This window comes from Mesorhizobium sp. BR1-1-13 (assembly GCF_020165515.1).
Classification (GTDB): Bacteria; Pseudomonadota; Alphaproteobacteria; order Rhizobiales; family Rhizobiaceae; genus Mesorhizobium.
This window is the reverse complement of the sequence record NZ_JAIUIH010000009.1, coordinates 1-53741: the sequence shown is the minus strand read 5'-3', so window position 1 is coordinate 53741 and position 53741 is coordinate 1. Positions and strand designations below refer to the sequence as shown.

Here is a 53741-nt window from a genome sequence, read left to right as displayed (position 1 = left end):
TGGTGCGCTTGTCCTCGAACTCGATCCGCATGCACATTGCTATGACGGGGACAACTACGATGACGAAGCTATCTTCCGGCGTATCCTCGAACACCTCGGACACACAGTCGCTTTTGTGGGGGCAGCATAACTTTGCCCGCCATCCCCACAGAAACGCCAGGCGAGACGCCCACGGTTGCGGCAATCTATGCCGCCTATGAGGCAGAGCACGAACACTATGACAGTCTAGGCATTTCGGTAGGCGAGGCGGCCACGGAATGCGATCGCGCTCTCTGGTACACCTTCAGGTGGTCCTCAGAACCCGAAACGTTTGGCGGCCGACAGTTGCGGCTGTTCGAAACAGGAAATCTTGAAGAGGACCGGCTTGTCGCTGATCTCGTAAAGATCGGCGTCGAAGTCTACGGACAGCAAGACCGCATACGCTTGGTCGGCTCGCACGTCCGCGGTAAGTGCGACGGCAAGGGCATGGGCATACCTGAGGCACCGCAAACCGAGCACCTGCTAGAGTTCAAGTCGTCCAATGAAAAAGGAATGAAGGAACTTCACAAGCACGACCCGCGCCATGGTGGCAAAGGGATTCGCATTAGCAAACCCTTGCACTTCGGCCAGTGCCAACTTGGAATGCATCAATTCGGCTTGTCGCGCGCGCTGTACTTGGCGGCGTGCAAGAACACAGACACGTTGTATTCGGAGCGCGTTGAGTACGATGTCGAATGGACGTTGCGCCTATTGGCGCGCGCCGAGCGCATCATAAACGCAGCGGATCCGCCTAGTCGCATAAGCGACAAGCCTGACTCGTGGCTGTGCCGTTTCTGCAAGCACCATGACGTTTGCCACAGCGCCAAACTGCCGCGCGTTACGTGCCGCTCCTGCCTGCACGCAACGCCAGAAATGGGCGGCGATGCAGCCTGGTCGTGCGCGCGGTGGAGCAAACCGCTTTCGGTGCAAGAGCAAAAGGATTCGTGCCCAGCCCATCTGTTCGTGCCGGCGCTAGTACCGGGTGAATTGCTGGAGGTGGATGAGGCCGCTGAGACAATTGCTTACAGAATGGCGGACGGCACGATTTGGACAGATGGCGTCAACGATGCACGACAGTAATAGTAATTGGTCGCACCTTCCAACAACAAGAAAAGATGCGATATCTATAGGATCCAAACATTACTTTACCGGCAAGCCGTGTAAGCGAGGTCATGTGGACCGCAGACTGACTAGCGATCGCAGTTGCATGGAATGCAATCGCAACACGGCCAAAGAGAGCTATTATGAAGACATCGAGTTGTCCCGTGAAAAGAACCGCGAAAACCAGCGGATTATTCGGAAGAAAGACCCGGACGCATACAGAAAAATGCGCCGCGATAATTACGCGAAGAACGCCGAGAAAGTACTAGAGCGAGAGCGCAAACGCAGGATAGGAAATCTTGCGGCGATAAACACAGATCGCCGGGAGAAGAGAGCGACCAATCGCGACTCCATAAACGCAGCGATGCGCAAGAGATATGCAGATAATATAGACATAGAGCGAAATCGCTCCCGCGCGCGTCGAACTGACAAGTCAGATGAAGTGAAACAATATTATAGAGATCGATACGCAGAAAACCCCGCATTAAGACTACATGCAGCTATATCGACAGGAATCCGAAGTGGTCTAAAGAAGGGTCAGAAGGCTGGGCGCAAGACTTTTGATTTATTGGGGTACAGTGTTGAAGATCTAAAACGTCATCTAGAGGAGAGATTTCTCCCAGGCATGAGTTGGGACAATTACGGGAAAGGCGACTGTACTTGGGAAATAGACCACATCATTCCTCAATCTGCGTTCCACTTCAAGACGCCGGAAGACATTGATTTTAGGAAATGTTGGGCGCTGGCTAATCTAACGCCACTTTGGGGTGTCGATAATCGCAGCAAGAGCGACAAGTTAACAAAGCCGTTCCAGCCATCATTGGCGATCGCCCTACCCGATAACGACAACCGTATAAAGCAGGATATCGCCGCATGACCGAAGTTCGTCCCAAGGCATTTGACACAAAAGTCCTAAATTATCTGCCCGTCCTCAAAAAACTAGCGCGCAAGCTTACCAGCACTGCCGACGAGCGAGAGGAGTTGGTGCAGGACACGCTTGCTTACATCTTCGGCCACTGGACCAACTTTCGTCCTGACGGCGGCATGTACAATTGGCTAACGCTAAACATGCGCTCTATCGCGCAGGGCAAGCGCCAGGTTGCGGCCAACAAGCACAAGAACATGCCTCGCGCTGGCGAGTCCGCCTTGGCCACCATGGGTACACAGCCGCGCCAGGAGGATATTGTGTACGCCAACCAGATCGTACGGCGCCTGTCGCGCAGCCGTGACGGCCGCATGCTTGTGCGTCTTGGTGGTGGCGAGATGCTTAAGGATATTGGCAAGCGGCGAGGCATCGGCGCTGAGCGCGTGCGGCAGCTTACGGATAGGGCACGTGAGCGGTTGGCGAAGGTGGCTGCTTGAAAGTGATGTGCCCGATATGCCGCCAACCGGCAGAGCGCACCGAAACCCGGTATGGCCCACGTAACGATTGCTGCGGACTGTGGTCGTGGGGCGACAAGCAACTTGTCGATGCCGAAACGCATGCCGCTCGCAAGGCTGCGCACGATGCATTTGACCCATTGTGGAAGACCGGCACGATGACGCGAACCCGTGCGTATCGGGAGTTAAGGCGGGCATTGGGCATTAGCGAGAGGAGTTGTCACATGGCTAAGATGTCGAAGGAGATGGCTCTCAAAGTACCTGCGGCTGTTGGCAAGATGGTAGCCTCATTGAAGGTGGCTGCGTAATGGCGCTCCGCTATTATCAAAGGGAGGCGATCGACGCCATTTTCGAGTACTGGCGCGAAGAAGCCGGCCACCCACTTGTCGACATGGCCACCGGCACCGGGAAGTCCATAACCATGGCGACCCTAACCAAGGAACTTGTCGAGGGCTGGCCGGAACTGCGTGTGCTAAACGTTGCCCATAGGGAAGAGCTGGTGGAGGGCAATTTCGGCGAACTGGTGGGCGTCTATCCGTTTGCACCTGTCGGCATATATGCCGCAGCATTGGGGCGCCGCGATAGCCACTCGCAAATCATCTTCGGCCAGATCCAAACCATCTATAACAAGGCTGCGGAAATCGGCCATATCGACGTGCTCGAGATTGACGAGGTGCATCTTGTGCCGCGCGATGCCGAGACGATGTACGGGCAGTTCATCGCTGCATTGCTCGCCATCAATCCAGACATGAAAATCGTCGGCTTTACCGCCACGATTTACCGTCTGGATAGCGGGCGCCTGGACGAAGGCGAAGGCTGCATGTTCGATAAGGTGGTCTATACCTATTCGATATCGCAGGGCATTGATGACGGATTCCTGTCGCCGCTCTCGTCCAAGGGCATGGCGACAGGCTTTGACCTGACCGGAGTCGGCACGCTTGGTGGCGATTACAAGAAAGGTGCGCTGGCCGCCGCGGTCGACAAAGAGGAGATTACCCGGCAAGCCGTAGCCGAGGCGGTTGCATATGGCGCCAACCGGCGCACGGCTTTGTTCTTCTGCTCCGGCGTAGAGCACGCCGAGCATGTTCGCGACGAAGTGCGCCGGCATGGCAAGACGTGCGAAATCATTACCGGCAACACGCCCAAGGGCGAGCGTCGACGGATCCTGACTGAATACAAGGCTGGCCGCATTTGGGGTGTCAGCAACGACGCGGTTTTGACGGTTGGCACCAACGTGCCGGGCATCGACCTGATTGCAGATTTGGCTCCAACCAAGTCAACGAGCAGGTATGTCCAAAAAGCTGGCCGCGGCACTCGTCCGGTGTATCCTGCCGGCTTCAATCCCGACACGGCCCCAGCCGAGGAGCGGCGTGCCGCTATTGCCAATGGGCCAAAGCCTAACTGCCTCTATCTCGACTACGCCAAGAACGTTTCGTACCACGGCCCGGTCGACATGGTGCAGCCAAAGACGCCTGGCAAGGGGGATGGCAGTCCGCCAATCAAGCAGTGTCCGCAAGAGGAAGGTGGCTGCGGCGAGTTAGTGCATATCTCAGTCATGACGTGCCCATGCTGCGGCAGGGACTTCCCGCCATCCGAGAATGTGAAAATCACGGCTAAGGCCGACGATGTTCCGATCTTGTCGAAGGCTGAAGCAACTTGGCGGCCGGTGACTGACAGGCGCTTTGACTTCCACGAAGGCAAGGGCGACAAGCCGCCATCTGTTAAGGTTTCGTACACATGCGGAATGACGTCGATACGCGAATGGCTTTGTCCGCAGCATACCGGGTTTGCAAAGAGCAAGGCTAGTCGCTGGTGGGCGCAACATGGCGGTGGCCGTCCGTTTCCAGATACGGTTATGGCCTGGCTCGAGCGGCAGCGGGAATTGCTTGTGACGGCCGAGATCGCTGTGGCGCCAGACGGGAAGTACTGGACGGTTAAGGATGTGCGGCCCGGCACCGAGCGGGCGCACGCTAATGACAACGAGCATCAAGCAGCGAATGATAACGTAAGCCGCATAAGCGATGCTGATTGGCGCGATATGCAGGAGGTACCGTTTTGAGCAGTTCACACATCATAATCGTGGCGCGCAGCACCGAGACTGGAGAGGTGCGCCTGCCGCTTGAAGACTTGACGCTTTACGGGTGCGGCGGCGAGGAGGACGTCCTACAGACGTGCCGCATGTCTTATAGCGAAGAATGGGCGCTGACGCTCTATCGCCCTTACGGCGACACCTACTGTGGGGGCAAGAAATGAAAACACCAACCGAAGTGCTTACTGCCGAACTACGCGGCTGCTGCAACGGCTATATAGGCGCGCCGGCTCTAGCGGTGCAGTGCGTTGCTGCGCTTAGGGCGGCTGGCTGGATCATCGTTCGCGAAGGGGCCTTGGGCGCTGCGCAGCGGGAGGCTGTGGCGGCGTACCGTGAGGATAATGATAACATGAGGAGAGTGGCATGACAACCGATATCGACGCACGCACAGGTCGTCCTGTTGGCGACCATGGAACATGTTTGCAGGCTATAAACTATGCGCTTGATCATGAAAGAGACGACCAGATTGCGTTCCTTCGTTGCTGGCGCGAAGGCGACTTGAACGAATGGCCGGAATTCTATGTCTGGCTTAATTCCAAAGATGCGAGGAGCGCAGCATGACCCTCCTAAACCCAGCCGCCGTTATCGGCCACAACCACCCCGTCGACCCTATCGACTCCGCCTTGAGCCATATCCAAGACCTGTACGACGAAGCTCTAAACTTCGCGGACGGTGAGCCTATCGCAGATGAAGCAATGCACGACACCGTAACGGCGCTTCGCGATGCTATCCACGAGGCGGGCAAGGCAGCGGACGCATTGCGCGTCGAAGCCAAGAAGCCGCTGGACGAGCAGATTGCAGCCATTCAAGACAGGTTCAATCCGTTCATCCAACCCAAGAAAGGCAAGGTCGACCAGGCCAAGGCATCCTTGGGCGAACTGCTTGCCGCATGGCGTAAAGCGGAGGCGGACAAGAAAGCAGCCATTGCGGCCGCCGCGCGTGAGGAGGCAGAGCGTGCGGCTAAGGCAGCGCAGGACGCCATGCGCGCCAGTGCTGGCAACCTTGCGGCGCGCGAGGAAGCGGAGGCGCTGCTGACCGAGGCTAAGCAGGCAGAAAAGCAGGCTAAACGCGACGACAAAGCGGCTACCGTGGGATTAGGCCTGCGTACCGTATGGCGGTGCACGATGGTGGACGAAGCGGCCAGCCTGGATTGGGCGTACGGGCGCGCACCGGAGCAATTCAAGGCGATGGTGCAAGGCATGGCCGAAGGCGTTGTGCGGGCCGGTATGCGGTCGGTGCCGGGGTTTAAGGTTTGGGAAGAAAAAGTCGTATGAACGCCGCTGGTTGGATTTTCATCGGCTGGATTGCTTTCACCGTCTGGCTCTATTGGAGCGATCTTGGCGAGCCAAGGCCGTTCACACCGAAGTGGTTTCGCTCATGACTCACTCCATAGCATGGCTAATGGCGCCGCACGAATACGAGCCGGACTGGTCGTTATATTGGGCCGATTTAGAATCTCTTGAAGAAAGCATGTTCGACGTCGCGTCGTATGACGACTACTTTGTGGAGGAAGCATGATTGATCGTGAGTGCCCCGTATGTGGCACAACGTTCAAGGTCGAGCCGTCACGCCTTGCGCATGGTCGCGGAGTTCATTGTTCTAAAGAGTGCCAATATGCAGCCAGAAGGGCAGCACCAAAGAAGCCAAAGGTTGCTCTTATATGCATTGGATGCGGCACTGAATTCGAGCGCTTGCAAAGCGAACTGGACGGCCACGTTGGCGGCGGTAAGTATTGCACGCGAGCATGTCGGGACATCCATTGGAAGGGCGACTTAAACCCGAACTGGCAAGACGGTAGTAAGGTCTACAAGCGCGGCCCACATTGGCAGTCGATTAAGCGAGCCATTCTGAAGCGCGATAATTACGAGTGCCAGGAGTGTGGCGCAAGCGGCGGGTTGCACGTCCACCACAAGATACCATTTCGAATGTTCGATGACGCAGATGAGGCTAACCACGATGATAACCTCATTTCACTTTGCCCGCCTTGCCATCGCAAAGAGGACGCCAAGACGAAATGGGTGAAGACGGGTGATGTCATCATCAGAATGGAAGCCGGAAGCTATGCGTGGGAACTCGCACGCAAGATGATGGCAAACGATAACGCAGAACGAAAGGCAGCCGCATGACCGACCAAGTTTTTCTAGATGGAAGAATAACACTGAAGGGCGGTGACTGCCTTGAGGTACTTAAGACGCTGCCTGACTGCTCCATAGAGTCATGCGTCACGGATCCTCCGTACCATCTGACAAGCATCGTTAAGCGTTTTGGCGGACCAAATGCTGCCCCGGCAAAACATGGAACAGATGGCGCGTTTGCTCGAGCAAGCAAGGGATTCATGAATCGCGTTTGGGATGGTGGCGACATCGCTTTTCGAGTCGAGTTGTGGGCTGAAGTCTGGCGCGTACTCAAACCTGGCGGCTACGTGGCTGCGTTCTCTGCGACACGCACTTACCACCGGATGGCATGCGCCATCGAAGATGCCGGCTTCGATATCCGCGACGACATCTTAAATATGCTGGCTACCGATGCTGTGGTCGGCAATTTCATCGACAGTCTAAACGAGGCGCAGGCAGAAGCGTTCTTCAAGTTGATGGAAGAGTCGCAGTTTGGCGGCATGGCGGCGTGGGGGTACGGAAGTGGTTTTCCGAAAAGTCACAACGTCGGGAAGGCAATAGACCGTGAATTGGGCGCGAAGCGAGAGACGGTGCGCGTTACAAACGTGCGCAACCCGAAAGCGACAGGCGGCGGAAAGGATGGTGCGGAGGGCGCTACTCGACCATGGATCGAGGCGGCACTAGAGCGTGGCTACCACGAGAAGGCCGGCGACGATCCAGCCACGCCGCAGGCTGCGGCGTGGAACTCGTGGGGAACCGCGCTCAAGCCAGCGTGGGAACCTATCTGCCTCGCGCGCAAGCCTTTGGTGGGAACTGTGGCCGCCAATGTGCTGGAGCATGGGACGGGGGCGCTGAATATCGACGCCACGAGAGTCGGAACAGAAGGCGGAACGGCCTTTGGCCGTTCCGCTGACAAATCAACTACGGACAGCGTTGGCGGCTATCTGAATGCTAAAGCAGGCGCACCTATCGACGCCGGCCGCTGGCCAGCCAACATCGTGCACGACGGCAGCGACGAGGTTGTGGCGTGTTTTCCGGATACAGCCAGCGGTGGAGCGCCCACGGCTGGTAATCGTAATGGCCTGACGCATGGCGAATTTGCTGGCCGTTCTCTTACCAATCACGGCGCAAATTCCGGCTCAGCCGCCCGCTTCTTCTACACGGCAAAGGCAGACAAACTCGACCGCATCGGCAGCAAGCACCCAACGGTAAAGCCAGTCGACCTAATGCAATGGTTGGTGCGGCTCGTCACGCCCAAGGGCGGCCTTGTGCTGGATCCGTTCGCTGGCTCCGGTAGCACAGGCGAAGCGGCATGGCGCGAAGGCATGCGCTGCATCCTGATTGAGCGCGAGGAAGAATACCAGGCCGATATTGCGGAGCGCCTGCGGCTTGCTGACAAGGGGCCGGCTACCCGTAAGGCACGGGCGATCAAGCAGGTAGCGAATGACAATCTGCCGCTGTTCACCACCCCTGCGCAAGCAGGTGCCGTATGAGCGAACACGACCCCACCGCCTGCCACGTATGCCACCGCCACGCGATCGGCGTTGGCATCGGCTTCACGCACAGCCGCGATACCAATCCCAAGTGGATATGCCACGAGTGCGCACTAATCATTGAGGATGTCCGCCGCGTGAGAAATTTCGACGCCTATGAGATCAAAACGCTGGACCACGTAGACGAAAAGGCCGGCGAGTATGTTGGCGAGTTAGGCAAGACGGACATGGCATCCATGTCGGAGTTGGAGCGCCGCATGCTCTGGAAGACCGTCGTGCAAGAGTTCGGCAATGGGCTGCGTTCGTTGATAAGGGAAGGGGCGCCTTTCTAAAAATAATGAAAAATCCTTAAGTATCGCTTCGACCGCGAACACAAGGACATGTGGGCTAAGGGCTACATTTATCAGCACGGCGAATTGAACCGCCTGTTCCTCGCCTATCGCCGCGGCTTCGCATTCGGCAAGGCCGCATGACCGCCACCGAATTCCGCCAGATACGGCTCCGCTTGGGATTAACTCAGGCGGAGCTTGCAGCCGTTCTGGGCTACCCGATAGCCATGCAGGTTTCAGAACTAGAGCGCACCACAAACCCTAAGCCCGTACCGCGACACGTCGCAATGCTTATGAAAGCCTTTGATGCAGGATACAGAACTGATGAGTGGCCACGTTAAGACGTGCACCAAATGTGGCGAGACGAAGCCATTAAGCGAGTTCTACACGGCCAAACAGAAAAGCGGAACTCTGAAGCACGTCGCAAGGTGCAAAGAATGCACCAAGGCTGCGAATAGAGAGAACGCGCAAAAGAACGTAGCCGCCGCGGTTGAGCGCGTTCGCCAGTGGCGCCTTCTGCCTGGAAATATGGAGCGCAAGAACAAGGGCGAGCGGGAGCGACGCAAGAAGCCGGAGACAGCAATTAAAATTTCTACGTCCAACAAAGAATACAGATCTAGACCTGACGTGAAAGCCGCCAAGAATGCCAAGAGGAAAATTAAGCGACATACCGATGCTGAATTCAGAATGACCGAGAAGCAGGCGCAGCGAGAGTATTATAATCGTCCCGAAATAGTGGAACGTGAACGCATCAAAAGAAAGAAGCGGCACGGAAGTAAGGTATGGCGAGACAAGTTCAACGCAAGACGCAGGGAAAGGTATGCGGAAGATCCTGACTATCTATGCTCAATAAAATGCCGCGCCATGGTTGTGCGAGTTGCAAAGAAAGCATCAACCAAAAAAGATGGCAACACTCATGACATACTTAGTTATTCCGCTCACGATCTAAGGCTTAGGATGGAGTGCCAGTTTCAGCCGGGCATGTCGTGGACCAATTATGGAGAGTGGCACATAGATCATAAGAAACCGATTGCCGCATTCATTGCGCAAGGCATCAAAGACCCCCGCATCATCAATATGCTCTCCAATTTGCAGCCGATGTGGGGAGAGGAAAACCAAAAGAAGAGTTCGGCATGGCCAATAGCCGCGAACGACAATAAGCGCGAATTCGAGAGGGCGGCATAAGATGAACACGAAAGAACTTAGCGCCCTCGACGTGGCAAAATGGTACACCAGCCAAGGCGTTGGAGTATTCCCATGTCACGAGGCTGAAGCCGAGGAAATGGATCCGTCTACTGGCGAATTCATCGTGCGGCCAGAAAAATCTCCGAGAAATTCGAACGGGCTAAAGGGCGCAACCCGCTCCAGTCGCATTGTGGATATTTTCTTTGGCGACAAGTTCCCTTCGGCTGCCGTTGGCGTTCCTACTGGAGAGCCTTTAAATGCATGGGTCTTGGACCTCGATCGCCATGGCGATCGTGACGGCCATGCGTGGCTGGATGAGATGACTGCTATTCACGGGCCGCTGCCACCGACTGCGCGAGCCAGGACGGCTAACAACGGAACGCACATCTTCTTCAAAAATATACCCGGCTTGGGTAATCGCGCCGCAATTGCGCCGGGAGCCGATACGCGATCGACTGGCGGCTATATCGTGGCGCCAGGCTCGCGCATGACGGACGGCCGTGATTATGTTTGGCTGGACAGTGACGGCAACCCGTACTGGCCTGACAAGATTCCTGAGATTGCGGAAACGCCGCAGTGGCTGGTCGACTTGCTCAGCCCAAGGGTCGAACTATCTGAGCCACGCACCGAGTACGTATATCGGCCAAGCTATGGCGGATACGATGACAAACCTTCCCACGCAGAGATAGCGGAACTGCTCACATTCATTAGCCCCGACTGTGGATATCAGGATTGGGTTAGCGTGCTTATGGCGATTCACTCAGCGCTAGGTGCGGATGGGCTGCCGCTTGCCGATGAATGGAGCTCAAATGGCAAAGGATATCGCCGCGGAGAGGTGGCGAGAAAATGGAAGGGCTTCAAATCTGGCGGCATAAATCTTGGTTCGCTTTGCGAACTTGCCAGGCAAGGCGGCGCGGACTTGGCTGCTATATCTAGGCACCACAAGCAGAGTTATGAAAACACTCCGTCAATCGACCCGACAGGCATAGTGGCCAATTACGATGCCAAGAAGGCGGCGCCTAAGCAGTCCGAAAAAACTATACAAACTTCGGGCACTGCACAGCCCACACAACCCAAACCGCGCAGTAAAGAGCGCTTCGAAAAGACATGGTTCGATGAAATCGAGGAAGGCGCACCGAAGGAAACACTGATCAAGGGGTTGCTCGGCGTTGGCGAATACACTACAATTAGCGGTCTGCCAGGCACAGGCAAGTCGGTGATTGTCACCGACATCGCGTGCCACGTAGCGGCCAAAATGGATTGGCATGGTCGCAAGCTCAAAAAGCATGGCTTGGTGGTATATGTCGCAGCCGAGCGCAAGAAGCTAACTGAGCGGCGCATGATGGCCTTCCGCAAGCATCACGGCGTCAAAGACGTGCCGCTGTTGGTGGTTGGTGGCCGGCTGGACTTCACACGCAACCTCGATGATGCAAGGGCGCTCATAGCCCTGATCAAGGAGGCGGAGACCGAAACAGACCTGCCGTGCGTATGGGTGATCATCGACACGCTAACCCGCGTGTTTGGTGCCGGCGACCAGAACGCATCGAAGGACATGACCAAATTTGTGCAGTCCTGTGACGAGATCCTGCTAGCCACACAGGCGCACGTCACGGCCATCCACCACAGTTCATGGTCCGGTGAGCGCGGTAAGGGCGCAATCGATTTGGATGGCGCCGTGGACGCCAGCTACATGGTGAAGAAAGAGCACGGCAAGTACCGGCTGGTGTGCGACGGCACCAATGACGGCGACGAGGGCGATATCCTGGCGTTCAAGATGGAGTCTATCGAGCTAAGTCAGGACGAAGACGGCGAGCCAACGACGGCGCCTGTGGTGGTTAAGTTGGAGCCGGACACCGTGCCCACCAGCGGCACGCTTAAGGGCTATAAAGGCGAGGTGCTGGCGGCATTGCGTACCGCTATTGAAGCGGACGGCATAGAGCCAGAAGGCGAGGCGTTTCCGGAAGACATCAATGTGGTGGATCTCGAGACGTGGAAGCGGCACTTCTACGCCTCCCGCGACATGGCGTCGGTGTCAGTTGCGGCGACCACCAAGAAGCAGTTCCAACGCGCGCCGGAAGACCTGGTGAAAGCAGGGCACGCCAACCAGATCGGGCTTTGGTATTGGGCTGCTTGAGCTATGCGTCTTGTGCATAGCTCGTGTTAGGCAAAAACGCCGCCTTTTGCCCTTGTCCCGGTTTGTCCCGATTTTGTCCCCAAATAAAATCAATAACTTAAGTGCCGAAAAAGACAAGCCGGGACAAAATCGGGACAAAATCAAGCTATGCGCTACACGCAGGGACAAACGGGACAACGGAAAATGGCTTTGTCCCGGCTTTTGTCCCGTTTGTATACAAACGATTTGGGACAAAGCGGGACAAAATCGGGACAGAAAAAGACAATAGTTTTCAATAACTTAACCTAGTCTTGTCCCGCTTGTCCCGATTTTGTCCCGATTATTTATACACCGAACACCACTAGGGACAAAAACCCCCCTTTCTTTAGAAAGGGGTTTTGTCCCGATAGTTTGTCCCTGAAGAAAAGAATAGAAAATGTCCCGCTCCGAAACCACCCGCCAAATCGTCATCGACACCGAAACCACAGGCGTTGATATCCGCATGGACCGGGTTGCCGAGATTGGCGCGGTTGAGCTTATCGACCTTCGCCCTACCGGCCGGACGTTCCATGCCTACATCAATCCCGGTGTGCCGATGCCAGCCGACGCGACTGCGGTTCATGGGCCGACCGATGCCATGTTGGCGGGTTGCTCCTCTTTTAGTGAGGTAGCGGCCAGCCTTGTGGACTTCCTAAAGGATAGCCCGCTGGTAGCGCACAACGCCAGCTTTGACGTTGGCATGCTCAACGCCGAGCTTCAGCGCTGCGGTATGCCAGCCTTGGCAGCCACAGTGGTCGACACGCTGGCCCTTGCTCGCACCAAGTATCCTGGCGCACCGTGTTCGCTAGATAGCCTCTGCCGGCGCTACGGCATATCCACGGCGGTCCGCACAAAGCACGGCGCATTGGTCGACGCGCAATTGCTGGCCGAGGTGTACGTCGAAATTATCGGGCGGCAGTCGGCGTTGGAATTGGTGGCTGTGGAGCGAACAGGCACGGACATAGTCCTGCCAACCCGCCAGCCACTACCCGCCAGGCTAACCGCCGCCGAACTAGCGGCGCACGCCGCAATGATGGAAGTAATCAGGGAGAGACGCATATGACCTGCACCAAAGCAAAAACCAAAGCCAAGACCACCAGCCAGACTGTACGCATCAATGGCGCTCGTGTGCGGCTCATCACGCAAAACGGCAAAGTAACCACCAAAGCGGCGCCGATGCTCGAGGAAGACATGCAGGCGGCCATGGTGGCTCGGCTGCGCAAGATGCCTGAGTACGGCAAACGGTTTCTCTTCGCTGGCGACATGAACGCAGAGCGGCGTGGCCACAAGGCGCGCACTAAGGCGCTCAAGACAGGCATGGCGGCCGGCGAGCCGGATCTTAGAATCTACGGTGAAGGTGGGCGCCTGCTGCTTATCGAGAATAAGGTGGGCAATTCGCCGCTGACGGACAGCCAGGAGAAGCGACATCCGGCACTGGCAGCGATCGGGCATAGGGTTGTGGTGCTTAGGGCGGTTGCGCCAGATGAAGCGGCCAACAGGGCCGTTAGCCTTGTGCGGGATTGGCTTGCGGCTGGACTGGAAAAGATCGCCGCTTAACAATACATATAGCTACGAGACACGAACTACACGCAATATGTGGGGACAATGGATGCTCGGCAGAGTGGTCTTAGGCGAAGGCAATGTGTCGACATGGAGTCGTGCAAAGCTGGACTATCTGTATGCGCTGGCGCATGAATCAAAGGAACATTTACCAGAGTCATCGGCGGTGTACGTTGTCGGCACGATATCACCATCATGCGTTAAGGTAGGTAAAGCTGACAGTCCAGCTAGGCGATTGACTGAACTGCAAACCGGCAACCCTGACGTACTTCATATTCATAGAGTTTTTTGGTTCGACAACTCAAAGATAGCAGAGGAAATTGAGGCAAAGTCGCACGCTATAATCGCAACGAAGAATTGGCGACGATTGACAGGTGAATGGTTCGAGTGCCCTCCGCATGTCGCCCACGATGCGATTGTCCAAGCTTCCGAACACACATCCGTTAGATACTGCGCGCTAACACCGTGCGACGAGGGAATGGCATGAACGACAAACAAATTACCCGCACTGTTGCAGGTGATGGATCCTCGCTGTCGGCGCGTATGACATATGGAGACCACGAACGCGCAGAGGTGCACGCACAGAAGCGCCGCTTGGCGGCTCGCGCCTCAATAGGCAAGGATTGGGACGGAGCGGCAGATAACGACAACGCCGTTAATTGGCCAGTAGGCAAGGCGCTGCTTGCCGAAGGGAATACCGATCTACTGAAATATGCATTGGCATATCGTAAGATATATGACATGGCCAAAGGCGAGGTTCTTATAGGCATTAAAGGCCAGCCAGCGCCGGATATGCAGGTTGTGCGCCAAAGTTGGGTCGACGGCAAAACCGGCGAGATCAAGTATGGTGGAGAGATTAGGATCAAGTCGGCGCCAGCAGATGTTGCGCCAACACGTTCGACGCCGACCAATTCGGAAAGCAAGAAGAATGCCGCGCCAGTCCCTCGTCCGTGGACAGGGGACAGAGCTATCAATGATACGATAGACGCCAGGGAAATGCTTCCGCGCTTACAGGCCGCCGTTGGTTCTATCCTAGAGCCGTTCGAAATGGCGATTGTCGATTGCGCCACATTGCAGGAAGTTGGCAACGCAGCAGGTGTAGCGAATCGCGGTGGAGCCATGGCTGCTGGCCGTGCAATCGTACACATGGGTCTGATGGCGGTAAGTGGACTGTTCGGACACGTCGGATACAAGGATATGGCCGTCTAGCCGGTTGGTGCGCACCAAACTCCTCAAACTACCATAATGTATAGGAAGGCAAACCACATAGTGGTTTGAACATCCAACAGTTTGAGGCAACGGTACGGCTGGCGGTACGCTATAGGCTCGCATGTGTCCGCGCGACGGTCCTCAATCCCATCGCTACCTGGCGCCGCCTCCTCTCGGCGACTTGTGGCGTTACTGCGGCGGGTTGAGGTTCGCTGGATAAAGCGAGAGCCTCCCCGCCGCCTTCAATTCAGTTTGGCGAAGGTCTGGCCAGCGCCGCTTAAGCGGTCCCAAGGTGGATAGCCAATTCAAATGCCGGCATAGCTCAGCAGGTAGAGCGGTGCTTTTGTAAAGCGATGGTCGTTGGTTCAATTCCGACTGCCGGCTCCATTTCAACTCAAGAGGAGAACACTATGAACGCACACGTTGACAGCCCTTGGTTTAACGCCACGCCAATCCCTGACCCTGATGACATCTTCTTTGTTGGTGACATCGTCACCCTACTTACGGGCAGCCCGCTTATGACCGTGCTTTCGGTATGCGAGCATGGTTGCGTTGAGGTGGCATGGTACGACGACCATAAGGGCATGAACATCGACGCCTACCCCGAGGAAGCGTTGGTGCATTGGGATGGTGAGGATGATTAGCTGCACGCTTGGTGATGGCGGTACGGTGTTCGCATGTTGTGATGACGTCGGCATCTAAGCCCGCACACCATGCATGGTACAAGCTAGCCAGATGGGAGCGACGTCGACAAGCGCTGTTCGCAGAGCAGCCGTTGTGCGTCATGTGCTTGTCGCGCGAGGAGGTAACGATCGCAGACACTGCGGACCATGTGGTGCCGCATCGAGGCGACCCCGTTCTGTTCTGGCATGGTGAGCTTCAGCCCCTTTGTACTGCGTGCCACTCACGCGACAAGCAGCGTGAGGAGATTGGCTCGCACGAGCTAGGTGTCGATGCTTCAGGCTGGCCCGTCTGGCGCAATGGCGACTAGGGGGAGGTCAAAAAGTCTCAACCTTGCCAGCCAGGGACCGGCGTGGCCAAGAGAAACGCTAAACCTGTATAAAAAACTTTTCTGGCAGTGAGGAAATTATGGCTGTGCGCGGACGAAAGTCGGCGGCAAGCACGGAAATTACAATAGCCTCTTCCGTAGAGGTTGTAAAGCGCCCTCAGCCGCCAAACGAACTATCACCAGAGCAGTCGGACGAGTGGTGCGCCGTTGTCGAGCGCATGCCTGCGGATTGGTTTCCGAGGGAGACACAAGCCCTTCTTATCCAGTACTGCCGCCATGTCGTGGCAGCGCGCCGTATCTCGCAGCTTATAGCAAAGACCGAGAAGGCCAAGGCGTTCGACGTCGACGCTTACGACAAACTTCTGAAGATGCAGGAGCGGGAAGGCAGAGCGATATCGTCGCTCGCCACGCGCATGCGTATTACGCAGCAAGCAACCGTAAGGGCCGAGCAGGCTCGAAAGCCGGGGCAAATCATTGCGCCATGGGAAGAAGATGGCGAAGAAGACGATTAGCCGCACAGCCAACTGGCGATCAGAGCGAAACATCCGCTGGCTTGAGAAGCATATTCGCATACCGGAGGGCAGGTTCGTAGGGCAGCCGCTAAAGTTGGCGGAGTTTATGAAGGACGACCTGCGCGCCATCTATGACAACCCAAACGGAACGCGCCGAGCCATCATCAGCCGCGGACGTAAGAATGCGAAGACGACCGAATCGGCAATGATACTGCTGCTTCATTTGTGCGGCCCGGAAGCCAAGCGGAATGCGCAGTTGTATAGCGCGGCCCAGTCGCGAGAGCAGGCGGCGATTCTGTTTGAGCTTGCTGCCAAGATGATCCGTATGTCTCCCGTCCTTAAGGAGCACGCTTTCCCAAAGGACAGCGGCAAGCGCATCGTCTGTCCGGGCCTTGGCACTGTATATCGGGCGCTTTCCGCTGATGCGTCGACGGCTTATGGCCTTTCACCATCGCTTACGGTGCATGACGAGCTTGGCCAGGTAAAGGGGCCGCGCTCTTCGCTGTACGACGCCCTTGAGACGGCTACTGCCGCTCAATCCGAACCGCTTTCTATTATCATATCCACGCAGGCGCCAACCGAAAACGATTTGCTATCGATATTGATCGATGACGCAGCAAAGGCCCGCGACCCTCGTACCGTGCTGCGGTTTCAGACTGCACCAGAGGATATGGATCCGTTTACCGAGGAAGCAATTCGCGCGGCAAACCCTGCATTCGATCTATTCATGAACCAAGAGGAAGTCTTGGGCATGATGGAGGATGCCAGGAATATGCCGGCCCGCGCTGCTGAGTTCGAAAACCTTGTCCTGAATCGGCGCGTTGAAACAAGCAATCCATTCGTATCCCGCAAGGTGTGGATGGAAAACGCTGCGGAGCCGAACAGAGATTTCAAGGGACGGCCGGTTTACGGCGGCCTGGATCTTTCGGAAACGACAGACTTAACGGCCCTTGTGCTCGTCGCGCCGGATACAGTTACAGACCCAGAAACTGGCGCGTCTACCGTTGTTTGGGATGTTCGTCCGCACTTCTGGCTGCCCGGCGTTGGGCTTGACATCAAGGCTCGCCTTGATCGCGTCGAATACGACGTATGGGCGCGCGACGGCCTTTTGGACGCAGTGGCCGGGTCGAAGAGTATCGAGTACGAATTCGTCGCTGAGTATCTCCGGGAAGTGTGTGACGATTACGATGTCAGGCAAATTGCCTTTGACAGATCGTACTTCAAGCACCTCCGCCCGTGGTTGGTGAAGAAGGGCTTCGATGACGAGGAGATAGAGGCCAAGTTCGTCGAGTTCGGGCAGGGCTTCGTGTCGATGTCGCCAGCACTGCAGACGACTGAGACCCTGCTGCTGAATAACCGCATTCGTCATGGCGACCACAAGGTTCTTACCATGTGCGCCGGTAATGCGGTCGTCAAGAAAGACGACGCCGGCAATAGGAAGCTAACAAAGGTTGGCAGCCGCGGTCGCATTGACGGAATGGTGAGCCTTGTCATGGCGCTTGCAGTTGCAGAGCAACACTTGCCTGACGAAACAAACCTGGACGACTTCGTAAACAACATGATCACAGTGACCTGGTAGCGCCGGGCGTGGTGAAGGAGAAGCCATGGCGTGGTGGAACGGGTGGCTAAGTCGCCCCATTGACCTTAATGCCGATAGCGCGCCGTTCTGGCGCGGGTTTTTTGGGTTAGGGACTACCAGCGGTGAGACGGTTACGTTCGACACCGCCATGCAGCTTGACGCCGTTTGGGCTAGCGTGAACCTGATACGCAACGCGGTCATCGCGTTGCCGTGCATGGTTTACAAGGATGACGGCGTTACAATCGATAGCGATAATCCGCTTTACGAGTTGCTGCACGACCTGCCAAACCTTGACGACACCGCAAGCGACTTTTGGTCGATGGCTGCGCTGTGTCTTTGCCTCGATGGCAACTTCTTTGCTGAAAAGAAGATGTCCGGCACTAGGCTTACCGGCTTGGTTCCATTGCACCCGCTTAGTGTTGACGTATGTCGCGACGAGCGGAATAACCGTTACTATGAAGTGACGGAGCGCATGACTGCCAATGGTAAGAAGGGCGGCAGGCGCAAGATTCCGGAAGATAGGATGCTGCACGTTCGCGGCGCCGTGCTTCCCGGCTGTGACCGCGGCATTTCCCCGATTGGCATGGAACGTAACATCATCGGCAATGCGCTTGCCGGTGAGAAGTCGGCGGCCAAGTTGTACAAGGGCGGTCTGATTTCCACGACATTCCTGATGTCGGATCAGGTTCTTAAGCCAGAACAGAGAAAACAGATAAGCGCGACGCTTAACGGCGTTGTCGGTTCGGAGAACGCAGGCGGCGTTGCCGTTCTAGAGGCCGGCTTGACGCCTCACGCGATGAGCATCAACCCCAAAGACGCGCAACTTCTCGAGGCCAGGCAGTACAGCGTTGAGCAGATTTGCCGCATCTTTGGCGTTCCACCGGTAATGATTGGCCATGCGGCCAACGGAACAACCACTTGGGGCAGCGGTATCGAGCAATTGATACTGCAGTTTGTAAAGACGTGTCTTGGTCCGCTGGTTAAGAGCATTGAATCTGCGATTTATCGCGATTTGTTGACGCCGGCCACGCGGAAAAATACTGTTGTAAAGTTCAACATGGAGGGACTCCTTCGCGGCGATAGCCAGGCGCGGGCTGAGTTCCTGTCCAAGATGGTTGGTGCCGGCATTTATCACGTCGATGAGGCCCGCGCCTACGAAAACAAGGCGCCCACCAAGGGTGGCGACCGCTCAATCGTCAACGGCACGATGACGCCGCTGGATAAACTCGGCGAGGCGCCGATAGCCGGCGCTGCAAACAAAAATGAACAGCCAAAACCGGCCGAAACGCCGTTGAAACGCGCTGCATAGGGAAAACTAATGCGATTTGAGCATCTATTGGACGCCTTCATGGCGGATCCATGGGCTATTCAGCGCGAGAAATTGGGCGTTTTGGCCGACATTCTCGTTGCCCGCGCCGAAGGCGAAAAGCTGTTTTCGACGGAGTTTGCCGCGGCTGTTTCTGATGCGCGAGCCAAGGAAATCGCCGAAACTGACGGCAAGGTGGCCGTTATTCCGGTTTATGGCGTCCTGGCTAACAAAATGGACGCCTTTTCCGCAATGTCGGGCGGCACGAGTTACGCAGGCATCAAACGCCAACTGTACGGCGCGCTGTCTAATGAGGATGTCAAGGCGGTTGTGCTGGACATTGACAGTCCAGGCGGCTCTGTCCCCGGCACTGAGGAGCTTGCGACCGAGATTCGCAAGCTGAGAGGCGGCGACAAGCCGATAATCGCGCAGGTCAATAGCCTGGCGGCAAGTGCGGCTTACTGGATTGCCTCGAGCGCTGACGAGATCGTGGTGACTCCTTCGGGCCGCGCAGGTTCGATCGGTGTTTACACCGCGCATGATGACGTTTCGGCCGCGCTGGAGAAGCGTGGCATTAAGCGCACGTATATTTCAGCAGGTCCGCATAAGGTTGAGGGCAACGAAACGGAGCCGCTTGGCAAGGATGCGCTGGCGCACATTCAGGATGGCGTAAACCATTCCTATGGCCGCTTTCTGGCTGCCGTCGCTGAGGGGCGCGGCACTACGGTCGGCAAAGTCGAAGACGGCTATGGCGGCGGCCGCGTATTTTACGCGTCAGCCCTTATGGACCGTGGCATGGTCGACCGAATTGCGACGCTGGATGAGACGCTGGAGCGTTTTGGCGCAGACACGCAGCCGTCATATGTGCGCCGTGTGAAGGCCGCCAATCAGGCTCGCGCTGAAGCCGCGCGTGTGCTGGCTGCCAAGATGTCGGCGGGCGAACAGATTACAGAACGTGAGTTTGAGCATGGCATCAGGGGACTGATGGGCCTGTCAAACTCTGAGGCAGAGCGGGCCGCTCGGCTCTACCTCAAGAAGGATCAGGGGGAACCTGATGTCGATGCGGACACACTAGCTGCGCTGGATCGGGTTTTGGCGACCGCGCGCACATTCCCCCTAGCAAAATAAAGGAGCCATTAGATGGCTGATAATGCACTTGCCGATAAGATCGGCGAGCTTGGTACTTCGCTTGCCTCCATCAAAGAACAGGTTGGCAATCTCGGTGCTGATTTCACCGAAAAACTCAAGGCAACTGGTGCCGTTTCGGACGAACTGAAGGCAAAGGTCGATAAGGCCCTGACCGAACTTGGCGAGGCTACAACCCGCGTTGGCGAACTCGAGAAGCGCGCCGCACGCGAGAAGGATGTTGTCGAGTCCGCCGCTATGGACCTTGGCGACCATCTTATCAATTCGGAGCAGTTCAAGGCTACCGACAAAACTGGCGGTTGGCGCGGTGCGATCCGTGTTGGCGTCGAGCGCGCTGACATCACGTCTGGCAACACCACGGTTGGCGCCGGCCGCTCTGCCGGTACCTCGCTGGTCCCCGGCGCTCGCGTTCCGGGCATTGTCGCTCCTCCGAACCGTATGCTGACGATCCGCGACCTGATTGCGCCCGGCCAGACAACTTCTAGCTCGGTCGAGTACGTCAAGGAAACGGGCTTCACCAACAGCGCCCGCCCTGTGACTGAGGGTACCACGAAGCCGAAGTCTGACCTGACCTTCAACCTGCTGACCACGCCCGTCCGCACGATTGCGCACATCTTCAAGGCTTCGCGCCAGATTATGGATGATGCACCGGCCCTGGCCAGCTACATCAATGCGCGCGGCACGTATGGGCTGAAGTATGTTGAGGAGACCCAGCTTCTCAACGGCAACGGCACCGGCCAGAACCTTAACGGCATTCTGCCGCAGGCGACGGCATTTGCGCCTGCGTTTAATGCCTCGGATGAAACTCCGATCGACCGTCTGCGCTTGGCCATTCTGCAGGTTGTCCTGGCCGAGTATCCGGCGAGCGGCGTCGTGCTGAATCCGACCGACTGGGCGCGCATCGAACTGACCAAGGATAATGAGGGCCGCTATATCGTCGGCAGCGCTCTGTCTCCGATTGGTCCGACGCTTTGGAGCCTGCCGGTTGTTCAGACGCAGGCGATGGCTGCCGGCGAGTTCTTGACCGGTGCGTTCAACCTCGCTGCGCAGATCTTCGACCGCATGGGTGTTGAGGTTCTTCTGTCGACCGAGAATTCGGACGACTTCGAGAAGAACATGATGACCCTGCGCATCGAAGAGCGCCTTGCGCTGGCGGTCTATCGCCCCGAGGCCATGGTCGCAGGCGACATCGACACCATTACTACCGCTGCGTAAGACTTGGAAATAGCCACGAAGATGCCTATATACTAGGTAGTGCGAACCCCGCAGGGACTGGAATCCTTGCGGGGTTCTAACCAGACCGAACATTTGGGGTTCGATTGTGGCTACCATAAAGCGTAAGGCGATATTTCGCCAGCGCAACTGCAAAACATGCGGATGCGAGTTTCTTAGCCGTTCTTCGAAGAAAATATATTGTGACGAATGCGCGCGCGCCAGAGAGCGAGCGCAAGACCGTGAGCGCGCGGAGAAAAAAGCAAGAGTCCGCGGCGTGAAGGCCATAGGGTCAATCCAGGTTTGTAACAACTGCGGGTCCAGATTCGCTCTAGAAATTAGCTCGATGAAATATTGCGAGCCATGTCGTGACGATCGCGTCAACCGATGGAAGAGAGAACGACGAAAATCGGATGAGAAGTTCGATTTGGTCGCTAGAATTAGACGCGGCATTAACTCATGTTTGGGGAATGGGAAAAAGGCGTTTAGGACATGGGAGTCCTTGGTAGGGTATACTTACCTTGAACTAAAGAGCCATTTAGAAAAGCAATTCCTTCATGAGATGGCATGGGACAATCGAGACAAGTGGGAGGTAGACCACATTGTACCGGTTGCATCCTTTGAATTCCAGACAACTGAATGCCCAGAGTTCAAGGCATGCTGGGCATTGACAAATCTTAGGCCGATTTGGCGAACGGCAAATAGACGGAAGAAGGACAAGCGCCTCTTCTTAATTTGAGGTGCATATGAGAATCCAAGCCCTGAAGACCCTTCTTGACGGCAGCACTACCACGAGGAAGGGGACGATCTACGAGGAAGAAGACCTCAAGGCGCGCGAACTCATCGGCATGGGCTATGCGGTTCATCTTCCGGAGCCGGAGGAATCGGTAGCGGCGCCAATTGCATTCCTTGCCTCCAATGATAACAAGGATGAGCGTGCCGACCCTTTTACGGCTCCCCTGACTGGTTTCCGCGATGGCTTGGAGCAACCTGCATCATCGTTGCAGGCGGACCAAGCGCAGCAGAAGCGGACTTACAGGAAGCGCGCGGCAGGCACAAAGTCATAGCCGTAAACAACGGCTATCGGCTCGCACCTTGGGCCGACGTTCTTTACGCATGTGACTATGACTGGTGGGCGTATAACCGCGGTCGAACTGACTTCGCCGGATTGAGGATTGGCGGCGATGTGCGGGACGGCAAGTGGGGCATCAGGCCGGTAAAAATAGACAGCAACCGCGACGAAATCCTTGTGCACAAATTCGGCACGATAGGGTCAGGCGGTAATTCCGGTTTCCAGGCCATGAACTTGGCTGTGCAGTTCGGCTGCCGAAACATTATTCTTGTCGGTTTTGACATGCATGACCGTGACGGGATCCACTGGCACGGCAAGCATGACGGCAACCTGCGCAATCCAACGCGCACATCTTTAGCGCGCTGGCGTGGCGTGATTGACGCGCAGGCCGAGCCGCTTAGGCGCATGGGCGTTCGCGTTCTGAACGCTAGCACGATTAGCGCGCTGACTGCTTATCCAAAAATGACATTTGCCGAAGCCCTTGCGGCTGTAGAGGAGCAGCCACATGTCGCTTGTTGATATTGAACTGGCAAAAAAGCATCTTCGCATTGATTTTTCTGATGACGATGACACGGTGACGCTCTACCTCAGCGCAGCGGAAACCATCATCACAGAGTATCTTGATCGTCTGGTCTACGCGAGCGACGGCACAGCGCCAACCGGTGACGACGGAACGGCGATGGAAATTACGCCTGCTGTGACGGCGGCCATTCTGCTTTTGCTTGGCGACCTTTACGAAAACCGTGAAGCGGATACGGACGCGACCGGCGACGCCGTACTGCCCAAGGCAGTCAGGGCTTTGCTTGCGCCCTATCGCGTGTGGCGCGTTCTCTCTGAGGGCTGCTAATGGAAAGGCGGCCGCTATTCATTCGTGGTATGTTTGGCCTCGGCGACAACCTGCATCAGCGGGCGGTCGTCCGGCAACTGATGAAGCGCTTCGACGTATATCTCGAGAGTTCATGGGTTGCGCCATATCATGACCTGATTGCGGATGGGCTAAAGGTTCTGCACAAGCGCACATCGTTGCGCACGCAAGCCAAGAACGCCGATCGCGAGCGGGGACTCTTTTGGCGCGGTAGCGTTCCTGTCGCAAGACAGATGCAGATTTCATACTCACCCGACTTGGTGCGCGAATGCGGGTCGGTCCTGGCGGCTATGTGTAGGACCGCCGATGTTGACTACGGCACGGCTGACTTCCGCCTGCCAATACCTGCAGAGTGGCGAGTAAAAGCTGAACGGTTGATTGACCTTTGGCAACCGACGAAGCCGATCATGATTTATCGGCCGCTCGTTGAGCGCACGGAATGGGGTGGCTGCAAGAACCGCAATCCAGACCATGACGCATATGCAGGGTTGTTCGCATCGATACGCGATAGGTTCTTCGTGGTGTCTGTGGCTGACCTAGCACCTGGCAAGGAGTGGATGGTTGGCCATCCGGTCAAAGCCGACGTCGAGTGCCATGCGGGCGAACTTGATTTTGAGACGCTTGCGGCGCTGTTTTCGCTTTCCGCCATGGTTTACGCATCGCCCGGCTTTGCCGTCATCTTGGCGCAAGCGGTAAGCACGCCAGTCGCGTGTGTTTTCGGCGGCTACGAAGACTCGTCGTCCTTCTTGGGCGGCGCACGTTATTCGCCATATCTTGGCATCGATCCAATCAAGCCGTGTTCCTGTTTTAGTCACAAGCATGATTGCGAGAAGGGAATAGACATTGGCGCCGCAACCAAACTTCTACAATCCTTTGTCGCTGAAAATACCAGCAGTGACGCAAGATAAGATTGGCGTCCAGCCGATCGACAAGACTGGCCTGAATACCAGGTTCATGAACGCTGGCGAACTTGAAGCGGTAGTAGCGCTGGCCAGATTGGCCAAGCCGCGCGTCGTCATTGAGTTCGGCGTCAACGAAGGGCGGACGGCAAAGGCCATTCTGCAGAACGTCGACGGCATCGAGCGTTATGTTGGCATAGACGTGCCGCATGGCTACGTCACGGACAAGAAGGTGCAGCGCAGAGAAGTGCCCGCACAGCCGGCGCACTTCGCGCTTGACGACCCGCGCTTCCGGTTGCTCGTCGCGCGCCACGGCTCGCATGACTTAGCGGCACAAGACCTGCCCAAGTGCGACTTCGCCTTTATCGATGGCGATCATGGTGAGGCGGGCGTCGTCAATGACACCGCCCTTGCCGTGTCGCTTGTGCGGCCCGGTGGGATTATCGCATGGCATGATTATCACCACCTTGGCAGCGTCGACGTCAAAGACGTGCTGGAGGAGTACTATGATGCGGGTCGCCCCATAAGCCACGTAGAGGGCACGTGGCTGGCGTTCATGAGGGTTTAGCCGTGTGGGTTCGCTTCACCGCCGACTATGATTACCGCCAACCGGGTTTCACCATCGCCTACAAGGCCGGCATGGAATGCAACGTCACGCAGCGGTGCGCGACGCTAGCAGTGCTTGCCGGCGCGGCTGTAAGGCTGCGGAAAGCCAACAAGACTGAGGAGCCTACCGAATGGCCAAGCGAAGTGGGGCAGGCTCTCTCAACGCCAAGGTGACGTTCGCCAAGAGGGGCGACTTGACCGACCCATATGGCAATACCACTCCAGGCGCGGGAGCGTGGGAGGACCAGTACACGTGTTCGGCACGGCTACAGCCTCTATTCGGCTCTCTCCTGAATGTGGAAGACGTTGGCGCAGCCCGGCTATCCGCCAAGCAACCGTACAATCTCATCGTGAGGAATTGCGCCGCAATTCGCGCCGTTCTCACTGATTGGCGAGTCGTGGATACTAGACGCGCGCAAGACGCCAACGGCGCTACTCCCCGCGTTTTCAATATCAAGACCATAGTCGACCCTCTGGAAAATTCGCAGTGGGTGGAGATGCTTATCGTTGAGGGTGATGCCTCGTGACGATTCTTGGCTTGGCCAAATTAAACGCGAAGCTCAAGGCGCTACCGAAGGCGGCCGAAACGGCTATCAAGGCGGCCATGGCGCAGGGCGCCGACGAAATTATCGCGCTTATGAAGTCCTTGGTTCCAGTCGATAGTGGCGACCTCAAAGACAGCATTGCGTGGACGTGGGGTAAGGCTCCGAAGGGTGCGCTTAGCCTTGGAACGGTGACGTCCGTTGACGGCAAGCTTATTATCACGATCTATGCCGGCAATGCGGACGCCTACTATGCCCGCTGGGTTGAGTTCGGCACCAAGGCCCATATTGCAGGCGGCAGATTTGCAGGCGCGCAGATACCGGCAGTGCCTGCGCATCCTTTCTTCTTCGTGAGCTTCCGGGCGCTTCGCAAGCGCACCAAGTCCCGCATCACCCGCGCCATTAACAAGTCAGCAAAGCAGGTGGCCGCAAGTGGATCCAGTTCTTGACTTGCAGGGCGCTATTATAGCGCGCCTGCGTGCCGACGCGGGCGTGACGGCGCTAGTAGGCCAGAAGGTGTACGACGTTCCTCCTGCCTCGGCTGTTGAGCCATACATAAGCATCGGCCCAACCAGCTATCAGGAAGAATACACGGATTGCGTCGTAGGCGGCGAGGTGTTCATCCAGATTGATGCCTGGTCGACACAGCCGGCACAGTCTGAGATGCGCGCTATCGCGCACGCGATACGCGCCGCTATGCGGGCCGATTTCACACTTATGGATACAGCGCTCGTTTCACTAGAGCACTGGCGCACCGACTATCTGGTTGATGGAACGTCCATGCACGCATCCATCCGGTTCACCGGATACGTGGAAGAACAGTAAGCAACCACCACCAAAACGCACAACCAACCGGCCGCCATGTGCGGCCTTTTTTCATATTGAAAGGGCCACAATGGCACAGGCTTCCACGATCAAAGGCGGGAAAATCCGCATTCTTTTGGGTGATTCGGCTTCTCCAGAGGTGTTTACGGCACCGTGCGGAATGACCCAGCGTGGACTCACGCTTACCAAGGCACTCAACGACGTCGTGATTCCGGACTGCATCGACCCCGACAAGGTTTCTTGGCTCGGCCGTGACGCAGCCTCACTATCGATGTCTATTAGCGGCCAGGGCGTTCTTGCGTCCGAGTCGATTGAGGCTTGGCTTGATGCCGGCGAAAGTATCGACTCGGTGAGCGCCAAGGTGGAAATTGAATTCCCGGCCACCACTTACACGTATACCGGCAAGATGCACGTTGAGTCGCTCGAGATTGGCGCCAACAATGGCGAGCGCGCAACCATCACCATCAGCATGCAGTCCGATGGCGAAATGGTCCGGACGTCTGTCTAATGGCTCGCGACGCGCGCGTTGAAATGGATTGGGCGGACGGCACATATGCCTTCCGCCTTGCATGGGGTCAGTTGTCGGAGTTGCAAGAGAAATGCGATGCCGGTCCATATGTCGTACTGGGTCGGCTTCAGACCGGCCAGTGGCGCGTAGAAGACGTCAGCAACGTCATTCGGCTTGGTTTAATAGGTGGCGGTCTTGAGCCCATCAAGGCACTAAAGTTGGTGCGCACATATGTGGAGGACAGGCCTCCAATGGAAAGCGTCTTGTATGCGCATGGCATTCTTTCTGCCGCGCTTCACGGCGCGCCGGAGGAAGGAGTGGGGGAAACGTCAGGGGAGGCGTCGAAAAACTTGACGACCTCCCCAATGGAAAACTCCGCCTTGGACTGATCTATGGAACTGGCGCCGTGATGAGCTTTACACCACAGCAGATAAACGAGATGTCTGTGTGGCAGTATCTGTCGGCGGTTGATGGCTTCATCAAAGCCAACTCGTCTGACGACAACGCGCTTAGCGCAAAAGAAGTCGATGAACTTTGGGATTGGTTGAGGGCCTAGTCTAGGCCTGCGGCTTTTTTGAACAGGGCGCGCGCAACATCTGCGTCATGAGATGCTTTCGAAGTAATTTGGCGGCATGTGTCATAGTCGCCAATGTAGTCCTTCCGCCTCTCGGCATCTGTCCTCACTTGATCCACAATCAAGACGGCGTCGCTGCGGGACTTACCGCCCGCCAACAGGTCGTTGAGCATGATCGTCTGATATGTGTCGTATAGTGCTGGCAGGCCTATTGCGCGCCCGCATAGCCGGTGGGCCACGATGGCCGTCATGTCAGCATCTACCATGGCCTTGGCCGCAATAGATGGGTCTGACGCAAGTGCCGTAGTCGGCAGTAGCAGCGCGGCAATAAGCAAAATCCGTTTCATAGCGAGCACCCATGGCAACCGACATCGAGCGGCTAGTCGTTCAGCTATCCGCTGACGTCACCAAATACCAGAGTGCTTTGAATAAAGCTATGGGTATTACGAATACGCAGACGAGAAATATCGAAAATCGTTTCAAGGATATGAACAAGAACATATCCTCGTCGTTTGCGACTGCGCTGCGGGGTACTACTGCCCTTGTAGGAGGCGGACTTGGCATTCGTGAAATCACGCAATACGCAGACGCATGGACCGAAGCGGGCAACAAAATTAGAGCCGCCGCGTCCTCCAATGGGGTGCAGACACGATCTCTGTCAGAGTTAGTAAAGGGGGCAAATGACGCGCGCACATCCCTTGCGGATTACACAGACCTTTACGCCAAGCTAATACGGTCGGCTTCAGGGGTCGCCAAATCAGAGCAGGAAATTGCCGACGTCACCAATGGCGTATCCAAGGCTTTTAAGGCTGGTGGGGCGTCTGCGGGGGAGCAGGCTGCTGGCATTCTTCAGCTTGGGCAGGCCCTTGGATCCGGAGTCTTGCAGGGCGACGAACTGAGATCGCTGCGTGAGAATGCTCCGATTATAGCCAAGGCCATTGCCAACGAGTACAAAGTGAGCGTTGCTGGCCTTAAGGCTCTAGGTGCTGCTGGCAAGTTGACATCCGACCGAGTTTTTAAGGCAATCCTTGAGGCGCTCCCGAGTATTCAAAAACAGTTTGCCGTTACGAATGCAACCATTGCGGACGGCTTCCTTAAAGTAAAAAACAACCTGACCGAATATATCGGGACGTTGGCGCAGACGTCAGGGCTGACGGTGGCGTTGAACACGATTCTTGGCGCTCTCGCGGGCAACATAGAATCGGTTGCTAACGCTGCTGCGGCAGCGGGAGTGGTGCTCGCCGCAACGTTCGGGCGCGGCGCTTTACTCGCGACTGTTGGTGCTCTTGCAAATCCTTTCGTCTTGCTCGCCGTGGCGATAGGCAGCGCTGCATATGCAGTCACCGAGTTGTGGGACAACGTTGTTCCACTTGAGGGAAGCCTTGCGTCTGTGGGCGACTACGCAACAGCGCTGTGGGATATCCTGAAGATCGGATCCAATGATGCAAAGGAAGCCGTTGTTGGTGCGTTCAATGCCATCGTAGACGGCATAAATGGCGCTCTGGCTGGCGTCGGAACTTCGATTGATGGCGTCATCGCGACCGTCAAGTCAGGTGTAAACGCCATCGTTGACACCTTCGTCCGTATGGCTGACGCCATCAAAGCAACGTTTGCACTGGTACCCGCAGCCGTTGGAGATGCAGTCGTAACCACTATGAATGCCATGATTGCCGGCGTGGAGGCCGGCATCAACAAGGTTATTCACGCCGTAAACAGCGCGGTTGATGCTATTAATGGCCTTAGCGGATTCGCTGGCATCGGCCCCATTAAGGGAATCGGCGACGTCGATCTTGGCGAAATTAAAAACAATTACGCAGGCGCCGGAACGGCTGCGGGACGCGCCTTTGATGACGCTTGGTCTCGCGAGGCAAAAGACTATGTAGGCGATGTAGGAAGCGCCATCGCTGGCGGTGTGACGGCGGCAACGGACGCTATTGTTGCTAAGGCAAACGAGATACACGCTGCCAGGATAGCTCTCCAGAAGGACGCAGACCTTTCGCCCGATGCGGGAGCAAAGCCAAGCAATGCCGGCTTCGGCGGTGGCGTCGGAAACACACCCGCAACCGGAAAGCACCACGCACCCAAAAAGACCGCAGATGATCGGTTTGCCGAGGACATTCAGTCTATAAAAGACCGGACGGCCGCCTTGAAAGAGGAGCAAGCCACCCTTGGATTGAGTTTCTACGAGCAACAAAAGCGCAAAGTCAGCCTCGATCTCGAGCAGGAAGCCCTGAAGCAAGTTCGCGAGGAAGCCCGCAAGAAGGGCGATGCGGACTGGCAAAATGCGCAGTTGTCGCCAACGCAAGTCAAGGCGATCGATCAAGTGTCCGACGCCTACGCGCGCCAGGCTGACGAACTGCGCAAGGCGCAGGAAATTCAAGACCTGCAGCGCGACGCGCTCAAAGGTGCGTTTGACGATCTGCGGTCGGCACTTGATGACGGAAAGCTCGATTGGCAGGACTTTGCCACGATCGCCGAAAACGCCTTGGACAAGATCATCGACAAGATCGAGAACGATCTAGTCGATGCAATATTGCAGGCCAACTCGGCGGGCGGTGGTGCGGGCGGCATAGGCAGCATCTTCAGTTCGATCTTTGGTGGTGGGTCGGGTTCGTTCCCGGCAGCTCCTGGCGGCACTGGCGGCCTGTATGCGGACGGTGGTTACACTGGGCCGGGAGGCAAGAAAAAGGTCGCTGGTCTCGTCCACAAGGGCGAGGTGGTGTTCAGTCAGGACGATGTGAGCCGCAATGGTGGCGTAGCTGCTGTCGAGGCTCTGCGCCGCGGAGGCTCAATTGCCGCTCCGTCGATGCCGCGTATTCAGGCTCCAGCCAATCAGAACTTCGCGCCAAGCGTGACCTTTGCGCCCGTCATCCAGATGCAGGGCGGCGGCAACGATACCGGCCAGCAAGTGACTGAAGCGCTCAAAAAGTTCGACAAGGACTTCACTCCGCGCGTCGTCAAGGCGCTGCGGGAAGCCAAGACACGCGGGATGGTGTGATGGAGGTGCGACGTGGCTACCATTGACCTTCCCGCCGTCAACTTTCAGGCATCGTATCCGCAGCTTGTGGATTCTGTTTCGGTCTCGCGCTCCGGCACGCGCGCTATGGCCTTTGTCGAGTATGCGGATGCGTACTGGACGATCGCCATGCGAACCGTGCCGCTACGCGCTTCGGACCGCCTCTTGGTCGAGGCGTTCAAGGATGCCTGTAGGGGCGGCCTGCAAACGGTGCTCTACACGCCGAAGCACATGTGCATACCACGGGCCTACTGGGGTGATGCCGACAACTCAGCACTGGCGAACAACGGCAATCTGGTTTCGATTACAGGCAACAGCCTGGTAATCAACAGCGTCGACAATGGCCTCACTCTCGGCGCAGGCGACCTGATCTCGGCCACGACTGGCGAGTACAATGCGTTGTTCCGCATACAGACTGGCGGCGTTGCATCTGGCAACAGCATCACGGTTACGGTTGAGCCGACCGTTCCTGCGTACATCACGGCGGGTGCGGTTATCCGGTTCAAGAATCCGATTGCCAACATGCGCGTGATGCCGGGTTCGTTTGAAATCACGGACGAACTGATTCCCACCGCTAGCTTCACTTTGGTGGAGATTCCGAAGTGAGGGGCCGCATGCTTTCCGCCATCGACGCGAACCTTGGGACATTAACCGCCGGCATCCTGAGGGTGACGGATGGACGCCATGATTTTGGTAACTTGAGCGCACGCAGCCTCTTTTATGTACGTCTCTGTCGCCTGATTGGCTTTCTCAAAGTGGGTTCTGCCTGAAAGCGAGCGAACGGCGGCCTCTTCGAAGGCTCTGGCGCGCCGCCGAAACTCGGCAGGGTCAGTAGAGAAGCAAATTTCTCCGATCACGATCCTCAATAACTCAAGCAGCGCCAGGTTGCCGGCTACGTCATCGGCCCTGTCTTTGTCTGAATATTCCAACTTGGTCCCTCCGGATGTGGGAGCAGGCTAACCCATCACACGGAGAAGTCCATGACCTTCCCAACACGCCTGCAAGACGTGCTGGACGATGGCATTGCCGTCGTCCGCTCTGGTATCAAGATCGTTTGTACGACCGGCACCTATGGCTTTTGGAACGGTAAAGGCGACATCACTGTCGCCGGGCTGGTATACTGGCCCAACGCGCTTATTACCGTGTCTGAGCCTGTCTATGGCTTGGGCACGGCCGCGTCGACATTCACGGTCGAACTCATTGCAAAGCGTGATTCCGGCTTAACGCCCGATAAGCTTCTGCTTATCGAAAACGAAGGCTACAAGGACGCGCCGACAACTGTCTATGACTTCTATTTCGATCCGGACGATCACTCGTTCCTGCATGCGGAGCCTGGCGCTTACGGCTTCATCGATACGATCGACCACTCGCGCGAAGGTGGCGAGACGAAACTGATTGCCAATGTGCGCTCCGGCGCCATCGCCAACCACCGCGACGGCTACCGTACGGCCAGCCATGAGGACCAGCAGTTGGTCTCTGCCGGCGATATGTTTTTCCAGTACGCCAGCAAGGTGAAGCACGAGAGCTTCGACATCAAGTTCGACTGAGGAGAGACGAACCATGACATTCAATACGATGCGCAGTGGTGCTACGCTTCTTGTCAACGGTGCAGAAAACGCCTCAATCAGTTTTTTTGCTGATGCGGTTGTGGCGGACGACGTCCGGATTCATCTGAAGGACATCGATCAGCCCATCTTCGATCCGAGGAAAGAAGAGTTCGCGTCCTACGTTATCCGGGTTTCCCCCCCGCGTGGAGGGTAATGGCATCTGCTATTTTCAGCCATGCCGCCTTTCGGCAAGGCTAAGATAAAAAGAGCCTTCCCGAAAGCAAGACGTAGTCTTGGCTCTCCAGTCTCGCGGTCAATCTCAACTGCGACCGCATTGGGATAAAGGATTGCACCGCCTTCATGCTTGTCGTCGCCGCTCTTCGCGGCCTGTTGCTGCATCTGAGCCAGCATACGAGACATGAAGGCACTTGCGATATGAGCAGGTATATCTTCATGCTTGCCGCCGAGCTCGATACGGATGCCTCCGTTCGATAGCGGTTTTGAGTCGATCATAAATCCCTCCCTTTTAATCCGCCGCCACTCAACATGAGTACCGGCTGAGGGTCAACCAGGACATCGCTATGCTTACCTTAACCCGGTTGCCCGACTGGGACCGTCGCCTTGCGCGCGTGGTCAACCAGCACAGCAGAACGCCTGGCGAGTGGGGCGTGTCGGATTGTCTGCTTACCGTCATGGATGCCGTTGCGACCATCACCGGCATCGATCCTGCCGAAGACATCCGCGGCACATACAAAACAGAGATAGGCGCCGCACGGATACTGCGCAAGCGCGGCTTTGCCGACGTCGAGCAGGCGCTGGCGAGCTTATTCCCGCCCGTTGCAACGCTTAGGGCGCAGCGCGGCGATGTCGGCGTTGTGGAGCGCAACGGCGCCTTGTCGTGCGGCTTTGTCTGCGACCGCGGCTTTGCCGTGAAGGGAGAGCGCGGGCTGTCCTTCGTCCCACAAACAGAGATTAAGTCAGCATTCAAGGTGGGCTAGCTTATGGGTTTTCTAGTCCCGCTATTCTCGACCGTCCTTGGGGCGGTCGGGCTCGGTGGCGTTGCGTCCTGGCTTGGCGGATCGACCATTCTTGCTGGTCTTGCGCGGTTCGGCCTCGGCCTTGCTGCCAAGTACCTTATCGGCAGCCTCATTCCGCAGCCCAAGGCACAAGCGCAGACTTCGCAGCTTGACACGACCTACGGTGAGGATCTTGCGCGTTCCGTTGCGTTTGGCAAGGTCGGCACTGCCGGCCATCTAGTCTATCGTAACTCCTACGGTTCCGGCAATCGCTCTGTGCAGGATGTCTACATCCTGTCGAACTTCCAAATCACTGGGGTAACGCGCGTTCGCTACAAGGGCGAATGGAAGACGCTTGGCGGCACAGAGGACGCCACGAAGGGCTTCCGCATCGAGAGCATTGACGCCGAGGTTTGGGTCAAGCTCTACACCGGGACAATGACGCAGACGGCGGATGCCGGTCTGATCTCCAAGGCAAACCCGACAGGCCGCTGGACGACAGACCACCGCGGCGCGGGCATCGCCTATGCCATCGTTACTTCATTCCTTGACCGCGAAAAACTTCAGCAGCCATGGGAAGCCTTTTTCGAGATTGAGGCGGCTCCGCTTTATGACTGGCGCCTCGATAGCACTGTGGGTGGGTCTGGCTCGCATCGCTGGGCAGATCAGACAACATGGGAGTTCTCAGAAAACCCAATTCTGATGGCCTATGCGCTCGAGCGCGGCATCTTCAATGGCACCGAAATGATGGTCGGCAAAGGCGTTCCAGCGTCTCGCCTGCCACTGGCGCAGTGGACCATTGCTGCCAACATCTGCGATGAGTTTGTCGGGGACGGCACTCGCTACTCCGCTGGTATCATTGCTGCGGCTGGATCGGGCATCACGCACGACCAGAACATGCAGCCTTTGCTTGAGGCTTGCGCGTCGACGTGGGTTGAAGACGCCACCGGAGAGTACCCGATTGTCGGGGCGGCCCAGTCTACCGTCCTGACGTTCACTGACGACGATATTATGGTCGATGAGCCGTTTCGGTTCTCGGTCAAGCGCACCAAATCCGAACTGATCAATACGCTTGCCGGCACATACTTCGAGCCAGACAACTTTTATGAACAGACGCCATTCGCGGTTCGCATCGACGCGGCCGCACTGGCCGAGGATGGAGAGCGTCTAGCCGTCTCGATTCCATACGATGCTGTGAACAGATCCGACGTTGCCGATCGTTTGGCCGATATCGCGTTCAAGGCCAGCCGCTACCAAGGCAACGCAGAAATCTGCATCCATCCGAAATTCCTTGCCGATTCGCAGGTTGGTAGATGGGTTGAGTGGGACTCTGCTGACTACGGAACGCGCACTTTCCAAATCGCGGAAAAGCGTCTTGGCCCATTTGGTGAGAAAGCCTGCCGTAACGTCTATCTGACTTTACAGGAGGTCAGCGAGGCCATCTTTGACGGCACGGCATATGTGACCGTGCCCGTCGTTCCCGTCGACCCTGGCGCTCCCGACTACGCCTCTACGGCAGCGAATTTCCTGGCTGCTGGAATTCAGATTCAAGCGGCGGGAAGCACCGAACGCATACCTGCAATTAGGTTTACATGGGACGCGTTTGATGACGTGACAGTCGCTTCCGTTGAGGTCGAGTATAGACCGCTCGGCCAAACGGACAGCATCGTCAATCACGCAGACATCCCGCTGCAAGTCCTTACCGTGTCGGATGGCGTACTGGCCGGCACCGAATTTGAGTACCGCTACAGGATTCTAACCAACCCGTTCCGCACGACGTTCTACACAGATTGGGATACCGTAACGACGCCACAGGCGGTTATTGCTGATATCTCAGTCGGATTGGCACAGATCCAAGAAGACATGCGCAACTTCTACATGTCTCTTAGCGCCGGCCTACAGGACACAAGAGACAGGCTCGCTCAACTTGCCGCATCCGCGGTCGACGCCTCCGGGCGTGTGGCGGAGGATAACTCTGTTGCGGTAAGGTTCCGTAATGCTACCGCAGCAGCGCAGCAGACGCTTGAGTCGTCAATCACCGAAATAAACGGTGAACTCGTCGCAATAGCGGCCGCAACTACTGCGGTGGAGGCTTCTGTCGGGCTAATCTCTGCGGATGGTCTGTTCCAGCTTATAGTTCAGGCCGGAAGCGGTGATGTCACCTCAAGGCTGGTGGCTCAAGTTAGGGCGACCATCGGTGACGCATGGGCCGATGCCGGGTACGTCATGGAGGCTGGGTTCACAGGCGGTAACCCGCTTGCGCCGTTCTCTCGTTTCGTCATTAAGGCCGACCAATTCATTGTAACGGACGGAACTAGCACAGGCTCTCCGCTGACGTTTGAATCGGGTGCACTCAAGTCACTCGTGTCGAACCTTGGCACGGTTACTGCTGGCGTCCTTCAGTCACCGGATGGGCTGGTCGAGTTCGATCTTGTCAATAAAAAATTGGTGTTCAGCGAATGACGACCGACCGAATCCTGCTCAACGGAGACAGATTGCTTATTACGAAGCCCGGCGTTGACGCGTCGGGCTCACCTGCCGATGCTGACAAGATATTCGATAGCGATTGGGCGTTTGGCGGGGCAATTATCAAGTCAGGGTTTTATGAGGGATTATATGAAGGTGTCGGCGGTGCAGTTGGCAATCATGCGATCAACTTCCCCGCTACACTCGACTATATACCGAGCGTTTTGATCTTCGATGCTCTGCCTACAGGCGCTTACGTTGGCGGACATCTGTCCGATGGTTTGACAATATTCGGCCCTTATCTGGTTCGATACAATCCCATAACTGATCCGAATGACAAGCGCTATCAATTCGCAACAGTTACGACAAGCCAGATATTAATTCCATATCTGCCGCGTGTTGGAATCGGGTTTAACACAATTACGACTGGCAACTATAATTATACGTATGACTCTGCTGGCAGTGGAACACGCTTTAGGGCCTTCGCCTATTGCATATTCGCGGTGTAATTAATGTCTAGAGTGCATCTTGGGCTTAAGAACGGACGCATGGGTTTGTGGACTTCTCCGACAGGAGTAGACGCCTCCGGCGAGACTGGGCGTATGACCCTGAACAGCGATTACGACCATTTGAAAATCCATCAGAGCGGGCAAATAACCGCTAGCGGCGCAGCCGGCGGCCCTGGCGGTACTTATCAGTATGCTGCTATAACCATTACATTTCCCGATTTGGGTTTCTATCCATTGACCTTCGTCGGAAGTTCCCCAAGCACGCAAAGGGGCTTGTTGTTTCCTGCGGGTTTTTCAAACGGCGCAGGCATATGGGGCGGATCTGGCACTGATGTTTTCACGTATATTGGATACACTACTAAAACTGATCGAATAGAAATTGATGTCTTTTTTACCTTCTATCCAAGCCTGACGCTTACCTATTTCGTATTTAAGAATAGCCTACACTCATGACTGATAGGATCTTTCTAGGCTACGCAGGCGGAAATCCGATCTTCAGACTAGCCAGACCCGGCAAGGATATATCAAGCTCAGACATCGCGGACATCGTGTTGAGAGAGGATAGCCTGACGTTTCGGCCGTCCTTGTCTGGAACCAAAATCTTCTCCGGGAATGGTTCTCAGTCCGTAACGCTGTCAGGGTTCACTGCCCCTCCGTATGTCATGCTTAAGTCAAACGATTCATTTCCTCCGCACTTTTTTGATTATTACGCAAAGCTCAACGATGCCTTTACGTCGTTGAGTATCGTCAACGTGCGCAACATCGCCCGCACCATCACGTACTACGTGTTTCAGAACACGATGTAGCGACTCCTCCCCACAAGGACTACCAATGACCATCTATTCAACCGGCACGGTTTCCGTGACGAATGGCAGCGCTGTGGTTACGGGCAGCGGTACCGCATGGGCTGTGGCGCTTATTGCAGGCGGCATGTTTTCTAGCGCTGGCGTGTCAATCCCGATCTTGTCGGTAGCGAGCGACACCTCTCTTACGCTTGCTTACGCATGGTCGGGTACAACGGCCGTTGGCGCATCTTATGCTATCGCGCGTGAGAACTCGGAGGCGGCCAGTGTCGTTGATCTTAACGACAGACTGGCGCGCATCCTAGTCACGCTCAGCCTAGCGGGCATCCATCCGGACTTGTCGGGCACGATTGCAGAGCGCGACGCGCTTACGATCGGCTTGGCGGACAAGGGGTTTCTCTTCCTTTATGCGGAACTCGGCTTCGATCTTGCATTCTATCGTTGGAGCGGAACCGCTTGGGAGGGGCCGTTTGATGTTAAGGGCGAAGTCGGCAGTACCGGCCCGCAGGGGGCGTCAGGTTCAGACGGGGATATTACGTGGGCAGGCGATTGGACCACAGGCACGGCCTATACGACTAACCAGGCCGTTCAGGAAGGTGGGTCGACTTATGTCTGCGTTGAGGACCATACGTCAGGCACTTTTGCGACGGATCTAGCGGCGGGCAAGTGGGAACTTGTAGCTGCCAGCGGTGATGCCGCAACCATTACGGTGGGCAGTGTAACCACGCTAGCGGCCGGCGAGGCGGCAACAGTAGCCAACGTCGGAACGGCCGGAGCAGCCGTATTTGACTTCGGCATCCCGGAGGGCGCGCCAGGTGATATGGCTGGTCCGGCTAGTTCTGTCGATGGCAACATTGCGCTTTTCGATGGAACCACGGGGGCGATTCTTAAGGATGGCGGAATCGCCATTGTTGATGAAGACAACATGGCGTCCGACAGCGCCACCAAAGTCCCGACACAGCAGAGCGTTAAGGCATATGCCGATGCCATATCGGTGCTGCGTTCATCGGCTGCCAATATTTCCTTTCTCCAGGCGGGGACAGGCGCTATTGCGACAACCGCCGAAGCCAAACTTCGCGGTTGGGTATCCATCCTTGACTTTGGTGCGGTCGGCGACGGTCTTCTTGCCAGCGCGTCAGCCAATGCCACGGCGCTGACCAATGCGCTGGCGACAGGCAAGAAGGTCTGGATCCCGTACACATCCGCTGGCTACCACTTCGGCACCAACACGATCACTCTCGGGACGGGGCGAATCATTGAAGGTGAAAATAACGTCACGCTCTACACCACAAACACGACAATGTTCTTTTCCTGCACCGGGTTCAATTCTGAATGGGGTGTTTCCGGCGTCACGATTGACGCGGCAGGCTGCGGGTCATCCAGCACGGTTTTCCGTTTCCGCACAGCATCAGGCGTTGTCTATCGAGGTCGATTTGACCGCATCACCGTAGTTAACGCCTACGAAGTGTTTGGGGACGAGGTAACGGCTTCAAACTACTCGGTGGACATTCGCGTCACCAATCTTGCCATCCGCCTGCCTCTGGGGCGTTCGATCTATCTGCGCCACACGCGCGGGTTCATGTACTTCGAAAACATCCAACATGATCTAACCGGCACGTCACGCGCGATCACATGGGAATGTGGCCGCTTTGAAGACGCGATAGGCTTGGAAATCACCAGATGGGACGTGAGCGGCGGGCCAACGATCACCACGTCTCCTGTGACAATCAGCATTGCCTCTCCAGGCGTCGTTACGTGGACCGGCCACAACCTAGTTGCCGGCGACGCAATCCGCCTCACCACGACCGGCGCACTGCCAACCGGGTTGGCGGTTGCCACCACCTATTTCGTCAAGACGGTGCTGGGCGCCAACACCTTCACTGTGTCCGCGACAAGCGGTGGCGCAGCCATCAATACGACAGGAACGCAGTCCGGCACGCACACAGCAACCAGAGCAGCGGTATATCAATCCGGTGCTTACGGTCTCGTTATCTCATCTGCAATTTCAGTCTGGCTGAACCGTGTTGAGATAGACAGCACATGGGGCAATGGCTATCTCCTGTCCTCCATAAGGTTCCTGCGCGGCAATCAGGTGTCGGCCTTCAGCAACCTAGGACACCAGATTATTGCATCAGCAATCACCGAGAGTGCGCTGTCCGACATCACCATCTCCGGTGCGGCGGGAGTTATCGGGGACGGCGGCGGTACTGGGCTGTCACTCGACGGCGCGACATCGAATGTCGCCATCACGAACCTCAATGTAAATAACTGCACCGCTGTTGCCCTGAACCTCAACGGCGTGCAGAAAGTAGCCGTCTGCAACTACAACAGCTACAGCAATACATCATATGCCCTAGCTCTGCTTGGCACGACAGATCTTTGCTCGGTCATCGGCGGGGCATGGTCGAGCAATGGCGGAACTATCTTGGATAGCGCGTCTGGGACAAAGAACCGCGTCCAGAACATAGCTGGGTACAACCCTGTTGGCGCGGTAGGCTTGACGCCCACCGCTTCACCTTGGACCTACACGGCTGGCAGATCACCAGAAACGCTGTATGTCGCGGCTTCGACAAGCATTTCGCAGGTGACACAGGGCGGCGTCAGTATTTTGCCTCAGGCTACAGGCGCAAACGGCAATTTCGCCATCCACCTAGGGCCGAATGACGTTGCGGTTGTTACTTACACCGGCACACTGGTGGCAAAGAAAATGGTGCATTAGTCAAGGAATGAAGTTATAGGAGGCCCACCAAGGGGGCCTCCTGCATATGCATCAAGAGAGAATTGCGTTCGCGAACACTCTACGTGGCATTGCCGCTATTTGCGTCTTGATCTCCCATTATACCGGGGTCTTCTGGTCGTCACATGACGCTGTCGCAGGGTTGATCCATGCCCCAGCGCTTTCGGACCGGTTTGCGTTTCCGACCTATCTGCGATGGCTGCATATGACGGTACCGCAATTTAATTGGGGGGCCTTTGGTGTAGCTCTCTTCTTCCTGATCAGTGGGTTTGTCATCCCTTTTTCGCTTCGCAACACGACGTGGCCGGCCTTTCTGGTCGGGCGCTTTTTCAGGATCGTTCCGCTCTATATTTGCGGATTTTCGATTTCGCTTTTGGCCATTTGGCTGGTCGGTCGGTATTTCGACGTCTCTTGGCCCTTTGAGGCCAGGGAGGTTGCTGTCCACTATCTGCCAGGGCTTCGTGACTTGCTCTGGTCGAGGAACATAGACGGGATCATCTGGACGTTGGAAATCGAGATGAAGTTCTATGTGATCTGCGCACTTGCCATAGTGTGGTTCCGGCGGCAAGCGCTCGCGGTGTTTGCGGTTCCTGTGGTCATCGCCGCTGTGGGAGTTTTAGCCTCCAAGAACGTGGACGGATGGGCGGCCGACGCGCCTACTATCTACACACTAGGCTTGGCGGCGCGGCAATCTGCCCCCTATCTGGTCTTCATGTTCATCGGCGTGGCGTTCAATTTCCTGCACTTCAACAGACTAAGAGCGGAAGCGGCCATTTTCGTTGCCTCTGGACTGTTCTTCCTGTTCTCGATCGTTCTGGTCTCATCGATGCCTGAGCAGGCCATGCTGTGGACCTATGGCTTTGCGTTCGTGGTTTTCGCTTTTGCTGCAAGTTTCCCTGACCTGTTCCGCTCAACCAGGATTGGCAACTTTTTCGCCAACATCAGCTATCCCCTTTACGTGGTGCATGGGGTAGCCGGATATGTTGCCCTGCGTGTGCTTCTGGATATGGGCGTCAAGGCATGGCTAAGCCTGATCATCGTTACGTTGGGGGCGGTTGGGATGTCATGGATTTTGCATGTGTTGATCGAGATGCCAAGCCACGCCTTTGGCAAGAGGCTTGCGCAACAACTGCCTAAGCCGGTCTTGATCAGGGTTCCCGTCGAGCCGATCAGCGTCCCCGCCGAATAGCATCTTCCCACCATCGCAGTTCAAACAGGCCGCCTTTGAGCGGCCTTTTCTTTGCGTGCAAACATGACCCTCTCCGGCCGCCTCTCTCGCATGCTCAACCGCGCATTGGGCGGACATCAAGACCAAACCCTCTGCGCCCGCATCGCCGCTTGGCGGCCCGACTGCCTGTTTTGCCGCCTCATGGAGGCGGTCGAGCCGGACCATTGCGCCATTGAGTTGGCGCGCTGGGATCGCCGCGGCACCAGCATGGTTGGCCGCCTGCACTACGGGTAGCCACTAAAGGAATCCAAATGAACCTAGATTTTGGCTGCACTCGCCTGATTTTGGCGAAGTGCAACGCCGAAGGATTGCTTCGCAATCAGGCGGCATATGTGCTGGCTACGGCTTGGCACGAATCCGGCCACACTATGCAGCCCATCCATGAGCGCGGCGCGGTATCCTATTTCTACAAGTACGAACCAGGCACATCAATCGGCAGGCGGCTTGGCAACACGCAGAAGGGCGATGGCTATCTCTACCGCGGGCGCGGCTTTGTTCAGATAACCGGCCGACGCAATTATCAGTTCTCGAGCGGCAAGCTCGGCGCGGATTTTGTTGCCAATCCGGATATGGTTCTGGATCCTGCGCACGCCACGGACATCATCGTTCTCGGTATGCGGGAAGGCTGGTTCACCGGCAAGAAGCTTGCCGACTACATCACCCTTCAGGCATCGAACTTCGCTGGCGCCCGCCGCATCATCAACGGCACTGACCGTGCCGCTTTGATAGCCGGTTACGCCGCGCAGTACGACGCGGCTCTAAAGGCGGATGGCTATGGCGGCTGACCTTGTTCCCAAGAGTCGCACCTTCAGCAAGCGGCTAGTGATTGCCTGTGTGGCGCTAGCGTGGGTGGCGCTGTTCTATTCGATCTATGCGGCGCAAGCATCGGTTGCTGTTGCCGGCTTCTCATTCATCGCAACCATTGCGGCAGGATACATGGGCATCGGCCATATGGATCTGCGGCAACTGCTTACCGCCCTAAAGCAGGGGGCCGATTACGGCGCCGTGCCCGAGCCGCCACCTATCGAGATGAGGGATGCATGAAACTCTTAGACACCCTGACGGGCGGCTATGCGTCGCTCATCGTGTACGGGCTTGCCGCACTGGCTGTGGCTGCAGTTTTGGCGTGGACTTATCACTTGGGTAGTACCCACACAGCAGCCGTTTGGTCTCTGAAATACGACCAGCGTGAGGTTGCCATCCAAAAGGCAACCAACGCCGAGATAAGCCGCCAGGCGCAGGCCAATGCAATGGCCAAGGCCGCCGAGGCACAACGGCTAGCCGCACTCGAGGCCGAGAACGCCGCCCTAGAACAACTTATCAAGGAAAAATCAGATGAAGCGGACGCTGACCCTGATCGCGATCGCGTTTGCCTGTCTGGCGATGCAGGGTTGCGTATCGACTCGATCCATTAGCACGGCACTGCCGCCCGCCCTGGTGGAGCCCGCGCGCGAGACGGTTGCGGCATGTCTTGGGCCGGTGCGGTTGCCAAAGGGAGTCCTGACGCAGCGCAACGTCGAGCGGCTTTGGATTTCTGACCGGAAGGCGCTGATTATGTGCGCCAAGCGGCATGCGGCCCTGCGGGACTTCTACGCGCAGCGTGACGCCGAGTTGCGGGGCGTCAAGAAGTGATCCAAGAACGCGTAACCAACGGCATAGCCGCCGCAGCAACGACCAATGTCCTCTGGCTTCCATACATTCAGGACGGCGCCTCTCTGGCGCTTACCCTTCTCGGTATCGTCTGGCTTGCCGTTCAGATCTATTACAAAGTTTCCAAGGGCAAGTAGCCCTCCGCGTAGCCCCGTTGCCCTGACCGGCAGCGGGGCTTTTTTGCATTTAGGCGTTTACGCAATTTAGGTGTTGACAAATATTGCGTAAACGCCTAGTTTATTAATTGCAAGCAGGAATCGCATACCAACCGAACACAGGGGACTTCGAATGAATTTCTTTGGCACTCCGTCCGTTGAGGGCGCAATCGCGAGCATCGTCAAGGGCGTCAGCCGCTTGGAAAAGGCAATCGCACATCACAGCAATCGTGCTGCCGCCGAACTCGACAACAAGAAGTCGGCCGAAGCAGCCTATGCATCCGCCACCGCCGAAGTCAGCCGCGCAACGCGCATCAAGGCAAAACTGCAAGAACTCGTCGCGTAATTGCGACATGCGGCGTTCGGCGCCGCACCTCTTTTCACTCAACACAACCGGGAGACACCCACATGCGCAGACGCATTGCAGCAGCCCTTTTGCTCGCCGGTAGCATGCTAAGCGCATGCGCGGTGGATGGAGTTGTCACGAGTGGCATCCAATCGAGCGCCACTGTGGCGGGATCCTCCGTCAGGATCGAACTCGCGACGAGCCTCGGCTCCGGCGTCTACATAGGAAACGGCGTGATCATCACGGCTGCGCATGTGGTTGTGGATGCGGCTCGCCCCGCAGACGGCGGACTGCCGACCGTTCGCCTCATCAGCGACCAAGGCGACGTACAGGAAGGCGAAGTCCTTTGGCTCAACAAGGACTATGACATCGCCGCTGTGCGGCCGAAGAATGCGCGCCGCTTCACATCCGCGCCGCTTGCCTGTCGAGACGTTGTTGTCGGCGAGCAGTTGGTGGCGGAAGGCAACCCGGCTGGCGTCCAGTTCATTTCGATGCACGGCTATGTGTCGGGATCACCGCGCCCCTTCCTGCCGAATTGGAAGTCGGGTTTCGTCACCGACATGACGGTGATTTCCGGGATGAGCGGCGGCGGCATTTACGACGCTGGCGGCGACGTGATCGGCATCACGGTTGGCGCGTTCGATCCGCATGGGCAGCAAGGACAGACGGCGCAGGGCGGCATGGGGTTTGCGGTGCCGAGTAGTGTTGTCTGTTCGCTGCTGGGGAGGGGTGCGTGATGGGATGGCTGGCGATCATCGTCATAACGACGAACATTGGCGGCGTTCAGTACATGGAGCGCATTCCAGCTGCCACGCAGGCCGATTGCGAAATGGCCGTGACGCACTATGTCGACGGCTACAGCGCGGCACCAGCGAAGTACTATTACGAATGCGTCGACATTGGCTCGATTGTTAGGGGCGGCAAATGACCCTCACCAAGCGCCTCTTCATCGCAAATTTTGCCGGCGCCTGCCTTGTGGTTTGGGCTTGGTTCCTCGGCTACGTCGGCTTTGTCTACAGCCACGACATCAGCCGTATTAGCTACGTCATCACTGCGCTTTTTGCGGCAAGCATCGCCGCAATCTTCTTAGGTAAGACAAGCCACATCGAACGCGCAGAGGTGTGGCTTGTGACGCTTGGCCTTATCGGCAATGTAGTTGGATTCATCATCGCCCTACAGCACATCGACACCGGCTCGCTAGGCAGCGCAGAGGGCGTTCAGAAGGTTGCGGCTAGTCTGCTTGCCGGAATGGGCGTGGCGTTCTGTTCGACGCTTGTAGGCGCAGTTGCAGCACTGTGGATTAGCGTCAACGGGTGGGTTGTGGGAGCGGGCAAATGACCTGGCTCGCTGTGGCTTTAATCATTATGACGGTCGCGCTTACGTGGGGCCTCGCAAGGATTTTGCTGTTCCCGGAGCGGTACAAATGACCCCCATCCTCGTGCGCGACCTGCTCATGAACATGCTGTTGGGGCTTACCGCTCTGGTAGTGCTTGTTCTTGCGCAGATAAATCCTGTTGCCAAGGAGGCGGACAGCGCCAAGCCGCCAGGCCAGATGATGGTGTGCGCATCCTGGCTGGGCCACGACGATATCGACCTCTGGTTTCGGCCTGCCGGTCAGGAGAAGGCGACAGGATACTCGAATAAGAATGGCGGCGTGGCCGACCTGCTGCTGGATGACCTCGGCACGGAGAACATACCGCACGTCGAGTGCCAGTTCGCTAGCAGCCTGCCTGACGGCCAATGGGTTATCAACCTACACGGCTATTCTGTGCCAGACGACAAGGTGGCGGTTCACGTAATTGCCCGCATGGGCGCGGTAAAGCTTGTTGATACCACCTTGGATATTCGCGGCAAGCAGGAGCGAACCGTTGTGCAGTTCCGGTTGGCGGGCGGCAATGTGGTGCCGGATAGCGCGAACGGTGTTTTCGTTCCTTTGAGGAGTGCGGGGAAATGACCCAATTCGCATGGGCGGGCGTCGCCTTCGTGGCGTTCCTTATTCTGGCGGGTGGCTTTGCGGCTGCGGGGCTTTGGTACATGGGCGAAGTGGAGGAAGTGGGATGCTAATAATTCTCGTTGCGCCAATATGGGCGGCAATCTTGTCGCTGATGTACGTTTGGGGACTCGACCCACATGGGGCCGTTATGGAGACCGGATACGTTGTTGCCGGCATAACATCGTTCTTCGCGCTGGTCTTTTCGGGGGGCGCATGACCGCCGCAGTCCCCACCACCTGGCTCCTGCTCAGCCTAGCCCTCGCGGCCTACGCATGGTTTGCGTACCGCACGCCATACGTACTGCCCGCGCTCGCAGCCGCAGCCGCACTATGCATGTGGGTGCCCACCGGCACGCCGCGCTACACAGCGCCGCCGCAGGGGCACTACACGGTACTGGGCGCCAAGATTGTGGTCGACCAGTACATTGACGCGCTCTTGGACGACGGTACGCAGGCCATGCTGTACCGCCTGCCGTACAGCACTGCACAGGCTAACGCGCTGCAAGCCGCGATGGACGGCGGCAACGGCGTGCGCGCCGAAGTGGGTGAGGGTGGTGGCGTTGCTTATGACGGCGAGCCACCCGTGACGGGCGACGAGTCGAAGGCGCCGGAAGCGCCGTCTTTGAATGTTGGAGGGTGAGATGTGGAACTGGCTAAAGGATGTGCTTGGCATCAATCGGTATGTCGTCGCGTGGAATTTCACGTTTCCGAATGGCCATAAATACGTGAGCCGTGACGCGCGCACCAACACAAAGCGAGGTGCGCAGTACGTTGCCCGTGGGATGAATCGCGATTACGGCGCGGGCTCGCATTGGGTCGAGCGTGCCTAGCATCAAACCCGGCGACTACATCCGCCTACCACACTGGTCGCATTGCTGGCCTGTTGCCATGGTCACCAGCAAGAGGGTTTGGCTAGCCGACGCCGAAGGCGACACTTGGTCTTACGGCACCGCATTGAACTGGCAATTGGAGAGAGACGATGAGCGAGACAAAAGACAGAGGCGGTTGGATTGAATGGAACGGCGGCGAGTGTCCGGTGGACGGCATGGTCGAATTTCGATGCAGGGATGGCTACTCGGATACGGCAGACGCGTTGCAGTTGGCGACTAGCCAAGGCTGTGATTGGTGGAGCCATACTCAAGAGCGTGCGTCGTGGAATTGCACAGGCGATTGCCGGGACGACGACATCATCGCCTACCGCATCGCAGGAGCATAACCATTGCCCACACCTCCCACACCTAATGAAACGCTGCTTGCCACACACGCAGCGTACATCGCCAACGACAAGAACCAGAGCCGCACAGCGTCCGCGCTAGGCGTCAGCCGCGAGACCGTGCAGCGGCGCGTGCGGCAAGCAGCAGAGCGGGGGTTGGCGGGCACGGAGCCGGTTCTTGAGGGCTATGCCATCAAGTCTATCTCTAGCAAGCTTGCGGACGGAGCGTGGATCAAACAGGTAAAGGAACACGGCGAAGACTATGCCGTTCCAGAAGGCCACAGCGTCAAGGGCGAGTCTGCCCTGGTTGATGCGGAAGGCCGCGTCATTCAGAAATGGGTGAAGACGCGCAACGAGTACAGCGCCGCGGACGTGGCGGAAATCCTCCAGGCGGCATTCAAGGATTACACCTCGCCGCTGTCGCCAATCGACGCGCCTTCCGTTTCTGACGCCGATCTATTGACCCTTGTGCCGTGCAATGACTGGCACATCAACCTTTTGACGTGGGCGCGAGAGACCGGGATTAATTGGGATCTCGACATTGCCGAAGTCGTCATCGGTCGCGGCATTGAAGACGCTATCGATCGCAGCCCGCCATCCGGCATCGGTATTGTTCTTGGTGGCGGAGACCTCCTGCACGCCGACACGAACGAAGCCCGCACGTCGCGGTCGAACAACGTTCTCGATACTGACGGCCGACACCAGAAGGGCCTTGAGGTCGCTGGCCGCTTGATGGTGCGCACGATTGATGCTGCGCTCCGCAAGAATGGTCGCGTGATTGTTCGAATCCTACAGGGCAACCACGATGAGCAGACGTCTGTGGCGATCGGATATTTTCTGCTTGCCTGGTATCGCAGCGAGCCGCGTGTCTTCGTGGATGTCGATGCTTCGCTGTTCTTCTGGCATCGCTTCGGCAAAGTCATGCTTGGCGCAACGCACGGTCATACCGTGAAGCTCAAGGATATGGCGTCCATCATGGCTCACAGGCGGGCAGAGGATTGGGGCGCAACGAAGTTCCGGTATGTCCACGGGTTCCATATCCACCACCAGTCCAAATACGCCACAGAGGGCGGTGGCGTGATTATGGAATCGCATCAAGCGCCCATCCCGCAGGATGCCTGGCACTTCGGCGCTGGCTTCCTGTCGGGCCGATCCGTGCAGACGATCACGTACCACCGCGACTTCGGCGAAGTGTCGCGCGTGCGCGTGGCAATTCTCGATGCCGCGAATGACAACGAGCCAAGTGAGGTGCGCAATGTCGCTTAATTTGGACTCCGTCGCGCGCCGCTACGTCGAGCACGACACGCTGCCGCAGGAGACGTTTGGGATTCTGGAGGTTGGTCTTGATCTCGGCGCACCGGAAGGTGACAGGATCGCATATTGGTCGCCTCCCGCCAACGACAACTTGCGCCAGGTTGCGCCTACGGCGGCAACGGAGCGCAAGCGGGATTGGAACGAAGGTCTGCCTCGCCGCGGCGACTTCATGCAGACCTACTCGGCCCGCCAGTTTTGGCCGCTGGATGCGAGGCCAGAGGAAGTTCATATCGAGGACATCGCGCATTCGCTTTCCTTGCAGTGCCGGTACGCTGGCCACTGCAAGCGGTTCTATAGCGTAGCCGAACATTCGGTACTGATCGCCAACTGGATCTGGTGGCACGGCTCTGCATCCGACGCGCTGTGCGGCCTGCTGCACGATGCGACCGAGGCGTACCTTGTCGACATGCCGCGTCCCGTAAAACGCAGCATGCACGAATACCGACTGCATGAGGCTGCGCTGTGGAGGGTGATCGCCGGGCGCTACGGCTTGCCGGAAGTCATGCCAGCCATCGTGCACGAGGCTGACAACCGCATCATCGCGGACGAGCTTGTCAACATGGCGCCTATGGCCTGGCACACCAAGCACGACGATCCCTTGGACGTCGAACTGCAATTCTGGACACCAGAGCAGGCCGAGGCGGCTTTTCTTGAGACGTTTGTACGGCTGAAAGAAAGGGTGGCGGGGGCGAAAAAGCAGTGGAGCAAGCGCGGCAATTTGTGGCGCCATCAAGTCGCCATGGCTAAGGCTGCCAGTGGCCTGGATTTACGTGGCATTGGCATTGGTGGTCTTCGGCGTCCTGTTTGTAGCCGCCATGGTTGTTGGGGCCTGCGTAGGTGTGCGGGAAGCATTCAGCGACTACCGCGATGAGCTAAACGGCCTTGGTCGCGACATGTGGCGAGCCGCCACGACGTGGAGGACGGCATGAACACCTTCTATGTCGGTCAGCAGGTCGTCTGCATTGACGACAAGTTCGATCGCGTGACCATCCCGCAGGGCGTCGCGGAAGGCCAAGTCTACACACTTAGGTGGGTCGGACCATTCACGTCCTACGCTGACGGCGAATTCATCGGCGTTCGCCTTGAAGGAGTGGAGCGCGGCGTGTGTCCGACCTACGGAACGGATGACCCGCCGTTTCATTCGCGCCGCTTTCGGCCGCTGGTCAAGGATCCGCTGGCGATCTTCAGGCGCATCGCCTTGGATCCGGATTACCGCATTGACGCACCAGAAGGTCCGCTGCATCCGGACGGGCCGTTGCCGGAAGAAAGAAAGGTTAAGGAGGAGGTGGAGTGATGCGAGGAATTTGGTTTGGGTTGACGACCGCTTCGTTCGTGGCCGCCACGTACATTAATGCGGGGTCGACATCCGCTCTTGCCGTCTTCGGAGTCGCTTGCGCCTTCGGGCTACTCTACGAGGTAGTCAACTCATGACCGCCCTAGCTTTCGACCCATGGGGCGGCCACGAGCTTGCCGCCAACGACAATCGGCCTGGCCGTCCTCTGCTAATGGGGCTGACTGGCAAGCGCAACGTAGGCAAAAGCACAGTCGCCAAGCTGCTCAAGGACGAGTTTGGCTTCGTGCCGGTCCATGCTTTTGCGTCTGGCAAGGAGGCTGCGCGTGAATGGTTTATTGCTATCGGCATTGATGCAGAGACGGCATGGGAAATGGTTTATGGCGACCTGAAGGACGAGCCTAGCGACGACTTGCCGGGAGGCGTGGCGCCGCGGTTCTTCCTTGAGAAGTTTGGCCACTTCATGGGCGCGACGATGGGTGTGGCCTGGACCTTAGGCCTCGAGATTGCAATCGTGCGCAAGCGCAACCCGCGCGCGGCCATCGTCGTGGAGTCGCTCGTATACGAGGCCGGCTGGTTTAAGGCGCAGGGCGGGCGTGTGGTGCGTTTGGAGCGTCCGGAGCACAATGGACCGGCCGGAGTGGAAAGCGACGCCGTGCAGGCGCTTGTGGCGGCCGACGCTACCATTTCGGCGCGCACGGTGGAAGACTTGGAGCGGCAAGCCAGGACGATGGTGCAGCAGATGGTTGGCGGACATTAGCGCAGCCGCAGAAAAGACTTCACTATTCCCCGACACTAGGTGTACAAAGCATTCGTCAACAGGCAGGGAAATGGCTCAATGAAACATCTGATACGGATAATTGTATGCATGTCTTTCTTGGCTACACCGTTCGGCGCAGCATACGCCAGTTGCGGATATAAGAGCGACGGACAATATCATTGCGGTGAAAACTGCGGATACAAAAGCGACGGCGAGTATCACTGCGAATAGGCAGTCGCTAGAATGACGTGCATCTGACATGCGCCACAGTAGCCCGCCCTCGCAAGAAGGCGGGCTTTTATGCGTTAGATGGTTTTGACAAAAACAACCTGGCTGTTGTCGTCTAAAACTTCTGCGGCGGTTACGCCAAGACTGTTCACCCTGATTGTGAAATAGTCGTTGACGTGCTTCTTAGCCGCCTCCACATCGTTGAATGGCACCTTAGTTGGATCGCCAGTCTTCATGTACCAAACGACAGCCGCGGCCATTAGACCACACCAGCCTTCCGCGCGGCCTTGGACGGCACATACTCGCCAGTCTTCGGATCCTTGCGCCTCCTAAAGCGCTTCTCACCGGCTGGCGCCTTGCGTGGTGCCCTCGGCACTAAGCTCTCCGCGGTCGGTGCGCGCAGGATCATGCCGGGCGCGAACGTTCCATCCCCACGGCTAAAGCCCTGCGTGACGCGCTCTGGCAGCAGTCCGTGCTCGTGTAAGAACTTCACGCCGGCCACGATAGCCTCAACGTGGTCGGCCGCCTGAGACGCAATAGCCTCCATGGCGGCTACGTCGGCTTGCCGCTTCTTTTCGGCCTGCGCCATAGCAATTTCATCCGCAAGGCGTTGGAGCTCTGCGTCTGTTTTCGTCAATAGTTCTGGTCGGATTTTGTCGATAGTGGCGGCCATGCATCATACCCTCGTGGATGCATGGCCTATACGCTAGCGGCTGGCGGGCCGCAAGCGCTTACCGCTTAGTGCCAGGGCAAAGCCCTGCCATTGCCAGTAGGCATATCGTGCAGTCTTTTTCGCCCGGTACGACGTCCCTCAACGCGGATCCTTCGATGGTCTGATCTTTCCACGGTCCATGCTTGCTGTACGGCCTGACGCGGTACGCCTCCCCCTCGGGACGTTTGCATCTTGCCACCACGAGCGCGGGTAGGATGTACTCATTACCCGTTACGCACTGCCCTATACTGAACTTCCACCTCGCCACGATTGGTTCCGTAACGCGAGGCAATGTCATGTCGTTCATTTCCCAAACCCACTTTCTTTTAGTTTGACGGTCCCTTTCTTTTTTGGCGCAGAGCGCTCAATCCGCATCTCAATGCTTGGTCGACATGCCGTCGTGTCTCGCGGCAAGCCGGGAGTTCATAACTCGTTGGAAACGAGCCGGAGGCTTTTAGCCGAAGCCTGTACATAGCGCACCGCTCCCGGCCGAAGCCAGGTTGTGCGGTGCCGCCAGGCATGGCGCACGTTTCGGTGCTGTTGCACCTATTCCAATCCGGGTTATGAAGCCCGCAGGCACATTGTGATATTTGCTTAACGCAAGCAAGTGCTAATTGGTCCGACCAGAAGATTTTTCACTCAATGTTGCAGGCTGTACATGATGCGTGAGCATATGGTGAACGATTGCTTACGCTTTGCAGTCTGCTGTGCGTCAGCGAGGCAATTTGCCAGCGACGTAAACGCGATTGTGATGCCGGTTGCCGCACTTCGTGCATCTCGTTTGCTTGGTCGCGAACCGAACGTAAACTTCTCCCGACCGCCGCTGGAGGCGGGTGCGGTCAGTTGGCGCTTCATGGCCGCAGCATGCGCAGCGCACACCGAGTACCCACCACTCCGGTATGTCATCGAAGCGGATTTCCCAATAGGATTTGTTATAGACGATCTCTGTGAGTTCCATGTCGGGCATGGTAGCAGACCTAGGATGAAATTCCTAGTCCTTCGTGAGCTTTTCAACCGTGGCAATGATCGCCCTCGCCAACGCCTCCGCCTCATGGATCGGCTCTGGACCGTAAAGCCTAAGCACAGCTTCCTCGCTGGGAAGCACACCGGGCGGGCATGTTTGCTCGATTGCCATGCGGATGAGCGCGAGCGCCGCTCGGCAGTCGTTTACTTCCATTGTCGCCATAAACCAATCTCACATTAATTTTTGCTAAAATACCATGGAACAAAACAGCACCGCGCGGCTTGAGTCGCGCCGTTGGAGTTTGTGCATGCGTAAAGTTCCTGCCGGTAATCGGCTGAAGTTCATCCCTCCACAATTGCCGCGCCTGGTCGAAGAGCCGCCCGTCAGCGACGATTGGATCCACGAGATCAAATATGATGGCTACCGCACGCAGGTCATCATCGATTGGGACGGCGCCCGAGCTTACACCAAAACCGGGATTGATTGGACGTCCCGATACTGGCCCATTGTATCTGCTGCAGAAGCGCTCGGCGCTCGGTCAGCCATCATTGATGGTGAGGTCATCGCGCCAACCGCCAACGGCGCACCGGACTTTCATGCGCTGAGATCGGCAATGACGTGGAATGCCGAACGGCTGGCGTTCGTGGCGTTCGACCTGCTGCACCTTGACGGGCAGGACTTGCGCCCGCTTCCTGTGGTCGAGCGTCGCGCTATGCTTTGGGATTTGGTAAAGCCTGCCGATGGGGTTATCCAGTTCAGCCAGCATGTCGAGGGTGGCGGAGCAGAGTTCTATAAGGCGGTGGAAAAGATGGGCCTTGAGGGCATGGTCTCCAAGCGTCGCGGTGCGCCGTACCGTAGCGGCGCGTCGGACGCATGGCTGAAGATCAAGTGCTATGAGTTTTCGAAAATGGACCTGCTCGGCGTAAAGCGCGAGCCAGGCAAGCCGGCAATGGCGCTTATGGGACAGGGCGGCAAGTATGCAGGCTCGGCGTTCATCACCTTGCCAAAGGATATCCGCGAGCGACTTTGGAAGCGCGTACAAGCTGGCAGGGAGGCTCCTGTGGGCGTGCCGGTCACTGCGGGCGTGGAATGGCTGAAGCCTGGCATTAAGGCGCGCGTAAAGCACCTGCGCGGCGAGGCCAAGCTACGGCATGCCTCGGTGAAGGGGATTGTGGAGGATTAGGGGCGTTCGGGGGAGACGGGAATGTCGTCGCTGTCGTCTGACTGTGTGATAAGCGCATCGAACGCCGCTCTCCATATGGCGCGAATGTCGGTAATGTCTTCCACGTCTTCCGCCGCAGATACGGCCAAGTCCTGACCGCCACGAAGGCGCAGCAGTTCCACCACCGCACGCGCCGCGCCCATGTAGTTCGCCCACATAGCGTCCGTGCCGTGGCGCGCCTTGGCGATCGTGCGAGCTAGGGATTCTAGGGTCATTTCTTTGGCTTCTTGAGCAGGTGGTCGGCTTTGTCGATTTTCGCCTTTAGTTCCTTCATTTCGGCGCGCCCAGCCATTAGCGCCGTCTCGTCTTTGTATGCCCTGTGGTCAGCGCGCGCCTTTTTGAGTGCAAGGCGTTCATCGCGCATTTTGTCTGCGTCACGTTCAATGCGCTCGCACAGTTCAACATACTTTCTGCGGATCCAGTCAAACATCATTCCCCTCCTTTTCGCGCCAGCGCAAGCGCGGCGTCCGCCTGTTGCTCAACTGCGTGCGAAACATTGGCATGCCGTCGCATGGCCTTCAACGCAGCCACGAGCGCGTCGATGACATCTGCGGCGCGCCGTTCGCGCTCGGTTGGGATTATGGTATCGCGATATGCGACGCCGCTATCAGAACGCATCGCCACATAGTGATTTTTCCGCAAGTCGTCGGTTAGTTCGGTCACTTCTCCCCCTCCATCATCATTGCCACATCCGGCCCGTAGCGCTCTATGTAGGCGAGCAGGCGGGCGAGGGGTTGGCTAACTATTCCTGTCTTCTCAGCCTTATACCAACCGGCCCGCGTGACGCCTACCAGTTGCGCCATGGCGGCAACGGATAGGCCAAGCCTAGCGCGGTGGGCTGCTGGGGTCATGCGGCCTTCGCCCGTAACTCGCGCTCGCGCTTGGCCGCAAAGTTAGAAAACCCAAGGTGCAAAGTTGAAACCAGTTTGTGCAATGTGTCTGGATCCTCGCACATCTCAATCACGCAATGAAGTTCGGAGAGGATTCCCCGAACTTGGTTATCGTTGAAGCGCGATATCCAGAAATCATTATGCCGCACGTCGAACCACCTCTGCATCGTTGTTGGCGATGAGTTCGCGGACGATAGTCAGTTCGTCGCCCTTGGCAAAACCAGCCGCAATGAAGAGATACAGGTTGGAAAGCTTCGGGTCGTTTACGTTGGCCTTAGCTGCTTCGATTGCGCCCTGGTAAGTCATGTCAGTCATCTCCGTTTCGATGACCTATATATATGCCAACTCAGTTTACATGTCAACTCAGTTTACAAAGTTTTTGCGCCTTCCCCCCCCC

Annotated in this window: 72 protein-coding genes and 1 tRNA gene (1 of these 73 running past the window's edge); 63 read left to right on the top strand and 10 right to left on the bottom strand. The window is 57.1% G+C overall.

Annotation, left to right across the window (positions count from 1 at the left end; genetic code table 11):
* The 35 genes from LB533_RS20515 to LB533_RS20340 form a co-directional block, all read left to right on the top strand.
* Positions 1-130 carry the 3' portion of a hypothetical protein gene (locus LB533_RS20515; RefSeq protein ID WP_224678114.1) on the top strand. It extends 89 nt beyond the left edge of the window, so only the last 130 of its 219 coding nucleotides appear in the window; its start codon lies beyond the left edge, outside the window; its stop codon occupies positions 128-130.
* Between the two features lie 2 nt (positions 131-132).
* Positions 133-1098, top strand: coding sequence for an oxidoreductase (locus LB533_RS20510; RefSeq protein ID WP_224678113.1), 966 nt, complete (start codon positions 133-135; stop codon positions 1096-1098).
* A 127-nt stretch (positions 1099-1225) separates the two neighbouring features.
* Entirely contained in the window at positions 1226-1996 is a 771-nt protein-coding gene (locus LB533_RS20505) for a hypothetical protein (RefSeq protein ID WP_224678112.1), read from the top strand.
* A complete protein-coding gene (locus LB533_RS20500) occupies positions 1993-2481 on the top strand; it encodes a sigma-70 family RNA polymerase sigma factor (protein WP_224678111.1) in 489 nt (162 codons plus the stop codon). Before LB533_RS20505 ends, LB533_RS20500 begins: the two co-directional genes overlap by 4 nt.
* 5 nt (positions 2482-2486) lie before the next feature.
* Positions 2487-2807, top strand: a complete 321-nt coding sequence (locus LB533_RS30205; protein ID WP_224678196.1) for a zinc-finger-containing protein — start codon at positions 2487-2489, stop codon at positions 2805-2807.
* A complete protein-coding gene (locus LB533_RS20490) occupies positions 2807-4558 on the top strand; it encodes a DEAD/DEAH box helicase (RefSeq protein ID WP_224678110.1) in 1752 nt (583 codons plus the stop codon). Before LB533_RS30205 ends, LB533_RS20490 begins: the two co-directional genes overlap by 1 nt.
* On the top strand, positions 4555-4752 hold the full coding sequence (locus LB533_RS20485; protein WP_224678109.1) for a hypothetical protein: 198 nt from the start codon (positions 4555-4557) through the stop codon (positions 4750-4752). Before LB533_RS20490 ends, LB533_RS20485 begins: the two co-directional genes overlap by 4 nt.
* Before the next feature lie 199 nt (positions 4753-4951).
* Positions 4952-5149: a hypothetical protein gene (locus LB533_RS20480; protein ID WP_224678108.1), complete on the top strand. Its 198-nt coding sequence runs from the start codon at positions 4952-4954 to the stop codon at positions 5147-5149.
* Entirely contained in the window at positions 5146-5862 is a 717-nt protein-coding gene (locus LB533_RS20475) for a hypothetical protein (protein WP_224678107.1), read from the top strand. The genes LB533_RS20480 and LB533_RS20475 overlap by 4 nt, the downstream gene beginning before the upstream one ends.
* 240 nt (positions 5863-6102) lie before the next feature.
* On the top strand, positions 6103-6714 hold the full coding sequence (locus tag LB533_RS20470; protein WP_224678106.1) for an HNH endonuclease: 612 nt from the start codon (positions 6103-6105) through the stop codon (positions 6712-6714).
* Positions 6711-8195: a DNA-methyltransferase gene (locus LB533_RS20465; RefSeq protein WP_224678105.1), complete on the top strand. Its 1485-nt coding sequence runs from the start codon at positions 6711-6713 to the stop codon at positions 8193-8195. The genes LB533_RS20470 and LB533_RS20465 overlap by 4 nt, the downstream gene beginning before the upstream one ends.
* Positions 8192-8527, top strand: coding sequence for a DUF6511 domain-containing protein (locus LB533_RS20460; protein ID WP_224678104.1), 336 nt, complete (start codon positions 8192-8194; stop codon positions 8525-8527). The genes LB533_RS20465 and LB533_RS20460 overlap by 4 nt, the downstream gene beginning before the upstream one ends.
* A 321-nt stretch (positions 8528-8848) precedes the next feature.
* Positions 8849-9709 carry a hypothetical protein gene (locus LB533_RS20455; protein WP_224678103.1) on the top strand — a complete coding sequence of 287 codons (861 nt, stop codon included), beginning with the start codon at positions 8849-8851 and terminating at the stop codon, positions 9707-9709.
* 1 nt (position 9710) lies between these two features.
* The gene (locus LB533_RS20450) at positions 9711-11843 is read left to right on the top strand and encodes an AAA family ATPase (protein WP_224678102.1); all 2133 of its coding nucleotides are present in this window, start codon (positions 9711-9713) and stop codon (positions 11841-11843) included.
* 415 nt (positions 11844-12258) lie between these two features.
* On the top strand, positions 12259-12924 hold the full coding sequence (dnaQ, locus tag LB533_RS20445; protein ID WP_224678101.1) for a DNA polymerase III subunit epsilon: 666 nt from the start codon (positions 12259-12261) through the stop codon (positions 12922-12924).
* Positions 12921-13418 (top strand): VRR-NUC domain-containing protein, encoded by a 498-nt coding sequence (locus tag LB533_RS20440; RefSeq protein WP_224678100.1) that lies wholly within the window; start codon positions 12921-12923, stop codon positions 13416-13418. The genes dnaQ and LB533_RS20440 overlap by 4 nt, the downstream gene beginning before the upstream one ends.
* On the top strand, positions 13345-13908 hold the full coding sequence (locus LB533_RS30200; protein WP_411970903.1) for a GIY-YIG nuclease family protein: 564 nt from the start codon (positions 13345-13347) through the stop codon (positions 13906-13908). Before LB533_RS20440 ends, LB533_RS30200 begins: the two co-directional genes overlap by 74 nt.
* Positions 13905-14630 carry a hypothetical protein gene (locus tag LB533_RS20430; RefSeq protein WP_224678098.1) on the top strand — a complete coding sequence of 242 codons (726 nt, stop codon included), beginning with the start codon at positions 13905-13907 and terminating at the stop codon, positions 14628-14630. Before LB533_RS30200 ends, LB533_RS20430 begins: the two co-directional genes overlap by 4 nt.
* A gap of 311 nt (positions 14631-14941) precedes the next feature.
* A tRNA-Thr gene (locus LB533_RS20425) sits at positions 14942-15017 on the top strand.
* A 23-nt stretch (positions 15018-15040) separates the two neighbouring features.
* Complete coding sequence (locus LB533_RS20420) at positions 15041-15274, top strand: DUF2158 domain-containing protein (RefSeq protein WP_224678097.1); 234 nt, start codon at positions 15041-15043, stop codon at positions 15272-15274.
* Between the two features lie 445 nt (positions 15275-15719).
* Positions 15720-16151, top strand: coding sequence for a hypothetical protein (locus tag LB533_RS20410; protein WP_224678095.1), 432 nt, complete (start codon positions 15720-15722; stop codon positions 16149-16151).
* Entirely contained in the window at positions 16132-17730 is a 1599-nt protein-coding gene (locus LB533_RS20405) for a terminase large subunit (protein WP_224678094.1), read from the top strand. Before LB533_RS20410 ends, LB533_RS20405 begins: the two co-directional genes overlap by 20 nt.
* 25 nt (positions 17731-17755) lie before the next feature.
* A complete protein-coding gene (locus LB533_RS20400; protein ID WP_224678093.1) occupies positions 17756-19039 on the top strand; it encodes a phage portal protein in 1284 nt (427 codons plus the stop codon).
* A 9-nt stretch (positions 19040-19048) separates the two neighbouring features.
* Entirely contained in the window at positions 19049-20164 is a 1116-nt protein-coding gene (locus LB533_RS20395) for a S49 family peptidase (RefSeq protein ID WP_224678092.1), read from the top strand.
* Positions 20165-20176: 12 nt separating this feature from the next.
* Positions 20177-21397, top strand: coding sequence for a phage major capsid protein (locus tag LB533_RS20390; RefSeq protein WP_224678091.1), 1221 nt, complete (start codon positions 20177-20179; stop codon positions 21395-21397).
* Between the two features lie 743 nt (positions 21398-22140).
* Positions 22141-22461, top strand: coding sequence for a hypothetical protein (locus tag LB533_RS20385; protein WP_224678090.1), 321 nt, complete (start codon positions 22141-22143; stop codon positions 22459-22461).
* A gap of 119 nt (positions 22462-22580) precedes the next feature.
* Complete coding sequence (locus LB533_RS20380) at positions 22581-22985, top strand: hypothetical protein (RefSeq protein WP_224678089.1); 405 nt, start codon at positions 22581-22583, stop codon at positions 22983-22985.
* Positions 22972-23313: a head-tail connector protein gene (locus LB533_RS20375; RefSeq protein WP_224678088.1), complete on the top strand. Its 342-nt coding sequence runs from the start codon at positions 22972-22974 to the stop codon at positions 23311-23313. Before LB533_RS20380 ends, LB533_RS20375 begins: the two co-directional genes overlap by 14 nt.
* Complete coding sequence (locus LB533_RS20370) at positions 23313-24239, top strand: hypothetical protein (RefSeq protein WP_224678087.1); 927 nt, start codon at positions 23313-23315, stop codon at positions 24237-24239. Before LB533_RS20375 ends, LB533_RS20370 begins: the two co-directional genes overlap by 1 nt.
* A complete protein-coding gene (locus tag LB533_RS20365; protein ID WP_224678086.1) occupies positions 24226-24798 on the top strand; it encodes a class I SAM-dependent methyltransferase in 573 nt (190 codons plus the stop codon). The genes LB533_RS20370 and LB533_RS20365 overlap by 14 nt, the downstream gene beginning before the upstream one ends.
* 169 nt (positions 24799-24967) lie before the next feature.
* On the top strand, positions 24968-25363 hold the full coding sequence (locus tag LB533_RS30195; protein ID WP_224678085.1) for a head-tail adaptor protein: 396 nt from the start codon (positions 24968-24970) through the stop codon (positions 25361-25363).
* Entirely contained in the window at positions 25360-25827 is a 468-nt protein-coding gene (locus tag LB533_RS20355; RefSeq protein WP_224678084.1) for an HK97-gp10 family putative phage morphogenesis protein, read from the top strand. Before LB533_RS30195 ends, LB533_RS20355 begins: the two co-directional genes overlap by 4 nt.
* Positions 25811-26203 (top strand): DUF3168 domain-containing protein, encoded by a 393-nt coding sequence (locus tag LB533_RS20350; RefSeq protein WP_224678083.1) that lies wholly within the window; start codon positions 25811-25813, stop codon positions 26201-26203. The genes LB533_RS20355 and LB533_RS20350 overlap by 17 nt, the downstream gene beginning before the upstream one ends.
* Before the next feature lie 70 nt (positions 26204-26273).
* Complete coding sequence (locus LB533_RS20345) at positions 26274-26711, top strand: phage tail tube protein (RefSeq protein WP_224678082.1); 438 nt, start codon at positions 26274-26276, stop codon at positions 26709-26711.
* Complete coding sequence (locus LB533_RS20340; RefSeq protein ID WP_224678081.1) at positions 26711-27100, top strand: gene transfer agent family protein; 390 nt, start codon at positions 26711-26713, stop codon at positions 27098-27100. Before LB533_RS20345 ends, LB533_RS20340 begins: the two co-directional genes overlap by 1 nt.
* A 163-nt stretch (positions 27101-27263) precedes the next feature.
* On the opposite strand, the gene LB533_RS20335 is transcribed toward LB533_RS20340, so the two are convergent.
* Complete coding sequence (locus LB533_RS20335) at positions 27264-27632, bottom strand: hypothetical protein (RefSeq protein WP_224678080.1); 369 nt, start codon at positions 27630-27632, stop codon at positions 27264-27266.
* Between the two features lie 11 nt (positions 27633-27643).
* Here LB533_RS20335 and LB533_RS20330 point away from each other — a divergent pair, with 11 nt between their 5' ends.
* Positions 27644-30283, top strand: coding sequence for a tape measure protein (locus tag LB533_RS20330; RefSeq protein WP_224678079.1), 2640 nt, complete (start codon positions 27644-27646; stop codon positions 30281-30283).
* Between the two features lie 12 nt (positions 30284-30295).
* Positions 30296-30907 (top strand): hypothetical protein, encoded by a 612-nt coding sequence (locus LB533_RS20325; protein WP_224678078.1) that lies wholly within the window; start codon positions 30296-30298, stop codon positions 30905-30907.
* A gap of 41 nt (positions 30908-30948) precedes the next feature.
* Here LB533_RS20325 and LB533_RS20320 read toward each other — a convergent pair whose 3' ends face one another.
* Positions 30949-31230 (bottom strand): hypothetical protein, encoded by a 282-nt coding sequence (locus LB533_RS20320; protein WP_224678077.1) that lies wholly within the window; start codon positions 31228-31230, stop codon positions 30949-30951.
* A gap of 51 nt (positions 31231-31281) precedes the next feature.
* Between LB533_RS20320 and LB533_RS20315 the strand changes: the two genes are divergently transcribed.
* Together LB533_RS20315 and LB533_RS20310 are read left to right on the top strand one after the other, a co-directional pair.
* The gene (locus LB533_RS20315) at positions 31282-31848 is read left to right on the top strand and encodes a hypothetical protein (protein WP_224678076.1); all 567 of its coding nucleotides are present in this window, start codon (positions 31282-31284) and stop codon (positions 31846-31848) included.
* Positions 31849-31861: 13 nt separating this feature from the next.
* The gene (locus LB533_RS20310) at positions 31862-32062 is read left to right on the top strand and encodes a hypothetical protein (RefSeq protein WP_224678075.1); all 201 of its coding nucleotides are present in this window, start codon (positions 31862-31864) and stop codon (positions 32060-32062) included.
* On the opposite strand, the gene LB533_RS20305 is transcribed toward LB533_RS20310, so the two are convergent.
* Positions 32026-32361, bottom strand: a complete 336-nt coding sequence (locus tag LB533_RS20305) for a hypothetical protein (protein ID WP_224678074.1) — start codon at positions 32359-32361, stop codon at positions 32026-32028. The genes LB533_RS20310 and LB533_RS20305 overlap by 37 nt on opposite strands.
* A gap of 68 nt (positions 32362-32429) precedes the next feature.
* Here LB533_RS20305 and LB533_RS20300 point away from each other — a divergent pair, with 68 nt between their 5' ends.
* The 23 genes from LB533_RS20300 to LB533_RS20190 all read left to right on the top strand — a co-directional run bounded on the left by LB533_RS20300 (position 32430) and on the right by LB533_RS20190 (position 49328).
* Positions 32430-32846 (top strand): DUF6950 family protein, encoded by a 417-nt coding sequence (locus LB533_RS20300; protein WP_411970902.1) that lies wholly within the window; start codon positions 32430-32432, stop codon positions 32844-32846.
* A 3-nt stretch (positions 32847-32849) separates the two neighbouring features.
* Positions 32850-35327 (top strand): phage tail protein, encoded by a 2478-nt coding sequence (locus LB533_RS20295; RefSeq protein WP_224678072.1) that lies wholly within the window; start codon positions 32850-32852, stop codon positions 35325-35327.
* Entirely contained in the window at positions 35324-35839 is a 516-nt protein-coding gene (locus tag LB533_RS20290) for a hypothetical protein (RefSeq protein WP_224678071.1), read from the top strand. The genes LB533_RS20295 and LB533_RS20290 overlap by 4 nt, the downstream gene beginning before the upstream one ends.
* 93 nt (positions 35840-35932) lie before the next feature.
* Complete coding sequence (locus LB533_RS20285) at positions 35933-36292, top strand: hypothetical protein (protein ID WP_224678070.1); 360 nt, start codon at positions 35933-35935, stop codon at positions 36290-36292.
* Entirely contained in the window at positions 36289-36645 is a 357-nt protein-coding gene (locus tag LB533_RS20280) for a hypothetical protein (protein WP_224678069.1), read from the top strand. Before LB533_RS20285 ends, LB533_RS20280 begins: the two co-directional genes overlap by 4 nt.
* Positions 36646-36670: 25 nt before the next feature.
* The gene (locus LB533_RS20275) at positions 36671-39361 is read left to right on the top strand and encodes a hypothetical protein (protein ID WP_224678068.1); all 2691 of its coding nucleotides are present in this window, start codon (positions 36671-36673) and stop codon (positions 39359-39361) included.
* 46 nt (positions 39362-39407) lie between these two features.
* Complete coding sequence (locus tag LB533_RS20270; protein WP_224678067.1) at positions 39408-40568, top strand: acyltransferase family protein; 1161 nt, start codon at positions 39408-39410, stop codon at positions 40566-40568.
* Between the two features lie 407 nt (positions 40569-40975).
* Positions 40976-41392 (top strand): hypothetical protein, encoded by a 417-nt coding sequence (locus LB533_RS20265; protein WP_224678066.1) that lies wholly within the window; start codon positions 40976-40978, stop codon positions 41390-41392.
* On the top strand, positions 41382-41651 hold the full coding sequence (locus LB533_RS20260; RefSeq protein ID WP_224678065.1) for a hypothetical protein: 270 nt from the start codon (positions 41382-41384) through the stop codon (positions 41649-41651). Before LB533_RS20265 ends, LB533_RS20260 begins: the two co-directional genes overlap by 11 nt.
* A complete protein-coding gene (locus tag LB533_RS20255) occupies positions 41648-42022 on the top strand; it encodes a hypothetical protein (protein WP_224678064.1) in 375 nt (124 codons plus the stop codon). Before LB533_RS20260 ends, LB533_RS20255 begins: the two co-directional genes overlap by 4 nt.
* Positions 41943-42239: a dehydrogenase gene (locus tag LB533_RS20250; protein WP_224678063.1), complete on the top strand. Its 297-nt coding sequence runs from the start codon at positions 41943-41945 to the stop codon at positions 42237-42239. Before LB533_RS20255 ends, LB533_RS20250 begins: the two co-directional genes overlap by 80 nt.
* Complete coding sequence (locus LB533_RS20245; RefSeq protein ID WP_224678062.1) at positions 42236-42394, top strand: hypothetical protein; 159 nt, start codon at positions 42236-42238, stop codon at positions 42392-42394. The genes LB533_RS20250 and LB533_RS20245 overlap by 4 nt, the downstream gene beginning before the upstream one ends.
* Positions 42395-42545: 151 nt before the next feature.
* Positions 42546-42758 carry a hypothetical protein gene (locus LB533_RS20240; protein WP_224678061.1) on the top strand — a complete coding sequence of 71 codons (213 nt, stop codon included), beginning with the start codon at positions 42546-42548 and terminating at the stop codon, positions 42756-42758.
* Positions 42759-42820: 62 nt separating this feature from the next.
* Positions 42821-43495 (top strand): serine protease, encoded by a 675-nt coding sequence (locus LB533_RS20235; protein ID WP_224678060.1) that lies wholly within the window; start codon positions 42821-42823, stop codon positions 43493-43495.
* On the top strand, positions 43492-43686 hold the full coding sequence (locus LB533_RS20230) for a hypothetical protein (protein WP_224678059.1): 195 nt from the start codon (positions 43492-43494) through the stop codon (positions 43684-43686). Before LB533_RS20235 ends, LB533_RS20230 begins: the two co-directional genes overlap by 4 nt.
* Positions 43683-44096 (top strand): MotA/TolQ/ExbB proton channel family protein, encoded by a 414-nt coding sequence (locus LB533_RS20225; protein WP_224678058.1) that lies wholly within the window; start codon positions 43683-43685, stop codon positions 44094-44096. Before LB533_RS20230 ends, LB533_RS20225 begins: the two co-directional genes overlap by 4 nt.
* Positions 44097-44181: 85 nt before the next feature.
* Positions 44182-44712, top strand: a complete 531-nt coding sequence (locus LB533_RS20220; RefSeq protein ID WP_224678057.1) for a hypothetical protein — start codon at positions 44182-44184, stop codon at positions 44710-44712.
* A 252-nt stretch (positions 44713-44964) separates the two neighbouring features.
* Entirely contained in the window at positions 44965-45390 is a 426-nt protein-coding gene (locus LB533_RS20215; protein WP_224678056.1) for a hypothetical protein, read from the top strand.
* A gap of 339 nt (positions 45391-45729) precedes the next feature.
* The gene (locus tag LB533_RS20210) at positions 45730-45966 is read left to right on the top strand and encodes a hypothetical protein (RefSeq protein ID WP_224678055.1); all 237 of its coding nucleotides are present in this window, start codon (positions 45730-45732) and stop codon (positions 45964-45966) included.
* Positions 45967-45969: 3 nt separating this feature from the next.
* Positions 45970-47229 (top strand): helix-turn-helix domain-containing protein, encoded by a 1260-nt coding sequence (locus tag LB533_RS20205; protein WP_224678054.1) that lies wholly within the window; start codon positions 45970-45972, stop codon positions 47227-47229.
* Entirely contained in the window at positions 47219-48148 is a 930-nt protein-coding gene (locus LB533_RS20200; RefSeq protein ID WP_224678053.1) for a hypothetical protein, read from the top strand. Before LB533_RS20205 ends, LB533_RS20200 begins: the two co-directional genes overlap by 11 nt.
* A gap of 54 nt (positions 48149-48202) precedes the next feature.
* Entirely contained in the window at positions 48203-48571 is a 369-nt protein-coding gene (locus LB533_RS20195; RefSeq protein ID WP_224678052.1) for a CAP-Gly domain protein, read from the top strand.
* A gap of 133 nt (positions 48572-48704) precedes the next feature.
* The gene (locus LB533_RS20190; RefSeq protein ID WP_224678051.1) at positions 48705-49328 is read left to right on the top strand and encodes a hypothetical protein; all 624 of its coding nucleotides are present in this window, start codon (positions 48705-48707) and stop codon (positions 49326-49328) included.
* A 305-nt stretch (positions 49329-49633) separates the two neighbouring features.
* Here the strand turns inward: LB533_RS20190 and LB533_RS20185 are convergent, their stop codons facing one another.
* Positions 49634-49816 carry a hypothetical protein gene (locus LB533_RS20185; protein ID WP_224678050.1) on the bottom strand — a complete coding sequence of 61 codons (183 nt, stop codon included), beginning with the start codon at positions 49814-49816 and terminating at the stop codon, positions 49634-49636.
* Complete coding sequence (locus LB533_RS20180; RefSeq protein ID WP_224678049.1) at positions 49816-50229, bottom strand: hypothetical protein; 414 nt, start codon at positions 50227-50229, stop codon at positions 49816-49818. Before LB533_RS20180 ends, LB533_RS20185 begins: the two co-directional genes overlap by 1 nt.
* A gap of 1310 nt (positions 50230-51539) precedes the next feature.
* Between LB533_RS20180 and LB533_RS20175 the strand changes: the two genes are divergently transcribed.
* Entirely contained in the window at positions 51540-52415 is an 876-nt protein-coding gene (locus LB533_RS20175; RefSeq protein ID WP_224678048.1) for an RNA ligase family protein, read from the top strand.
* On the opposite strand, the gene LB533_RS20170 is transcribed toward LB533_RS20175, so the two are convergent.
* The 5 genes from LB533_RS20170 to LB533_RS20150 all read right to left on the bottom strand — a co-directional run bounded on the left by LB533_RS20170 (position 52412) and on the right by LB533_RS20150 (position 53650).
* Entirely contained in the window at positions 52412-52669 is a 258-nt protein-coding gene (locus tag LB533_RS20170; RefSeq protein ID WP_224678047.1) for a hypothetical protein, read from the bottom strand. The two genes, LB533_RS20175 and LB533_RS20170, sit on opposite strands and share 4 nt — an antisense overlap.
* Positions 52666-52884, bottom strand: a complete 219-nt coding sequence (locus tag LB533_RS20165; protein WP_224678046.1) for a hypothetical protein — start codon at positions 52882-52884, stop codon at positions 52666-52668. The genes LB533_RS20170 and LB533_RS20165 overlap by 4 nt, the downstream gene beginning before the upstream one ends.
* Positions 52884-53117, bottom strand: coding sequence for a hypothetical protein (locus LB533_RS20160; protein WP_224678045.1), 234 nt, complete (start codon positions 53115-53117; stop codon positions 52884-52886). Before LB533_RS20160 ends, LB533_RS20165 begins: the two co-directional genes overlap by 1 nt.
* A complete protein-coding gene (locus LB533_RS30190) occupies positions 53114-53305 on the bottom strand; it encodes a helix-turn-helix domain-containing protein (RefSeq protein WP_224678044.1) in 192 nt (63 codons plus the stop codon). Before LB533_RS30190 ends, LB533_RS20160 begins: the two co-directional genes overlap by 4 nt.
* A 177-nt stretch (positions 53306-53482) precedes the next feature.
* Positions 53483-53650: a hypothetical protein gene (locus LB533_RS20150; RefSeq protein ID WP_224678043.1), complete on the bottom strand. Its 168-nt coding sequence runs from the start codon at positions 53648-53650 to the stop codon at positions 53483-53485.
* Positions 53651-53741 lie beyond the last annotated feature (91 nt).

What these genes read in the sequence shown, in the direction of transcription:
- LB533_RS20505 (WP_224678112.1), top strand. Translation starts at nt 1,226, where the DNA reads ATGGAATGCAATCGCAACACGGCCAAAGAGAGCTATTATGAAGACATC.
- LB533_RS20500 (WP_224678111.1), top strand. Translation starts at nt 1,993, where the DNA reads ATGACCGAAGTTCGTCCCAAGGCATTTGACACAAAAGTCCTAAATTAT.
- LB533_RS30205 (WP_224678196.1), top strand. Translation starts at nt 2,487, where the DNA reads ATGTGCCCGATATGCCGCCAACCGGCAGAGCGCACCGAAACCCGGTAT.
- LB533_RS20490 (WP_224678110.1), top strand. Translation starts at nt 2,807, where the DNA reads ATGGCGCTCCGCTATTATCAAAGGGAGGCGATCGACGCCATTTTCGAG.
- LB533_RS20480 (WP_224678108.1), top strand. Translation starts at nt 4,952, where the DNA reads ATGACAACCGATATCGACGCACGCACAGGTCGTCCTGTTGGCGACCAT.
- LB533_RS20475 (WP_224678107.1), top strand. Translation starts at nt 5,146, where the DNA reads ATGACCCTCCTAAACCCAGCCGCCGTTATCGGCCACAACCACCCCGTC.
- LB533_RS20470 (WP_224678106.1), top strand. Translation starts at nt 6,103, where the DNA reads ATGATTGATCGTGAGTGCCCCGTATGTGGCACAACGTTCAAGGTCGAG.
- LB533_RS20465 (WP_224678105.1), top strand. Translation starts at nt 6,711, where the DNA reads ATGACCGACCAAGTTTTTCTAGATGGAAGAATAACACTGAAGGGCGGT.
- LB533_RS20460 (WP_224678104.1), top strand. Translation starts at nt 8,192, where the DNA reads ATGAGCGAACACGACCCCACCGCCTGCCACGTATGCCACCGCCACGCG.
- LB533_RS20455 (WP_224678103.1), top strand. Translation starts at nt 8,849, where the DNA reads ATGAGTGGCCACGTTAAGACGTGCACCAAATGTGGCGAGACGAAGCCA.
- LB533_RS20450 (WP_224678102.1), top strand. Translation starts at nt 9,711, where the DNA reads ATGAACACGAAAGAACTTAGCGCCCTCGACGTGGCAAAATGGTACACC.
- dnaQ (WP_224678101.1), top strand. Translation starts at nt 12,259, where the DNA reads ATGTCCCGCTCCGAAACCACCCGCCAAATCGTCATCGACACCGAAACC.
- LB533_RS20440 (WP_224678100.1), top strand. Translation starts at nt 12,921, where the DNA reads ATGACCTGCACCAAAGCAAAAACCAAAGCCAAGACCACCAGCCAGACT.
- LB533_RS30200 (WP_411970903.1), top strand. Translation starts at nt 13,345, where the DNA reads ATGAAGCGGCCAACAGGGCCGTTAGCCTTGTGCGGGATTGGCTTGCGG.
- LB533_RS20430 (WP_224678098.1), top strand. Translation starts at nt 13,905, where the DNA reads ATGAACGACAAACAAATTACCCGCACTGTTGCAGGTGATGGATCCTCG.
- LB533_RS20420 (WP_224678097.1), top strand. Translation starts at nt 15,041, where the DNA reads ATGAACGCACACGTTGACAGCCCTTGGTTTAACGCCACGCCAATCCCT.
- LB533_RS20410 (WP_224678095.1), top strand. Translation starts at nt 15,720, where the DNA reads ATGGCTGTGCGCGGACGAAAGTCGGCGGCAAGCACGGAAATTACAATA.
- LB533_RS20405 (WP_224678094.1), top strand. Translation starts at nt 16,132, where the DNA reads ATGGCGAAGAAGACGATTAGCCGCACAGCCAACTGGCGATCAGAGCGA.
- LB533_RS20400 (WP_224678093.1), top strand. Translation starts at nt 17,756, where the DNA reads ATGGCGTGGTGGAACGGGTGGCTAAGTCGCCCCATTGACCTTAATGCC.
- LB533_RS20395 (WP_224678092.1), top strand. Translation starts at nt 19,049, where the DNA reads ATGCGATTTGAGCATCTATTGGACGCCTTCATGGCGGATCCATGGGCT.
- LB533_RS20390 (WP_224678091.1), top strand. Translation starts at nt 20,177, where the DNA reads ATGGCTGATAATGCACTTGCCGATAAGATCGGCGAGCTTGGTACTTCG.
- LB533_RS20385 (WP_224678090.1), top strand. Translation starts at nt 22,141, where the DNA reads ATGAGAATCCAAGCCCTGAAGACCCTTCTTGACGGCAGCACTACCACG.
- LB533_RS20375 (WP_224678088.1), top strand. Translation starts at nt 22,972, where the DNA reads ATGTCGCTTGTTGATATTGAACTGGCAAAAAAGCATCTTCGCATTGAT.
- LB533_RS20370 (WP_224678087.1), top strand. Translation starts at nt 23,313, where the DNA reads ATGGAAAGGCGGCCGCTATTCATTCGTGGTATGTTTGGCCTCGGCGAC.
- LB533_RS30195 (WP_224678085.1), top strand. Translation starts at nt 24,968, where the DNA reads ATGGCCAAGCGAAGTGGGGCAGGCTCTCTCAACGCCAAGGTGACGTTC.
- LB533_RS20345 (WP_224678082.1), top strand. Translation starts at nt 26,274, where the DNA reads ATGGCACAGGCTTCCACGATCAAAGGCGGGAAAATCCGCATTCTTTTG.
- LB533_RS20340 (WP_224678081.1), top strand. Translation starts at nt 26,711, where the DNA reads ATGGCTCGCGACGCGCGCGTTGAAATGGATTGGGCGGACGGCACATAT.
- LB533_RS20335 (WP_224678080.1), bottom strand. Translation starts at nt 27,632, where the DNA reads ATGAAACGGATTTTGCTTATTGCCGCGCTGCTACTGCCGACTACGGCA.
- LB533_RS20330 (WP_224678079.1), top strand. Translation starts at nt 27,644, where the DNA reads ATGGCAACCGACATCGAGCGGCTAGTCGTTCAGCTATCCGCTGACGTC.
- LB533_RS20315 (WP_224678076.1), top strand. Translation starts at nt 31,282, where the DNA reads ATGACCTTCCCAACACGCCTGCAAGACGTGCTGGACGATGGCATTGCC.
- LB533_RS20310 (WP_224678075.1), top strand. Translation starts at nt 31,862, where the DNA reads ATGACATTCAATACGATGCGCAGTGGTGCTACGCTTCTTGTCAACGGT.
- LB533_RS20305 (WP_224678074.1), bottom strand. Translation starts at nt 32,361, where the DNA reads ATGATCGACTCAAAACCGCTATCGAACGGAGGCATCCGTATCGAGCTC.
- LB533_RS20300 (WP_411970902.1), top strand. Translation starts at nt 32,430, where the DNA reads ATGCTTACCTTAACCCGGTTGCCCGACTGGGACCGTCGCCTTGCGCGC.
- LB533_RS20295 (WP_224678072.1), top strand. Translation starts at nt 32,850, where the DNA reads ATGGGTTTTCTAGTCCCGCTATTCTCGACCGTCCTTGGGGCGGTCGGG.
- LB533_RS20290 (WP_224678071.1), top strand. Translation starts at nt 35,324, where the DNA reads ATGACGACCGACCGAATCCTGCTCAACGGAGACAGATTGCTTATTACG.
- LB533_RS20285 (WP_224678070.1), top strand. Translation starts at nt 35,933, where the DNA reads ATGACCCTGAACAGCGATTACGACCATTTGAAAATCCATCAGAGCGGG.
- LB533_RS20280 (WP_224678069.1), top strand. Translation starts at nt 36,289, where the DNA reads ATGACTGATAGGATCTTTCTAGGCTACGCAGGCGGAAATCCGATCTTC.
- LB533_RS20275 (WP_224678068.1), top strand. Translation starts at nt 36,671, where the DNA reads ATGACCATCTATTCAACCGGCACGGTTTCCGTGACGAATGGCAGCGCT.
- LB533_RS20270 (WP_224678067.1), top strand. Translation starts at nt 39,408, where the DNA reads ATGCATCAAGAGAGAATTGCGTTCGCGAACACTCTACGTGGCATTGCC.
- LB533_RS20265 (WP_224678066.1), top strand. Translation starts at nt 40,976, where the DNA reads ATGCAGCCCATCCATGAGCGCGGCGCGGTATCCTATTTCTACAAGTAC.
- LB533_RS20260 (WP_224678065.1), top strand. Translation starts at nt 41,382, where the DNA reads ATGGCGGCTGACCTTGTTCCCAAGAGTCGCACCTTCAGCAAGCGGCTA.
- LB533_RS20255 (WP_224678064.1), top strand. Translation starts at nt 41,648, where the DNA reads ATGAAACTCTTAGACACCCTGACGGGCGGCTATGCGTCGCTCATCGTG.
- LB533_RS20250 (WP_224678063.1), top strand. Translation starts at nt 41,943, where the DNA reads ATGAAGCGGACGCTGACCCTGATCGCGATCGCGTTTGCCTGTCTGGCG.
- LB533_RS20240 (WP_224678061.1), top strand. Translation starts at nt 42,546, where the DNA reads ATGAATTTCTTTGGCACTCCGTCCGTTGAGGGCGCAATCGCGAGCATC.
- LB533_RS20235 (WP_224678060.1), top strand. Translation starts at nt 42,821, where the DNA reads ATGCGCAGACGCATTGCAGCAGCCCTTTTGCTCGCCGGTAGCATGCTA.
- LB533_RS20225 (WP_224678058.1), top strand. Translation starts at nt 43,683, where the DNA reads ATGACCCTCACCAAGCGCCTCTTCATCGCAAATTTTGCCGGCGCCTGC.
- LB533_RS20220 (WP_224678057.1), top strand. Translation starts at nt 44,182, where the DNA reads ATGACCCCCATCCTCGTGCGCGACCTGCTCATGAACATGCTGTTGGGG.
- LB533_RS20215 (WP_224678056.1), top strand. Translation starts at nt 44,965, where the DNA reads ATGACCGCCGCAGTCCCCACCACCTGGCTCCTGCTCAGCCTAGCCCTC.
- LB533_RS20210 (WP_224678055.1), top strand. Translation starts at nt 45,730, where the DNA reads ATGAGCGAGACAAAAGACAGAGGCGGTTGGATTGAATGGAACGGCGGC.
- LB533_RS20200 (WP_224678053.1), top strand. Translation starts at nt 47,219, where the DNA reads ATGTCGCTTAATTTGGACTCCGTCGCGCGCCGCTACGTCGAGCACGAC.
- LB533_RS20195 (WP_224678052.1), top strand. Translation starts at nt 48,203, where the DNA reads ATGAACACCTTCTATGTCGGTCAGCAGGTCGTCTGCATTGACGACAAG.
- LB533_RS20190 (WP_224678051.1), top strand. Translation starts at nt 48,705, where the DNA reads ATGACCGCCCTAGCTTTCGACCCATGGGGCGGCCACGAGCTTGCCGCC.
- LB533_RS20185 (WP_224678050.1), bottom strand. Translation starts at nt 49,816, where the DNA reads ATGGCCGCGGCTGTCGTTTGGTACATGAAGACTGGCGATCCAACTAAG.
- LB533_RS20180 (WP_224678049.1), bottom strand. Translation starts at nt 50,229, where the DNA reads ATGGCCGCCACTATCGACAAAATCCGACCAGAACTATTGACGAAAACA.
- LB533_RS20175 (WP_224678048.1), top strand. Translation starts at nt 51,540, where the DNA reads ATGCGTAAAGTTCCTGCCGGTAATCGGCTGAAGTTCATCCCTCCACAA.
- LB533_RS20170 (WP_224678047.1), bottom strand. Translation starts at nt 52,669, where the DNA reads ATGACCCTAGAATCCCTAGCTCGCACGATCGCCAAGGCGCGCCACGGC.
- LB533_RS20165 (WP_224678046.1), bottom strand. Translation starts at nt 52,884, where the DNA reads ATGTTTGACTGGATCCGCAGAAAGTATGTTGAACTGTGCGAGCGCATT.
- LB533_RS30190 (WP_224678044.1), bottom strand. Translation starts at nt 53,305, where the DNA reads ATGACCCCAGCAGCCCACCGCGCTAGGCTTGGCCTATCCGTTGCCGCC.
- LB533_RS20150 (WP_224678043.1), bottom strand. Translation starts at nt 53,650, where the DNA reads ATGACTTACCAGGGCGCAATCGAAGCAGCTAAGGCCAACGTAAACGAC.